The following is a 57,671-nucleotide window of genomic DNA, read 5'->3' on the forward strand; positions in this document are numbered from 1 at the left end:
GGTGGACGGGGTCGGGGAGGCGGGGCCGCAGCATGAGGGGTTCTCCTTCCGGGGGTGGCTACTTGGCGTGGGTGGTGCCGTTGACCACGTCAACCCCGGATCGGGTGGTGTGGTCGATGAGCGGGGCAAGGAAGGTGTTCGCGAGGTAGAAGCCGAAGAGGACCAGCGCCACGACGGCCCACCAGCACAGGCGGAAGAACTTGACGACGAGCCAGGCGAGTCCGCCCAGGACCAGGACGAGGGGAAGCGAGACGGTCACGATGGGACTCCTCAGGTGAGCTGTGCGGCGATGGCGTCGGCGAGCAGGGCGTTCACACCGAGACGGGCGCGCAGGGTTGCGGCATCGATCTCGGTTCCGGTGCGGGCGCGGTGGGCGTCGGCGATCTTCCGGGCGTGGTCGACCAGTGCCGTGGGCACCGTCGGGGCCGCCGGAGCGGGACCGTCGACAGGAGCGGGTTCGGGCACCGCCGGAGGGAGCTCGGGAAGGCGCTCCGGCGGGGCGACCTGCTCTGGGCGAGGCGCTTCCTCGTGGATCCCGGCCGGGGCCGGGGCGGCGCTGTAGACCGAAGGGGTTTCGTCGGTCGGCTCAGTGGCGGCGGCCGGGGCATCGGTCGGGGTGTGGGCGAGAAGGGTTCCGCCGAAGAAGGCGACGGCGGGCCAGCCGGCGACGACGATGCGGAGCAGGGCGGGAACGTTGCCGAGGTCGAGTAGCCCGGCGGTGGCGATGTTGGCGCCGAGCGAGGCCGACAGGGCGATGGCGAACCATGTCCAGGCGGCGCGTGCCGAGGCACCGTTGGCGCGCAGGGTGCGCATGCGGCGCCAGGCGGCGACCAGCAGCAGATCTACGGAGATCGGGTAGGCCCAGGCTTTCCAGCCGTGTTGGCCGGCCGCTTCGGCGATGTCGTGGAGGTGAGCGAAGGACAGGGCACCGGCGATCACGGCCTGCACCAGAACGGCATCCAGGCGGGGCAGGTGACGGGACATCGACGGTTCCTCCTTCCAGAGGTCGAGCCGGGGCCGGACGGGGCGTGCAGTCTGGCCGCCCGATCCCGGCGGCATCGGATGGGCGGGTCAGCGCCGGTAGCGGCGCTCGTACCAGCGATCACGCTCGCTGAGAGCGGCGGTGTATCGCTGCTGGGCGTCCTGGTGCTGGCGGTGCGTCTCGGCGATCTGAGCAGGGCCGCCGTGGTCGGCAGCACGGGCTGCTTCCACGTACGCCCGGTACTCGGACTGACGCGCCACCTCGCACCGCTTCTGCGCCTGACCGTCGCGCAGTTCCAGTGCCTGACGGACGTAGCGCTGCTCGGTGGTCTCGGACGGCTTGCGGCTGAACAGGCCCATCAGGGACTCCTTTCGATCGGTAGGGGGTGCTGGGGTGGAGGTCTGCCGCCCAGCGGGCGGCTGGGTGCTACTTGGTGGGGGCGGTCCCGGTGCCGAGGCAAGTCGGGCACAGGACTTCGACCTCTCCGACCGGCCGGGCCGTCTTGCCGCGCCCGGCGCGGTGGGTCTCGCTCACCCAGCCGTCGCCCTTGCAGCCGGCGCATTTCGCCGGGGCCGGAGCGGGGCGCTTGCGGGCGGCCACTGTCGTCACCGGTCCTTGTCGTGGTGGCGGTCGGCGGCGTCGCGGGCCACCTGGCGGGCGTTGCTGTCGTCGGGGCGGGTGTTGGCGATGCGCTCCAGGAGGCTGGCCTTCTCATCGGCCAGGTCGGCGGGGTCGCCGCCGGTCTCGCGGCTGTGTTCCAGGGCGGCGAGGAAGGCGGCGATCTCGCGCGCGGAGGGTCCTCGGGACATGGGTGCTGCTCCTCTCGGTTTCGGGCATGGGGCGGGTAGGGACCTGGCGCGAGGCGGTCACGCCGACCGGGGTGTGGTGGAGGTCAGGGGATAGCCGGCGCCACGGTGGGCATAGGCGGAATCACCGGAGCCAGGACCGGCGCGACCGGGCGGAACGGGTCCAGCCGGGCCAGGTCGGGGACCAGGTGTGCAGTGGTGCGGCACACGCCGGCGGCGTCGGGGAGCGACAGGCGCGGAGTGCGGATGCGGGTCCAGCCCCCGGTCACATCACCGGCCACGGCCAGGCCCGGCATGCCGGGTGCGATCCGCGTGGCCGCGTCCATGGCGGTCTCCGAGATGTCGCCCAATCCCATGCGAGCGGTCTCGGTGTCGTTGACGCGGTGGACGATGCGGGCGGTGAGCTGGGCCCGGAGCATGGTGGCGCCCTTCCCCAACTCGGAGCCGAACCGCTGCCCTGCGATCTCCAAGAAGATCCCGGCAGCGCGGGCGAGTTGAGCGAGGCGGACCAGGGCGGTGACGATCTCGTTGCGGCGCTTCTCGTCCGTCTTGGTGGCGACCAGGAACAGTTCTGCGATCTCGTCCACCACCAGGACGATGGATACCGGACGGAGCTTGGCCGGCAGTCCCCAGATGTCAGCGGTGACCTGGTCGTCCGGGACCCAGCCGGGGATCCCCTGCTGGGCGCGGATCAGGTCGTACCGCTCGTCCATCTCCGCGAGCAGGGCCCGCAGCAGGTCCAGCGCCGCATCCTGGTCGGTGGCCAGCGCGGACAGCCGTGGGGCGAACGGTGCCTGTTCCACGCCGCGCTTGCAGTCGATGCCCGCCAGGGCGACCGGGCGGGAGGCCAGGCCGCAGACCAGGTTGCGGGCGTACATGGATTTGCCTGATTGCCCGGCCCCGAGGATCAGGGAGTGGGGTTCGGCGAGGTAGTCCCGGAAGAAGGCGGTGCCGTTCTCCCGCAGGGCCACCGGGACCCGCAGCAGGCCGCCGGCCCGGACTGTGCGGCGTGGCATCCGTACGTTCCGCAGGACATCGAAGCCGACCAGTCGCAGCTCCACCACGCCGGGGCGTATCTCGGTGACGTGGACCGCGTGGACGCCCCAGGCGTGCCGCAGCCGGTCTGCGGCGTCGGCGACGTCGTCGGTCTGCTGGCCCCGGGCGAGCCGCAGCCGAAGGCGTAACCCGGTCGAGGTGGGGCTGACCCGGCGGATCCGAGGCGGTACCGGCTTGAGCTGTTGCCGGGCGGCCCCGGTCGCCGTCATGGTCCGCCACAGTGACGGCTCCACCGCCAGTCCGCATGCCTCCATCACCGAGTCGTACGAGTGGGCGATGCGGGCGGCAGTGACCGGCAGACCGATGGCCGACCAGTACGCACGAGGCGCCTTGACCCTGGCGTACGCCGCGCCCGCACCGCCGACGACCAGTGGTCCACCCAGTTCGAGAAGGGGCGTCCAGTCGGCCATGGCGGATCAGCCCTTGACCGGGGTCGGCAGCTGAGCCGGGACCAGGGCGACCGCGCGGAACGAGATGCCGTGCCGCTTCTGCCCGTTGAACTCGTTCTCCCAGTCCCGCGCCTTCAGCCCGACCACCGAAACCGGCATGCCGACCTGCAGACCGTCCGGGACGCCAGTCGCGGGGATGGACACGGTGTAGAGGTTGGCCTCGCCCTCGTCGGCCACGGTCAGGCCGACCGTCATCATCTGCGCGCCGGTCTCGCGGTCGAGGGCGATCTCGCCCGTCTGCTTGTTGACCACCTTGGGCGCGGCCGGTACGGCCACGAACACGATTGCGGTGGAAGTGTCGATCTTGAAGGACGGCATGACTGCTCTCCTGTCGACTTACTTGGAGTGCTTAGTACTCCAAGTGGCGATGATTTGAGGATGCACTTGGTATGCCAAGAGTGTCAAGTGCTGCTGCTCGACTGTGTCCCCGGCTTGTGCTGCACTTGGTACGTCAAGTGGGAGAGGGGTCATGGCGGAGCACAGCGGCAAGGCGATGTACTTGCAGATCGCCGACGAGATCAAGCGGCAGATCCGGGCCGGCGAGCGGAACCCGGGGGACCTGCTGCCGTCCGAAGCGGAGATCATCCGGGACCACAACGTCTCCAGGACCGTTGCACGCCAGGCGATGAACCGGCTCGTGGAAGACGGCTATGCCACCTCGCACCAGGGCAAAGGCCGGTTCGCGGCCCAGCCGACGGGCGAGCCGGCGAAGCACACCCCCGAGTACGAGCTGATCACCGCGAGTCTGGCCGCGATGCATCAGGATGTTCGGCAGCTGGGGGAGCGTCTGGACCAGCTCGAAGAGCTCGTACGTCACCAGTTGCGAGCGCAGTGACGATCCGCTCCGTCCGCTGCGACAGTTGAACCAGCTCGTCCCCTAAGTCCCTGATCAGCTCTGCGATCTGGTCCTGTTCAGCCGGAGTCAGCACCGCGACTCCCCTCCCGTACCGCTCGTGGGTCTGACGTACATCCGAGGTTGACCTCAACGCTAGAAGCCACCGCCGCCAGGACCCCGGAATCTTTTTCCGGGGTCCCCGTGTACAGGGGAGCGACGCTGAAGCCATGCGAGGAATGACGACGAACCTCACCATCGGCGAACGAGTGGCCTGGTACCGGCGGCGGCGCGGCATGTCTCAGGACGTGCTCGCCGGACTGGTCGGCCGAACAACGGACTGGCTCAGCCGGGCCGAGAACAACCGCATCGAGCTGGACCGCCTGTCGGTCATCAAGAGCCTGGCCGACGCCTTGGACGTGACCATGGGAGACCTGCTCGCCGAGCCCTCCCTCATGGAGTGGACCCCCGACAGCGGCCGGCGCACCGTCCCCGCCCTGCGCGAAGCCCTGATGAACTACCGCCAACTGACGCCGCTGCTCGGAGTCCCCACCGAAGGCGAGCCCACCAGCCTTGCCGAACTCCGCAGCGATGTCGCCGACGTCTGGGACGCCTACCAGTCATCGCGGTACGGCTACGCCACCCGACGGCTCCCGCTGATCCTCGCGGATGCCATCCTGGCCGCCCAGTCCTACACCGGCAGTGACGGTGCCAGGCCCATGAGCTGCTGGCCATGAGCTACCAGGGCGCCGCCATGGTGCTGACCAAGCTCGGCGAGACCGACTTGGCCTGGATCGCCGCCGACCGCGGACTGTCCGCAGCCCAGCAGGGCCGAAGCCCGATCGTCGTCGGCTCCCTGTTCCGGTCCGTCGCGCACTGCCTGCTCTCCAACGGCCGCTATGACTCAGCCGTGCAGCTCGTCCAGGACGCCGCCGGCTACCTGCGGCCCGGACTGCGCGGCGCATCCCCCGAGTACCTGTCGATCTTCGGGACACTTCTGCTCGCCGGATCCATGGCCACCGCCCGAGCCGAGGACCGTGCCACCACCCGAGACTTCCTCACCGAAGCCGACCAAGCCGCCGAGCAGATGGGTCACGACGCCAACCACATGTGGACCGCGTTCGGCCCCACCAACGTCGCCATTCACCAGGTGGCCACCGCCGCCGAACTCGGCGACATGCAGGTCGCCATCGAACTCGGCCCTCAGATCGACACCACCGGCCTGCCCACCGAACGGCGCGCCCGTCACAACCTCGAAGTAGCCCGCGCCATGAGCGCCCGCAACCAGGCCGACAACGCCCTGTCGCTGATCCTCGACGCAGAGACCTGGGCACCCGAGCAGGTCCGGAACCACTACCTCGCCCGCGAACTCGTCCTTTCATGGGTGCGCAACCAGCGCACTCGCCCCGGCCGCCCTCTCGCTGACCTCGCCCAGCGGCTGCACGTCGTCTGACCTGGGTACTGTGGGCACATGGCCACCAACGAGCACGAAGCCAAGATGGCGCACCCGCGGATGGCTGCGGGTGCGCTCTTCTTTGACGCCGCCGGGCACGTCCTCATGGTGGAGCCGACCTACAAGGACTACTGGGACATCCCCGGCGGGTACGTGGAGACCGGCGAATCCCCCCTGCAAGCCTGCATCCGCGAGGTACGCGAAGAACTCGACATCACCCCACCCATCGGCCGGCTGCTGGCCGTCGACTGGGCACCAAGCGACCGCGAAGGCGACAAGGTGCTCTACCTCTTCGACGGCGGCCAGCTCACACCCGCTGCTCTTGAAGCCATCACCCTCCAGGCCGACGAGCTCCGCAGCTTCCGGTTCGTGCCCGTCGAGGCCATCCCCAAGCGCACCATTCCCCGCCTGGCCCGCCGCATCACCGCCGCAGCCCACGCCCGAGCCGGACAGGCCCCGGTCTACCTCGAACACGGCTACCCAGCCGGTCACGCTGCCGCCTGAACTCAGGCCCTCAGCCAGGGCCGCCGATCCCGCGCGTGACCGTAGACGACCGTTACCCTCCCCGGTGCCAGCACCGCGGGAAGCGCTCCGAACCAGGCGTCAGCCCGGCTCCCGTCGATGACCGCCACGACCGGCGAAGTCGAGCCCCCACGGATCGAGCGTGCCCCCACCACAGCCAACACGGGCCGCACCTCCACCGCGAACGGGCATAGCCGCGACAGCAGCCGGGTCGCCCTCTCAGCCTCAAACAAGCTGTTCCGCACATAGTGATCGTTTCGGCCGTTCACCGTCACCGCCCGGTCGCCGACCCACACCGAGGCCCCGCGATGGTGCTTGGTGTTCACCACGAACACCCCGCCGGGACCGATCAACAGGTGGTCGAGGTCCGAGCCATTGGACAGCTCGATCGAGTGCAACGCCTGCCACCCGGCCGCCTCCAATCTCTTGAGCCGAGAGCCGACGATCCGCTCGCCCTTGAGGCCGACTTCCCACCGGGCCAACTCGTGTTGCCGCTTGCTGTGTCGAGCCATCCATCGCTTGACCCTGCTTGGCTCCAGGGTCTGGATCTGCCGTCGTAGAGCATCACCGGCCCGGACCGTGGCCAGGTCGTCAGCGGCAGCCGGAACGATTGGCGCCTCCCACGGCCCCAACTCACCTGCTCGAGAGGTCGATCCGCAGACCAGGTATGGCGCCAACGCCTCCAGCGCTGCATCCCGGTACCCGTCGAGCACCGGCACCAGGCGTCCCGCCTTGCCGTCGTACCAAGCGACCGTCACGTCATCGGCCACCCGGTTGACGTACAAGCGATCCTGCCCCCGTCGGCGCCACGACTTCACTCGCAGCTCGTCCACGCGACCACCCCCAGCAGCGCTCGACAACGACCCAGGGGAGCACAGCCCCGAGCAGCCGACAAGAGCGCCCATTCACACCGAACCACCCGAGCGATGCACCAGAAGGGAGGAGAGCGAGAGGGGGAGGAGAGGAGATGCGTAAAAACCTTCTCTACGGGTTCAAGGCGCGGCGCCTGGCGCCGCGCGGCCCCGCCCGTCCGCTCGCCGTCGCTCCTGTCTTCGCCCCGCTCCGGCGGCGGCCAGCGGGCCCGCAGGCAGGATGACTCATAAGGTTAGGACAACCCGCCCGGGCAGGGGCGGCCGGCTCCACGGCTTTACCCACCTGCCCGATCAGGGACCCGAGTCGACCAAGGCCAGGGGGCCACTCGGCCAGATTGCGGGCAGGCGAGGAGCCTGCCCGATTCGCGGGTCAGCTTACGGCCCCCTGGCCATGCCCGACCCCAGACCGGGCAGGACACCGGCCAAACCCGTTCCACCGTCCAGGCGTGGGGACGCCAACGACCGTGGAAGTCACTAGCCCGGGCGTGGGCCAACATGCGCTCCGCCGACCCAACGGACAGCCTCACCACGCAGGTGCTCACGAGCACCATTGGCGATCGCACACTCGGTTGGCCCACGTAGGCACAATCTAGAGCTGACTGACATCTCGATCCGAGGACGCCACGCTGACCTCGGGCCAAGGCATGGAGGACACCTTCCGCGCGAAGCGCAACATCGCCAAGAGTACGCAACTACTGTGACGCTTCGGAGTGGTGAGCTACCATCTTGTGCATGCATGTGTCCCGGACCAGGCTCTCCTCGACGTTCGTGGGGCCGAACTACCGAGCAGCCGCTCTGCCGCAGGACCGGTGAGCGCGCGCGATAGGCGCTGGACAGTCGTAGATCTGTTCAGCGGAGCCGGAGGGATGAGTTGGGGGTTTCACGCCCACTCGTCGTTTCGTGTCGCAGCGGCGGTCGATGCACAAAGGAGCAAGCCGAGCCGTAGCACGCTCGCCTGCAACGAAACTTATCAGCGAAATATAGGGGTTGAACCCCTCACTTACGATCTTGCAGATGTGAGTCCGGAGGAGCTGCAGCAGGCCATCCGGCGAGCAGGACACCTGCGCCGACCGAAGATACTGCTTGCCTGCCCTCCGTGCACTGGATTCACTCGCACCCTGCCGAAGAATCATAGTGAGGACGATCCCCGAAACGGGCTTGTAGGGAGGGTTGCGGATTTCGCCGCAATGCTCAATCCCGAGATTATCATCGTTGAGAACGCCCGGGAGCTTATTCGTGGAGCGTTCCGCACCCACTCGGAAGAGCTCATAGGAAAGCTCGAATCAATGGGCTACACTGCTCATTCTGCGGTCTATCGCCTTGACAAGTTCGGACTTCCACAGCGACGCGAGCGCGCGATCATTATTGCTGTGGCCGCCGGCCTACCCCTTAAGACGCTGGAAGACCTTTGGTCCGGCTGGAAGGTCGATCCAAAGGCAATCACGGTGCGCCGGGCGATCTGGGATCTCCCCGAGCTCGAGGCAGGACAGGCTCATCCCTCGGATTCCTCTCACGTCAGCAGCAGACTCACCCCGGAAGTGCTTGAGCGCATCCGAGCCATCCCCACGGATGGCGGCTCTTGGATCAGCCTGTTCAGTAGCGCGGAGACGGAGAAACTGGCTACCCCTGCCATGAGGAGCTCGTTTGATGCTGGGCGGACCAACCACTTCAGCGATGTCTATGGCCGTATGGCGTGGGACTCTCCAGCACCGGTCATTAAACGCGAGTGCAGCCACGTCGGTAACGGCCGATACAGTCACCCTCAACAGGATCGCTTGTGCACCGTGAGAGAGCTAGCACTCCTCCAAGGATTCCCGGCTAATTACGACTTCGATGGGGCAAGCCGGCAGAACGCCTACCGTCATGTGGGCGACGCCGTCCCCCCAATGATTAGCCATCAGCTGGCGTGGGTTTGCCACTGGATACTTGGGGGAGCACGCCCGAAACCGGAGCAGTTTGTACTTCGGGGCACGACGCTGAGGCCTCAGGACATACTCAGTCATCACGCCACTAAGGTGGAGCAAGGCAAGGGCTCTTGATGTCAAAGTAAAGTGGGGAAGCCGGAACTATACGGAGGTCCGACTGCTGTGGCTACATTCAAAGCTCGCGCTCGCGCAGTCGATATGCTCGGCCGCCAGCAGATCGCGGGTATCCCTACGGCCATCAACGAGCTCTTCAAGAATGCGCACGACGCATACGCGGAGAACGTGATCGGTGATTACTTTCGCGAGGACAGACTCCTCGTGATCCGCGATGACGGCTTCGGCATGACCTATGGCGACTTCATCGACAAATGGCTGGTTGTTGGAACTGAGAGCAAGGTGAACGCCGGGGCTGCTCCGCCCGTGGATTCGAAGAGCGCACGTCCTGTCCTTGGCGAAAAAGGGATTGGGCGCCTGGCAGTCGCTGCGGTAGGACCTCAAGTTCTTGTCCTATCCCGCAATGCCCAAGATGTCGCTCTCACGTTCGCGCTTGTCAATTGGACATTGTTCACTGCTCCGGGCATCGATCTCGAGGACGTTGAGATCCCGACTCTACGAATCCCAATCGGTGAACTTCCTGGCCAAGAAGAAGTGCGTCATCTTGCGGAGGGTATACTTCGCAACCTGGAGGCACTAGAGGGACGGATAACGCCCCAGGTCGCCCAGACCGTTCGGGAAGAAATCTCCGCACTCTACAACCTGGATCCTGCTCATCTCACGCAGCGAATGGCGGGTCCGACTCTTAGGGAAGTACCGGGAACCCAATTTTGGATTACCCCAACCGATGAGATGTTGGCCTACGACATCTCTGGCAGTCCAAATGATGAAAACGAGGCATCCCCGCTCTTTAGAACGCTCATCGGATTTAGCGATACGCTAGTGCCGGGGAATCCCGCGCCTCCGATGGCGGCACACTTCTATGATCACCGATCTAAGGACCTGGTCTATGATGTGATTGGCGATGGAGAGTTTTTCACTCCGCAAGACTTCCAACTCGCAGATCACCAGATCCTCGGTTATTTTGATGAGTACGGGCAATTCTCCGGCAAGGTTTCGGTCTACGGCAGGGACCCAGTAAAGCATGTCGTTGCCTGGCCGGGGTCTCGAGGTAAGCCTACGCTTTGCGGCCCCTTCAAACTTAACCTTGCATACGTGCAAGGAAATAGGAGTCAGTCTCGTTTGGGTGACGAGGACTTCAATCGGCTGGCGCGGAAGCTTGCCCGAGTAGGAGGCCTGTACGTCTACAGGGACAGAGTTCGCATGCTTCCCTACGGGCGAAGCGACTTTGACTGGCTCGATATCGAGCGAGAACGTAGTAAGAGCGCATCCGACTACTTCTGGTCGTACCGCCGCATGTTTGGCGTTGTGGGGATTGATAGTACCGCCAACTTCCGTTTGCAAGAGAAAGCGGGACGGGAGGGATTCCGGGCTAATGCTGCTTATCGCGAGTTCCGGGACATGCTTCAGAACTTCCTTGTTCAGACGGCAAGAGATTTCTTCCGCGAAGATAGTGCTGACGAATCCTGGCGAATCACTAGGAGGGAACTAGAGCGCGAAGCCGATGCCCGGCGTCGGCACGACAAGCAGACCCGTAAACGCAGGGCAGACTTTCGCCAAGAATTGTTGGGGGCAGAGAAAAGGCTCAGCCAGGGAGTCCCTGAGGAACACGTCGGCAGCATCCTGCGCGACCTCGAGTCTGATCTCGCAGACGCAGTTTCCGACCTGGATTCAGCGCGAGCGGCACAAAAGGTGATCGCAGCCGAGGCTCGCGCACAACGAGCAGTCAATGAAGTTCGCGTGAGGTTTCGGGTCAGCCGACCTCGTGGCGTGGCTCTTCCGAGGGGCCTCGCACAGGACTGGGACAATTATCAGCGTGAGTTCGAAGCAATGGAGCGTTCGCTCCTAGAGCACACGCGTACGGAGATTGAGAGGCGCAGTTCTACGGCAGCCAAACGTCTGGGCTCTGCTCTAGATAGGCGGAGGCGTTTCGAAGCTGGAATTCAGGGCCGTATCTCGGACGCGCAAACTGCCTTGGGGCGGCGATCCCGCGAGGTTGTCGAGCGTTCAGAAGAGCTGCAGAAGGTGATTGTTCAGCAGGCCAACGAGTGTCGCAGAAAGCTCGAAGAGCAAACTCGACTCGTTCAGCTCGACATGGCTAGTACGAGCACTGATGAGCTGACTGATCAAGACGCAGCTGATCTCCGCAGGGCGCTGGAAGATCGCATCGATGGCGCCATGACGCAACAAGTGCAGCAGCTGGATGCTCTGCTAGAACGCATGGATTTGACTTTCGGCGCCCAGCCGGAGAGCTCAGCCGGCGATGTCCTTGACGTCATCGGTAGCTTGGAACAGGAAGTCGTGACGCTCAAGGACCGCGCAGATGACGATCTCGAGCTGGCGCAGCTCGGGCTGGCGTTGCAGGTCATCAACCATGAATTCTCTTCGAGCATTCGCTCGGTACGCACTAACCTAAGAAGACTGCGCTCTTGGGCAGATGCGAACAGGGCATTGCGTCCGGTTTACTCGGATCTGCGTGCCAGCTTCGAGCATCTTGACGCATACCTAAGGCTTTTTACCCCACTGAATAGGCGCCTCTACAGGCGCGACACAATCATGAAGGGGGCTGATGTCGAACGCTTCCTTGTCGACCTATTTCGAGAGCGAATCTTGCAAGAGAGTATCAGTTTGGAGGCCACCCCCGAGTTCCGAAACGCTAGGGTTAGGGCTTACCCTTCGACGCTTTACCCGGTTTTCGTCAATTTGGTCGACAATGCCATCTACTGGCTCACGACTCGAAGTGCACCACGCGTAGTTCGATTGCATCACAGCGAGCGGGAGTGGATCGTCGAGGACAACGGTCCGGGTGTTCCTACGGTTGATCAACCAAGAATATTTGAACTTGGGTTCTCGCGAAAGCCAAACGGCCGAGGGATGGGGCTGCATATCAGCAGAGACGTGCTCCGGAAGGAAGGATGGTCGTTGTCCCTTTCCACTTCACCGTTGGGGGGCGCGAGGTTCACGCTACAAGAGCCGGACGAAGGCGTGAACGTAGCGGCAGACGATCAGCGCATCGCGGACATGTTGGCACTTGAATTGGATACCTAGCCTCTCTCTATCCTCCGTCAGCTCAACCACTGCTCTACAATCCGACTAGCAGACCATGCATTGACAGGAGAGCGTGCAGATGGCAGCAGGTGGGATGTCGTCTTCAGCACACCCCGTGGATTCAGCACGTGATTACGCGGATCTGTGTATGCGCGCGGCCCAGGAATTCATTCACACGATCGTTGTTGTGGATGACCGCGCGACCTACGGAGAGCTCGAAGCTATTACATCGCTCGTTGAGCCCGGAGCAGTGATTGCGGCCGAAGATTCCTTTGATGAGCCAGCTGGTATTGCTCCCGGCGGCGCATCTCTAAACGTTGCAGTACTGACCGACGCAAGCGCGGACATCGGTCTTACCTGTGCAGTTCTTCGGCCGCGCGAGGAGGAGCAGCGTGATGGCACGCTGCACAGACGACTGGTTCGGGCGGCTCGAAGGGCCGATGTCCTTGTGCTGGACTGGCAGCTGAACGACGAATCAGATGGACAGGCGGCGCTTCGGCTGCTGAGCGACGTAGCTCAAGAGGATAAGCGAGGTCAAGGGCGTCTTCGACTTGTCTGCTTCTACACGAGCCATCCCGATTTGGACGGCGTGTTCGGTGCGGTTGAACGTCACCTCGGCGAAGCGGTTCTAAGTTCTTCTGGGCCCGGCCAAGCCTATCGCTGGATTGACTGTGGCTGCATGCGAATTGTCGTGTTTGCGAAGGCCGGCGGTATCACCGCAGACATTGCTGTGCCGGCGATCGCATTGGAGGAGGACGAGCTACCGCAGAAGTTGGTCGAAGAGTTCGCCTCACTGACCTCGGGCTTGGTGAGTAATGTGGCAGTTGCCTCACTCGCGGCTGTCAGGGCAGATGCGCACCGATTGTTGACAAGATTTGGTTCGAGTTTGGATGAGCCTTTCCTGTCTCATCGTTTCTATGAAGGTGGCCCGGAAAGCGAGGAGCTGGTTGTTCGTCTAGTAGCCGACGAGATCAAGTCTCTCCTTGATAGCGCGGACGTGAGGCGGTGGATAGAGCCTACCGCAATAAGGCATTGGGCCCAGCGGTATCTTCCTGATCAGATCAAGTTGAAGCCCAAGAAGGGTGAGAGAATTCTCTCAAAGGTGGAGCTGGTAAAGGTCCTTGAGGGCGGCGCGTACTATGGCTCCGCAGAAGTAACCAACCAAGTCAATACCGGAAATAAGTTCGATCTCGGTAAAGAATACAAGGATTCCGTTACTGAGATTCTGATTAATGAGGGTGGTGACGCTGAGCGGCTGGACTATGAGTTCGCACGCCTGACATGCCTGGCTCGCAATGACTCCTCCCCATTCCCGGGCGATAGGTCTCCAATCCTCACTGAAGGATCGATCGTCAGGGGAAGGAATGGGCAGCAGGTGATCTACCTCCTGTGCTCAATGCCGCTATGTGACACCGTGCGAGTGGGGGCGCCGAGAGCCTTTCCATTTGTGCCGCTTAAGGTTGTCACGTCCGCTGACCGATACAACCTTGTAGCTTTGAGTCCCGAAGGTGGTCAACTGCATCTAGCCTTCGCGCCGAGTAATCACTACGATATTGTTCGTCACACTTTCGCAGGGGATCCTGGCGGAGTTGTTCGGTCCCGTAGGAGAAAGGTCCGGGATCGGGAGCAGTTTGTTTTCTTTGATGTTGATGAAAAGCCTTGGATATGGGTGGCTGAGCTTCGTTTCCAGCATGCGCATCGGAAGTTGAATGAACTTGGGGCAGCTTCCAGCCGAGTCGGACTTGATGAAGCGCACATCCTTCGAAACGCTGGTCGGCGCTGATCGTCAATCGCTCTGGGTTGCGCTCTGAATCGCCGCTCGAAGCTCCAGTGGCGTAGGCCAGGGAGCGCGCCGATGAATCATGCGGTGACAGTTAGAACAGATGAGAGCGAGGTCTGCCAGCTTAGTGGCGCCCTCGCCAGCCACGTGGAGGGGGACGATGTGGTGGCACTCGATGTAGCCAACGCCGCGTTCCCCGTACGCCTGCTCGAAGTTGAAGTTGCAGACCTCACAGGCCAGGCTGAGCCCCTTTCGAAGCACAGCCTCGATCTTCTTGTGTCGCAGCCCCCGATTGCGCTCGCGAGCGACGTGCCGGCTTAGGAGCAAGCGACCTTCTGGAGCTTCGTAGTCGTCCAGTTCTTCGTCCGAGAGTAGAGTCTGCCAGGGAGTCGTCAGCTATTCCAGCCCGTATGAGCTGGGCTGCCGCTGCCATATCCAAGGGCCTTTCGATGAATGCCTGGATCACCTTGAGGTCGGTGGCTCCGCAGTTAGTGGATTTTCCCTGATAGTCGGGATGGTTCGACATGAGATCGTAGGTCTTGCGCTCAACACCATTCGGGTTGCGGAACTTCTCGTTGCGTGATTCGGGTTCGTGGAAGGGGAGCAGCTGCAGCAGAGCCGAGAGTTCAACTGCTCGCGGGTCTTCGGCAGCGATGCCCTTCCAATCGTTCTCGACAGTGACGGCGCAAGCAAGCACCACTTCGTCCCATGTCCAAGCCGGGTTCCGCACGGATATGACCCGGAAGCCCATACGTTCCAGCCATGCGACAGCTGCCGCCTTGCCACCGTACAGCTGGTCGTGTGTCAGAGCCTCCCCGTACTCGTACTTGTGCGCAACTCCGGCGATCGCCTTGGAGTCGTATCGCAGCCCATCGTGCACCAGCACGTAGCCCAGAGATCGGCCATAGTGGTAGGTCTTCCGGAACTCCTCTGGACCCAGTCGGTCGTACTCCTCGATCGCCGCCAATACCGCCTCACGGCTAAAGATCCCCTTCTTCATGGCGAACAGCGTAGGAGATCACAGCTACTCACCGAGGTCCCTTGCGAACACTCGCGGCTGACATCAACGTCGTCGGGTAACGACGGATCGGGGGTACGTCAAGGACTCTGGATCCGATGTTGTTGAGGACTCTCTCGGATCCTGGTTCGAACCTACAAGGCGCTGGTCCACCGCGGCCCCGTCCCTCATGATGGCGCCGTTATGACCCCCGGTGAATGTGTGCTTGCTTCTAAGGGCTGTCCCGTTATCGGCGTCCTGTTCGACGTAGGCTCTGCCGGACGGCGTCGTCAGTCCGAAGTCTCGGCCACTTGAGAGGGCATCGTTGAACCCGAACCCCACCTGTTGCTTCTGCTACGAGGTCATCGATCTTGACCAGGACGGGGCAGCGACCGAGCTCAGGCTCGGTGCTGTTAACCCGGCGCGAGGCGATAGCGTGCGGCAGAAGGCCTACTCACACTCAAGCTGTCTGCGCGAGCGAGTCCACTCGAACATCGAGCTCTGGTGGGAGTTCTGAGACGGAGCTGACCTTCACGGCTGCCGATCACGGGTGCGGTGATCTCGGAGTGCCTGGTGTGATCACGGCGTCGGAGCCGTCCTGGATAGCCCCGTTCACCGGGCTGAGCCCGCGCGACTTCCGCAAGCTGATGACGGCCCTCCGCCACGAAGGCGCCGACACCGTGCGGCCCGGCCGGCCGTGGAGCCTTCCCTTCGAAGACCGGGTTCTGCTGGTAGCGGCTTACTGGCGCACCAACCTGACACTGCGGCAGCTCGCTCCGCTGTTCGGCGTGTCCAAGTCAGCGGCCGACCGAATCATCGACCACATCGGCCCGCTGCTCGCACTCAAGCCCCGCAGGCGGTTCCGCAAGGACACCGTGCTGATCGTCGACGGCACCCTGGTGCCCACACGCGACCACAGCATCGCCGAGCAGTCCAAGAACTACCGGTACTCGACCAACCACCAGGTCGTCATCGATGCCGACACCCGGCTGGTCGTGGCTATCGGACGCCCGGTGCCCGGCCACCGGCACGACAGCAAAGCGTGGGAGGAGTCCGGGGCCAAGGCCGCGGTCGGCAGGATCACCACGATCGCTGACGGCGGCTACCTGGGCACGGGCCTGATCATCCCGCACCGCCGCCCGCCCGGTGGCGAACTCGTTCAGTGGAAGCAGGAACACAACCACTCCCACAAGCAGGTCCGCGCCCGTGTCGAGCATGTCTTCGCCCGCATGAAGACTTGGAAGATTCTGCGTGACTGTCGGCTCCAGGGCGATGGCGTCCACCACGCCATGCTCGGCATCGCCCGCCTGCACAACCTCCTGCAGGCCGCGTAACCGAGCGGGCGGCCACCGAGATCAGCACATCCGCAGTCGGACGTGATCAATTACGGGACAGCCCTTAGGCTACTGCTCGGGCCCAAGTCGGATTCGAGCCGGGTGCGTGGTGTCTCGAGCTTGAGCGGTCCCTGTTCCTCAAGCTGGGCGACCAGTTCGCCAACGTGGGCGACCATATGGTCGGACGTCGCACTTCCGGGCAATGGAGCGGCCGGCCGGAAGCTTCTCCCCTTTGTGCTCGGGCTGGCGGTTGTTCTGACAAGTCGCGCCCGTCGCGTGCCTGGGCGGGCGGCACTGAGCAGCGGAGCCTCCCCCTGAGTGGTGGACACGCTGATACTGGATCTGCTTGATCCGGAGGAAGCGAGAACACCGCCGATGGCGATGAAGGACTACTCGGACGAGTTCAAGGCCGATGCGGTGGCCCTGTTCGAGTCCACACCCGGGGCGACCTACAAGAGCATCGCCGCTGACCTGGGTATCAACAGGAACACCTTGCGGACCTGGGTGCTGCGGGACCGCGAACGCCGGGGGACCGGCCCGGACGCTGCCCGGGCCGGCAAGACGGCAACCCTCGGACCACGCCGACTGCACCGTCTGAGGATCCGGATGAGCGGATCCGGCAGCTGGAGGCGCGGGTCGCCGAGCTCGAGGCGAGTGAGCGGAAGCTGGCCACCGAGCGGGACATACTCCGCAAGGCGGCCAAGTATTTCGCCGGGGAGACGAACTGGTGAGGAGCCGCTTCCAGTTCGTCGACGACCACCGGGACGCCTTCGAGGTGAAGCGGCTCTGCGAGGTCTTGGACCTGAACAGGTCCAGCTACTACAAGTGGCTGGCCGGCCGCGAGGCCAGAGCAGCCCGGCAGCGGGCCGACCGGCGTCTGGCAGCCGTGATCCGACAGGTCCACGCGGAATCCGGCGGCGCCTACGGCTCCCCGCGGGTGACCGCCGAGCTCAAGGAGGCGGGCCTGCTCGTCAATGAGAAGCGGGTCGCCCGGGTCATGCAGGCGTTCTCCATCACTGGCGTCCGCCTGCGCAGACGCGTGCGCACCACCGTCCCGGACCAGGCGGTCGCCCGGGTTCCGGACCTGTTCGAGCGGGACTTCACTGCCGCCGAGCCAGGGCGGAAATACATGGGTGACATCACCTACCTGCCCCTCGCCGGCGGCGAGTTCCTCTATCTCGCGACGGTGCTGGACTGCTTCAGCCGCAAGGTCGTTGGCTGGTCCATCGCCGACCACATGCGCACCGACCTGGTCGCCGACGCCCTGCGGATGGCCGCCCGCACCCGCGGCGGCCTGGACGACTCCGTCTTCCACTCCGACCACGGGGCCCAATACGGGTCCAGGGCCTTCGCCGAGCTCTGCGACCAGCTGAAGGTCACCCGGTCGATGGGCGCCGTCGGCAGCAGCGCGGACAACGCGGCCTGCGAAAGCTTCCACGCTTCCCTCAAGCGCGAGACCCTCCAAGCAGCCCGCGACTACGGTGACCCCGCCACCTGCAGGAACCGGGTCTTCGCCTGGCTGACCCGCTACAATACCCGCCGCCGGCACTCCGCCAACGGCCACCTCAGCCCCAACGAATACGAACGGCGACACCACGTCGCTAAACTCACGCTCGCCGCGTGATCAATGAAGCGTGTCCACCATCACGGGGGAAGGCCCAGCGGCGTTATCACGCGCAATCTCTCTGAGCTCGGCCGGGGGCGGCGAGAGACTAGCGTGCCACAGTCGTGCCACAACAGGCGGTATCAGGCGGAGGTTCGGGGTCGCTCATGGACGGTGGATAGCCGGAGGCTCGAGACAGATGGATCGCAGGTCAGCAGGGAGGCGCCGCCGAAGGCTTACAAAGCAGGGGTCGGCGGTTCGAAACCGTCTGCGCCCACCCCTCTGACCAGGCAAAACATCAAAAATGAGGGCTTTCGGCAGCACGTCGGGGCCCTTTTTGGGGTCTCATGGGAACGAATGGGAACGCGATGTCGGCCGTATGGTGCGTTCCGGCGTGAACGGCGTGCTTCTGCGCGACGGCGCCCTGACCCGGTGAGGAACAAGGGCCAGGGATAGCGGTCCGAGTCGGTGAGGCTCGCTGGGGACGGCATCCTGACTGGCCCGGAGCCGGCGGATCGCGGCCGTCGCGCACGGCATGGCGTGCGACGAAGCAACCGGGAGTGACGGCGCACCGGAGCGCCAACGCCCGCTCGGACTTCGAGGCCCTGCCTGGCGGTACTGTGCGCCCGTGAACCCTCCCTCCCATGACTGGATCGATCAGGTCGCCGCCCGAGTGACTTCCTCATATGAGGCGTTCGCCCAAGAGTTGCAGGCCGCCGACGGCCGGCTGTTGTGGGTGGTGTCGAGCTACCGCACGCAGGTCTTCCCCCTCCGCATCTTCCTGTCGCTGCGCGCCAACGACGATCAGGACGTCGAAGACGTCGTGGTGTGCCTGGACTGCCAGATGAAATCCGACGGCCTCGTCGCGCAGATCGACATCTGCCTCGACGACGGGTCAGAGATCCTCGCGCTGGGCCCGGACATGGACCTCAGCGACATGTCCGAGCCGGCCATCGCAGAGCACATCGGAGCCGGTGTGGACGCGCTCCTGCGAGAGGCGCATGCATTGGTGCTAGCTCACCTGTAGACGAGGACGCTTGGGAAGAGACGAGCTGCCCCCGCTCGGGCCGCCTCCCCCGACTGAGTGTCTAACTGCGCTACAACGGGTCCGAACTCAGGCGGACAACCGCGGACTTCCGTGGACGGTGGGCGTGGGGCGGAGACGTGCCGTTGCAGGTCACACGACCGTCCGCATTGCTTCGGGACGAAGAAGTTGAGCTAAAGGCCGTCGCGCTCGATCAGTGAACCGTCAGGGCTCAGTGAGTACGAGCGCGGCGGATCCATGGTTTCCACGGCCCTGCGCAGCTCCGCTTCGTGCTCTGCAGGATCAGGTCCTAGTGGGTCCTGCACGTGGAATCCGTGCAGCTCGATGGCGTCTGCGTCGACATCATCGGGCTCGGGACGGCCTTCCTGGATGAACCCGCAGAGCGCCCGAAGTGCGTCTTCACCCAGGTCCAAGGGGTGAAAAGGCAGAGCGCACGGTTCTGCCTCCTCGCCGGGCCAGGGGACGACGTCCGCCGGGCGGTCCCCTGCCCAGTAGGGCAGTTCAAAGGGGAGTGGTTCGCCGATGTTCTCGATCACGCCGCTGTCCGGCGACAGACTTAGGGAGCGGACGAGACGTCCGTCTTCCCACACAGCGAACGCGAGCCAATCGACGACGCTGTGCATGGCGTGCAGGACAAGCCGTCGGTCGGCGCTTGCCGCCACGAGGTGCTGCGGGAGCTGGGAAGGGGTGTTGATCATCACCCTCTGATCAGCTATGACCTCCACGCCCGGCCAGCTGGCCGCGTACACCGTCCCTATTGGGGGGTACACGCCGTCCCAGAGGGTCGAGCCTCCGCACTCCTCGATCTCCCAGCCCGGGTAGAGCCGCCGCATCATGGTCGTCGTCCGATTAAGATCCGCCGCCCCTACTCGTCGCAGCAACGTCGGCACATCGCCGTCGGCGTACACCAGCAGTCCTGTCTTCGCTCCCAAAACCTCTCCCTGGAGTGTTGCTGTCGATGCCGGACGCACCATAGCCGCGCACACCGACATGCGCCACACCCGCGAGCGTGCAGGAGCACTGCCCGTCAGCGTGTAGGCCGTACGACTGACATCAGCAGCTGACATCAGACGAGGGCGGACAGCAGCAGCTCCAGGCGGAGGGCCGGGTAGCCAGGAGGGTCCGTTCCGAGAGGTCGTCTCAGAGCGCACTCGAACTTACAAGGCGGGGGTCTCGCGACTCCGTTACAGTCCTGGCATGGATCCGCGGACGCTCCTCGGGTGCCGGCTGCGAGACGTCGTCGCTGCGTGGCACATCTCCGAGGGCGCGAAGCAACACCAGCCGATCGACGTTTGGTTGGTGCTTGACGTGGGCGGCCCCGTCGAGATCGGTGTCGCCTCGGACTGGCAGCTGACTCTCCAAGTCGGGCAGCCGTACGAGCCGTACGACATGCAGGAGTGCGGCGCAGTTGAGGTGGGTCCACTCTCTAGGCACTTCCCGCTTACGAAGTATCTGGGAGAAGAGATCCGGGGCGTGGGTGAGGACGTCCATCCCGTGGCTGGCCGCATGGGGATGGATCTCCGGTTTGCGTCTGGTGGGGTTCGGGGGCTTCGCAGGCCCCCCATACACCCGGAGGCCTGAGGCGCCGTAAAGAACGCGGCTCGCAGTCTCCGGCTGAGTCGGTGAAGAGCAGCACCTCCGCTCCTTCCGTCCGTCCTGACCCAATCGACGCGATGACGGTGATCAAGGGAGTGGTAGAGCGGGTACCGAAGGAGCTGGAGGCTGCCGGGGCCGGCGAGGTTTCGCCGTCCGGGGCGCTTGTCACAGCAGTGCGCAGGGCGGTACTGGACGAGTTCCGTACGCGCGCCCAGTTCGCCGGACGCCTCGCCGAGATCGACGCACTGCTCTGGTCCAAGGCCGGCGGCAGTCGTGAGGTGGTCGCAGGTGCGATGACTGCGCACCTGCGAGAACTACGGCTGCTACGAGTGACGGAGCCAGAAGCGAGCGACCGGTTCGTGGTGACCGAGGGCGAGGGAGAAGCCCTTGAGCTGCTGAGTCCGGCGTACGTCGATGAGTTGACAGGGAAGGTCATCCTTGCGGGACAACTCCGGCGCGTCGCCGGCCCTGCGGGTATGAAGTGGGGTGAAGAAGCATGACGGCGGCTGGCATCGACTTCGGGACCACCAACTCTGTCGCCGCCCAGTGGAACGGCGAGTACGTCGAAGTGCTGGAGATCTTGTGGGCAGGGCTTGGACGCCAATTGGGGGCGCAGGGGGTTCGAACTGCTCTACCCGTCGGTCGTCGGCACGAGTTCCCTGAGGCCGGGCACGCTGTTCGGCTGGGAGGCGAAACTCCGTTCCGAAGAGGCCGTCGAGGCATGCAAGCGCATGCTGCGTGAGGAGCCGTTCGTCAAACTGGGTGGTGAGCGGTTCGCGGCGACCACCGCCGCGGCCGGCGTCTTCCACGCCATCGCCAGGGCCGCGGAGGAGGAAGCCGCCACCGAGATCCGCGAGGCCGTCGTCACGGTGCCCGCCAACGCGACCGGCGCGGCCCGATTCCGTACGCGTGAAGCAGCCCGTGCCGCGGGGATCACGGTCCGAACCCTGCTGAACGAACCGACGGCAGCGGCGATCGCCTACGCCCACGAAATGGAGGTCGACGGCGAGTTCCTGGTCTTCGACTGGGGCGGCGGCACGATGGACGCCACCCTGCTCCTGCACGACGACGGCTTCTTCGACGAGAAGGCGAGCCGAGGCGTCAACCGCCTCGGCGGCCTGGAGATCGACGCCCGGCTGCGCCGCATGGTCCTCGACCGGGCGCCCGCCCGCAGGGGCTGGAGCGCCTCGGAGAAGCGGATGTTCGCCCTCGACATCGAGCGGGCCAAGATCCTGCTCTCTCAGCAGGAGTCCGTCGGCGTCCAGACGCCTGACGGGGCCCTCGTCGAGATCGGACAGGAGGAGTTTTCCGAGGCCATCCAGGACCTGATCAGCCGTGCGCTCGATCCCGTGGAGGAATGCCTGGAGTACGCCCGGATCGACCCTCGGCATCTCACTGCCGTACTGATGATCGGTGGCAGCAGCCAGATCCCAGCCGTACGCGCTGCGGTCGCCGAGGCACTTGACTGCGAACTCGTCGACACCGCAATGTGTGACCCCATGACCGCGGTGGCCGAAGGAGCAGCGATCAGCGCGGCGGCCATGGACGGCAAGCTGAAGAGCATCATCCGCGTGGTCAACACACACGCCCTCGGCACGATTACCAAAGACCGCGAAGGCAGGCGGGGATTCAGCGCCATCATCGACCGGAACATGCGTCTGCCCCAGCAGCGCATGAAGTCATACGAACCGCACAAGGACAACATCTCCCGCCTGACCGTGGAAGTCTGGGAAGGAGACCCGGACCGCGACGTAGACCACCCGGACAACGTCAAACTGGCCGACCTCGTCCTGGCCTACCCACGGCCCTGCACGGCTGAGGAGGGCATTTTCGATCTGGAGTACACCTACAGCAAGGAAGGGCTCCTGACCGTCAAGGCGACCCTTCAGAAGACCGGGGAGGTTGTCCTCGACGGAGAAGTAAGGGTGTTTGGGGACGGGAACGTCCTGCCAGAGGTGAAGAAGGAACTCGACCGCCTGCTCACCCTTGCCCCGACCGCCCGGCCCGCTGCCACGCCGACCCATCCGCAGCAGGCCCGGACCAGCGACCAGAGGGACGGAGTACCCAAGCCCGCTCCGCCGCGTCCCTCACCCCGACCGGCACCCACCAGTGCGGAAGCACCGCCGCTCATCGTGGACGGCTCCAACCTTGCCTGGAACGGCCGGCCTCCGCGTGCAGCGGGTGGCAGACCGAGCTTCGCGGCGCTGGAGGCGGCTGTCCGGTCACTGCGGTTCAAGCATCCGGATTGCGACATCCACGTGGTGGTCGACGCCACCCTGCGCCACGACGTGTCTGCCGAAGAGCGCCCTCGTGTGGAAGACGCCATCGCGAACGCGAAGGTCGTGCAACCCCCAGCCGGGACGGAGGGCCGGGGCGACGCGCTGGTGATCAGCATCGCTGAGGAGGTCGGCGGGGTCATCATCTCCAACGACAACTTCGCGCCATTCCAGAAGGCGCACCCTTGGCTCCGGGCCCCGGGACGGATCCGCGGAGCCACTCACTCCCAGGGCATATGGGTCTTCACTCCGCGCGTACCGAATGCGGGAGCGCCCGCCCGGCTGAGGTGATCGCGGTTGACGAGGCGCGGACTGCGGCAATCACTACCGGGTTCCACAGTCCGCGCCAGGACGCGAACAACTCAACGGCCACCCTGAGGTGGGCCGCCGGCCGGCAGCCGCGTGTGGCAGCATCTCCGCACATGGGCGGGAGAGAGAACAGCGACGAGGCGTACGTCCTTGATCTGTGTGACGAGGTTCTCGGCGAGCAGGGCCTTCGGCAGCACCGGTTCGAGTGGCTGCTCGGCGATGCCGGATCCGCGGGGCGGCAGACCAGGCTCCCGGTGGACAGTTACTGGCCGAGTCGGAAGCTCGTCGTGGAATACCGGGAGCTGCAGCACGACCAGGCCACGCCGTTCTTCGACAAGCCCGGACGCTTGACGGTGAGCGGCGTGGACAGAGGCGAGCAGCGGGCGCTGTACGACGCTCGACGCGAGGCGGAGATCCCCGCTCGGGGCCTGCGCCTGCTCGTGATCCGACCTGCCGACCTGGACGCCAACAACCGGGGCCGACTGCACCGCCGGGACCGCGCCCGCGACCTGGAAGCGGTCCGCGGCCTTCTCGCCGCAGCACAGGGAACGGACCCGGCATCGCAGACCAGTTGGGCGCGCGACGAAGACCGGGTGGTCGACGCCTTTCGGCGCTGGCTGATGACCGAGGGCTGGACACCGGTCGCGCCCACGGACCCGCACACCGACATCGAGGCAGTGCGAGGCGATCAGCGACTGGTCGGAGAGGCAAAGGGCCGCACCAAGGAACGCGGCACCGATGCCGACATAGCCTACGGACAACTCCTGCGCCGTATGACCGACCCTTCCCCGGATACCTGCTACGCGCTGGTCGTGCCTTCCTCGTCCGTGATCCACGCCTTGCGGGTGCCAGCCCAGGTGCGCAGTCTGCTCGGAATCAGCATCTACGAGGTCGCCGACGACGGCTCGGTGCGGATACGAGAGGCATAGCCGCACACGGGCAGACTCCGGCTGGGCTCGGGGTCAGCTTGTAGGGCATTTCGGCCACGAGTCGGAGCCGAAGCGCCCAGGCGGGGACCCAACACCGCCGGCGCCGGCAAGGCGGTGTGCGGAGGCTAACGGGCCTTGGGGTAGGCCTGGACTGGCACTGCCTGCCAGGACATCGGAGACGACACCGTGGCCCGCTCTCCGCCGAGCGGAGACCCGTGGCGGACGTCGCCGCCGACCCCAAATGCGCTTCCTCTCCAGCCGCCCCGCCCCAGGCCCCACCACCGCCTGGGAAAGGCATCGCCGATGCCCAGACCTCGCGCCACGCCGATCACCGAGACCGATGAGTGGGGAACCGGCGAGGTGATCGACGCCGCGACCGGGGCAGTCGGGTCACCAGCCGGGGTAGCGGTCCCACCAGTGCGAGTCCCAGCCTGGGGTGTATTCGGTGCCGCTCGGCCGTTCGGCCAACTGTGCGACGAGGTCGCGGGCCAGGGTGTCGATGACCCAGGCCAGTTCGTGGCGGCTCACCAGATCGATGGGCAGCGCATCGGCGCCGTGGGCTGCTCCGAGCAGCGCGCCGGTCACGCAGGCGACCGAGTCGCCGTCCGGCGCCCCGGCGGCGAAGCGCAGTGCGGCACCGAAGTCGGCGCGGCCGGGGAAGGATGCGGCGGCGTAGAGGCCGCCGAGCAGTGCCGAGGGCGCGGTGGCGTCCGGTGCGAGTCGGGCGAGGCACCCGTGATCGGCGGGTTGGTTGTCGGCCTGCCGAAGTGCAGTGGCGAGCCGGTCGTGGTCGTCTGCGGTCAGGCCGCGGTCGGAGTCACGAAGGGCCTGGATGCCGCCCGTCAAGGCGTGCCGCACCTGTGATTGCTTGCCGGACTGAGGATCCTGCATGCCGGGAGTGCTGGTCAGGCAGTGGGCGACCAGCACGGCGGCGTGGGCTGCCGCGGACTGCGCGGCCGTGTCGCCGTGGGTGAGGGCGGCGATCTCGCGGGCCCACCGGACTGTTTGGTCCGAGCCGTGTGCAGCTGCGACCACGGCGACAGGAAGGGTGCGGGTGAGGGCGTGGCAGCCGCGGCTGGTCGTCGTCGGCCTGTCCACGGTGCCCTGCTCGTCCTTGGAGAGGGCGGCCACGGTTGCCGGTGCGGAACCGCGCCGTTCGGCCAGCACGGGGACCTGGGCGAGCCATCCGTCCGGCCACACGTTGTCGGTGCTGCCCCCGGCCCAGCGGCGCCGCATCCGTTCGGCCTCGATCCCCTGCAGGGCGGCCCACCGGCAGTAGGTGTGCCACACCACCGACGGCGGATGGCAGATGCCCTTGTGGTCGCCGCGCACCAATGCGCGGATCGTCCCCTCGGCGGTGAAGCAGGCCAGCTGGGTACTGACCCCGGCCTGCAGCGGGCCGCTGGCAGGCAGCTTGCCCCGGGCGGTGCCCAGCGTGTCCCCTAGCGCCAGGCCGAGCAGCATCCCGCGCACCCGCGACGCCGCCCACTTGCCCTTGAGGAACTCCCTCTTCTGCTCCGCATCACCGCCCAGCTCCTCCAGCGGCTGCTCGGCACTGCCATCGTCCAGTCGGCCGACCCTGCCGAGCTGCCCCAGCTTGCCGACCCTCAGCGGGGACGCCTGTCCCGCCTCCCGGCCGGCTTTGGCCGCCCCACGGCTGCCCGACGAGGTACCGCCGAGGGTGTCGTGGGCGGTCAGCTCGTGCACTGCGTTGTGCATCTCGGGATGCGCGTGGAGCTGCCAGCCACCGGTCAGCACACGCCGGAGGTCGTGCAGCGCGGTCGCGGAGTCGGTGCCGGTGGCCAGGTGGCTGTAGAGGGCGGCAACGGCCGGGGTACGGCTCTGCCCGGCCGCGCAGTGCAGCAGGACCCGCTTGCCGGCGCGGCGCAGCCGCAGCACCTCGCGGGCGGCTTGGTCCAGGACGAAGTGAAGGTTGGCGTTGTCCCCCTGGCTGTCCACCAGCCAGACACGGACGTGCTCGACGTCGGCGCCGAGCAGGATCGGGCCGCTACCGACCCGGCACAGCGACACCACGGCGTCGACGGCGACCGGCTCGGTGCCCCGCGTCAGGGCCATGTTGCCGAGTATCAGCCCGGGGTCGTGCGGGTGAGGTATGGCGAAGCTGCTGCCGTGGGACGCGGCAGCCAGGCGCGGTGCCGAGGGCCAGCCGACCGCATCGTCGCTCCCGCCGCGGGCGGTGAGTACCGCCAGCCGGACCAGGTCGACCGCGGAATGGCCGGGCCAGCCGTGGACGGCCTGCTCCCAGGCCAGCGGGATGCCGGAGCATCCCCAGCGCGCACCGAGCAGGGCGCCGGCAATCGCCGCGACCGTATCCGTGTCCTTCCCGGCCCGCACCGCCGCCTCCAAAGCACGGCGCAGGTGCAGAGCAGGAAAACTGCCCTGGGCGGGGACCAACTCGGGAACGGCGGTGCGAATGATCGCCGACCATGCGGCCTGGAGCGCGTGGACAACCCAGCCGTTGTTGGCAAAGTGATGCGGCAGGTTGGCCTCCGCCTCGTCCAGTCGCTCCGCCCACACACCTCGGCGCTCCGCCGGGAGGAGGTCCAGTCCGGCGCGGACGCCATCGAACGTGCCGTGAAGCACTGCGGTGCGGATGCCTGAGCACCACAGCACGCAGGCATCGGCGCAGTCGGCATCCGGGTGGGTCAGCGCGCTGACGGCAATAGCGGCCTCGGCCATCGCCGCGGGGTCGCCCAGATGCGTCAGGGCGACGATCCCGGTGCGCATCAGCGAGCCGTTGCCGGCGGCTTGATCGTTGCCAGCAGTGAAGCGGCGCGCGGCGTCGATCAGTGCCGCACCCGGCGCTCCAGGGGTGCGGTGGGCGGCATCCAGGACGGAGCGGGTCTGCGAGCCGACGTCCGTAGCGCCGTCGCTCAGCCATCGATGGAAGTTGGCGGCGATTGCATCGAGGGACTCGGGAGTGCGCAGGTCCGCTCCGGTGGCCGCGACCTGGGCGATGCACACCTGCATCTGTGTGTCGTCGGAGTACTCGCCGGGCTCGTAGGGTCCCAGGCCGCCACCGATCATCCGCGGCTGCTGGTCCTCACCCAGCCTGGGCTGGAACTCGTACGGGACGCCCAACGCGTCGCCCACGGCCGCGCCGAGCAGTACGCCGGCGGCCCGGTCGATGGCCCGTACGTCCAAGTGAGGCTGCGGGGTGAGGGCGTGGGCCATGGTGTCTCCCGTGGTGCGGCCGGCGCTGTGAACGCGAGCCGAGCAGGTGGTGCGCGGGCAGCGATCCCAATCGTCAGCAGCCGGGAACGTGCAACCGGGACGGAAGGCCGACCAGGTCGATTCCGTGGCAGCCTGACGCCGCGCCAGCTTGGCACGGCACTCTACTTATCGTCAATGAGACAATAGGAGGAGTCGGACTGTATGGCCACGGAACAGTACCGCTGCGCCGGCGCCGACCCTGACCGGGCCTGCGAGTCCATCCGCCCCCATGGCCAGCCCGAGAAGGGGGTGCCCTGCCCGCGCAGCTGCGGCTGCATAGGGCAGCTGGAGATCCGGCCCAGCGTCCTGTACGGACTAATACTCCAGCTCAGTCCGAGCCGTTAAGCCTGTACGCAGGCGGCCATGGACGGGCGGTGGGGCTTTCGTGGACTCCAAGCGATCAACGGTGCTCACCGGTTCGTGGGCGTGCCGTCGCCTCGGCCGGGCCGTAGACCTTCACCTGGAGAGGTCGTCAGGGGTACCCACGGGAACGTCATGGGAACGGAAGGATGGAGAAGGGTCGTGAAAGTCGGAGCAAGGAGGGTGTACGCGCCTCCCGATCCAACCCCTCTGAGCTGCGAGGACGGTCATCATCGAGCAAGACCGAGAGTGATCACCAAAGTGTTGGTCACTCTTACAAAGCAGGGGTCGGCGGTTCGAAACCGTCTGCGCCCACCCCATCTGACCAGGCAAAACATCAAAAATGAGGGCTTTCGGCAGCACGTCGGGGGCCCTTTTTGGGGTCCCATGGGAACGAATGGGAACGCGATGTCGGCCGCATGGTGTGTTCCGGCGTGAACGGCGTGCTTCTGCGCGACGGCGCCGTGACCTGGTGAGGAACAAGGGTCAGGGGAGCGGTCCGAGTCGGTGAGGCTCGCTGGGGACGGCATCCTGACTGACCCGGAGCCGGCGGATCGCGGCCGTCGTGCAGGGCATGACGCGCGACGAAGCAACGGGCAGTGACGGCGCACCGGAGCTGGTGACCGCTCCGCCGGGCCTCAGCGGTTGATGCGTGGGCGCAGCTCCACAGCCGTGGCTGATGGCAACGGCGAATGACATCACCGGATCACGGTGCATCCCGGCGGAGAGCAGTTCCAAGGTTCGAGCTCCAGACGAGCCAGCGTCGACGGCGAGGACGGACGGATCCTGGCGTCAGGCGCGCTGACAACGGCACCTGGGAGCCTCCGGGGGGGCGCGCTTGAACTCGGTGGGATCGTCGAGGACGTGGGGCGGCGCGAGGTGCAGGAGGAGACCGGTATCCGGGTCTCGGTCGAGCGGCTCACTGGTGTCTACAAGAACGTGACCCGGGGCGTTGTCGCCCTGGTCTTTAGCTGCCCACCCGGAGGCCGGACAGGAGCGCACCTCCGAAGAGTCCACCGCCGTCGCATGGCTCACCCCGGACGAAGTCTCCACCACCATGGGCGAGGTCTACGCCGTCCGCATGCTCGACGCCCTGGAGCCGGACACAGCGCCGCACGTGCGAACCCACGACGGCCGACGGTTCATCACAGGCGGTTGTCGACTCTCAGATGACGGCTGACGACCTGGCATCGGGCGATGCTTGACGCGCCCTGGACGATCGTCCGTCGGTAGGCTGCCACTCATGGGCACTGGTCTCTTAGCAAGGCCGACCAGTATGGACGCCCACATCGCTGCGGAGGGGCGCATGCCGAAGAAGAAGCGGACGCGGGAGGCAGGCACCGGCCCTTCACATGGGTGGGCCATCGTCGTGCGTCTGGCCAACGGTTCACGTGCCTACTACTACATTGACGAACGGCATCGTGACGCCGCGGGGAATCCACTCGAATGCTGGGGGCGGAAGTCCCAGGCGCTCGGGTTTGCGTCCGAAGGCGAAGCCCGAAGCCTCGCGACACAGATGCTGACGAACTCGTCAGCGAAGGAGTACGAGGTCGTGCGACTGCCCTGACACGGCGATGAGTGCGAGGGTGCAGATCCCGTCCGCAGACCCGAGGGCTCGCACTCACCCACCTGTGCCCCAAGCTGGGAAAGTCCACACCGTTCCGTGATCTCAACAACCGGGATACACCAGCCGTCTCCATGCCAGCGCGATGACCTGAACAGCCAAGCCGAGACAAGCGGCGCCATACATCACGTCAGGCAGGACACATCCCGGGCGGTAGTGAGTAGAACTTTTCTCTACGGGTTCAAGGCTCGCTTCGCTCGCAGCGGCGCCGCGCGGCGCCGCTCGCCGTCGCTCCTGCCTGCGTCCCGCTCCGGCGGCGGCCCGCTCCGCGCCGCAAGGCGGGAGGGTGAGGCAGGCCGGCCGGGGCTGGGGCGGGCGCCGACACGATCTTTAGCCACCTACCCGGTCCGGGACCCGACGTCGAGCAAGACCAGGGGGCCACTCGGACACATTGCGGGCAGGCCCAAGACCTGCCCGAGCTGCCAACAAGCGTACGGCCCCCTGGCCATGCTCGACCCCAGCCCAGGCAGGCCAACGGCCAAAGATCGCGCCAACGCCCGCGCGCACACCCTGTCCGGCCTGCCCACGGCGATCTACCCTGAGCCGAGCTGTGGGGATGCGATGAGCGGAGACGGCACGTGGTCGGGGTCATGTTTGCTCTGTTCCTGGTTGTCGTCTTGCCTGTCCGGTACGTGTGGATAGCTATCCGTGTGTGGCGCGACCCCACGCGCGCTGTCGATGCCGCTTCCTCTTTCAGTGTCCGAGGTGCACCGGGGTGGGTCCTCACGCGGGGTGTCGCGGTGGTTGCCACCCAATTCGTCTTCATGGGCGTGTTCGTTGCCACGGCGCCGCTGGCTGCCCGGGTAGGGCGGGCGCAGAAGCACGCCGAGCCCTGGTGGGCGATCTCCCTGGTCGCAGGCGCTGGAGTGCTTCTCTGCTGGTTGTTGATCACCCTGATAGGGATCTTTAACAGACCGCGGTTCCTAGTGGTGCCCTACTTGAGGGACCGACGACGGCTCTAACCCGCGACTCGGAAGCATTGACAGCAACGGTTGACACAACATCGAAAGACGCTGGCGGACCGGAGTGAACCCCGCTGGGCAGTTCCCCCAGATGAACCTTCTCGAACCATCTAGCGATCCCACACGCAGGATCACTGATAAGGAAGAGGTCGAAGTGCAACGCGCACCTCTCGGTCGCTGGCACGATGAACATGTGCCCGAGTACTCATGGCCCGCCGACCCATACCCCGATGGGGAGAAGCACATCCGCAGCTGGCCCGAGACGATTGCCATGCTGCCCCTCGGGGCTCAGGTGACGGGTGATGTGATTGCGCGTCTGCCGTTTGGGGTGTTCATCCGAATCGACAGCATGCCCGATGCATTGGGGCTCGCGGAGATCACGACAGCTCCATGCCGGACGGTTCTTCCGACGGTGGGGACCCGGGTCGCAGCCATGGTGATCTGGCATGCCGAACAGAACCATCAGGTGAAGCTGAAGCTTACCGAGTGGGCCCAGGAAGGCAGCTGACGGCAGCCTGACGGCAACGTCAGTGAACGTAGCGGTACACCGCGGGGAGTCACGGATAACCACGACGCGCGGCAGCGGGCAGCTCCCATACGCGACCTGGCGCGACGTACTCGCCTGCAAAGCGGATGTTCGCGAGGGTGCCCAGACCGGGCGAGACGCCAGCGCCCAGGGGAACCACTTGACGGGCCATAGGAACGTCCCTCTCCGGACCGGGGCCCGAGTCGAGCAAGACCAGGGGGCCGCTCGGCCAAATTGCGGTCAGGCTCAGAAGCCCTGACCGAGTCGCAACAGCGTACGGCCCCCTGATCACGCTCGACCCCAGACCGGACAGGACACCGCCCAAAGCCGCTCCACCGGCCGGGTGTCGAGCCCTCCAACGTCCTCACGTGAGTCCTACAGGTGCCCGGGAATAGTCGCCGACTACTGAGGGTCACGGATCGGAACTGGGCCGGTAAGCCTGGCCAGACGCCTGCTATCGTCACCAGCCATCCAGGCTGGCTCTCCAAGCCTCCGTCGAAGCCGCTGAACCTTCTCGGCGGTCGGTACGGCGCTTGTCATGCCCGAACGCGCACGCGATTCCAAGCTCCCGAGCACGATCCGAACAAGTGGAGCATCCGGGAACTTCTGCCACGACTTCGGACGCTTCGCCGTCAGCCGTTCCTCGACCGTTTCTGTGTCCGTAGACGAGCAACCCTTTAGATCGGACAGAACCAAGCTCTCGCGGCGGCGATTTGCACTGTTACATGCCCTCTTGTTCCGGCGAATGCTCTTGCGGGAGCTCTTATCGTTCTCGCCGTAGTTGTTCCGCCGGTCCCTCAGGTAGCTCAGCTGCTTCTTCTCCTGAGGAGTCTTACGCTTCATCGCCCCACCCCATCTCCTTGCTGCCATTCAATCTGACATCACTCGCCGACATCAACGCTGCCGGACCGTGGCATACCGGCATGGCCCGGGCTGGACTGGATGTGCCAGTGAGACATGGGTTTCGGCAGCTCGCGTCGCCCATGGTTCGAACTTACAAAGCAGGGGTCGGCGGTTCGAAACCGTCTGCGCCCACCCTGTTTGACCAGGCAGAATGTCAAAAACATGGGCCTTCTGCGACCTGCCGAGGCCCTATTTCGCGTCCCCTGGGAACGAATGGGAACGCGTGGGTCTCCTCGGCGGTACGGCGAGCCTGCGCTGGAATTGGCGGGCTGCACCCTTCACAGCGCAGCCGCTCGCTGATCTTGGCGGCAGCGCGCGAAGCACGCCCGGGAGGTCCGCGCCGGAACGACCCAGTGCCGGCCGGTCTCCTCCCGGAGGTAAGCGGGGACACATCAGCGTGGCCGGCTGAACCAGACCTTCGAGAGCTGGAGAACAACGTCGGCCAGGAGGACGACGAGCAGTCCAGCCCCGACGGCTGCCGCTGAGGGGCCCTCGGGCGGGCGCCGGCCGACCCACGATGAACATGGTCATCGTCGCGATGAGAGCCACCGGGGCATCAAGCCCCTTGGCGCGCGTGCCGGGGGACAGGGCGCATGTCGGGCGGCCACTCCACGGCCCCCTTCAGGAGGGGAGAGAAGGGGCGGGGCCGCCCCGGGAAGCGAACCCGAAGGTGCCGTCCGGATTGGCAAACGTCTCGCAAGCCTCGGTGCGGTCCCCTGTCAACACCAGAGGGACGCCTCGGCCGCGGCGATACTGCCAGCTCACGGCGGCGGCGCTGGTCGGCCCGAGCCTGAGCACACTGCTCCCCAAGCTCCAGCAGACAGGGCTGCCCCGGCGGCGGTGGCCGGGGCAGCGGCGGAGAAGTGTCAGGTGTTTACAGTCGCGCCCGTGTCGTTCGTGAGGGTGTAGATGTCGGTGAAGTACTCCACTGTCCTCCCTGAGCTGTCCTTACCCAAGCCTTCGTGGATGCCTCTGGCCCAGACGGTGCTTGATCCGTCCAGCGAGAAGTACGGTCCGCCGCTGTCACCGCCGACGGTGTAGGTGCCGCCCGTCGTGGCCATGACGAGGTCCGACCACGGGTCGTTGGCAGGCGACACGTTGGTCGCCTCAACTTGGATGCCGCAGATCACACCGCCGAATGCCCCGGATTCGCAAAGCCAATCCCCAACCGACACGTGCTGCTGGCCCACGACCCGCTTGGCGTTGTGGGTGTCACCATGCAGGATGCCGGGCCCGTCGTAGTACTCGTTGCCGGCAGGAGCGGCGATCAGGGCCGCGTCGTGGCTGCCTGGGACGTCCAGACTCTGGCCCAGGGAGTGGGTGAGATCACCGTTGGTGAAAGTTATGCCGTTGACGGGGGTTCCGCTGAGATTCTCCGAGCAGTGTGCCGCGGTGGCCATGTAGGTACGCCCGCTGGAGTCGTGCATGCCGAACGCGGTCGAGCAGCCGTCGCCGGTTGTCGCGTTCCGAATGACGTTGCCGCCCCAGTAGTTGGGTTGGTCGTCACACCGGCTCGGCGCACCGAGCACGGGCGCGCCTGTGAAGACACAGGTCGCCTGCAGTGTTACCGGCCCGCCGCCGTGGCCGGTGTGGACGGCCACGGCGAGCTCAGCGTTCAGGCTGACGGCCCGCGGGGCGGCCGCATGTCCCGCGAAGTCAAGTTGGATGCCGCTGCCGTCGACGAGGGGGTAACCCGAGACGGCGCCGGACATCCGAAGGCCGCGGCGTACAGCCGCTTTGAGATGTTCCTTGTCGTACCGGGCAGGTACCACGGTGACAGAGACTGTTCTGCGGAGACGCCGGACCAACCGCGCGACGTCCGGCGGCACGGCGCCATGCCAGTACACGGTGACTGTGTGATGGTCGGCATCGACCCGGGTGTTCACGAGCCCGTTGTGGCCCGTTCCCGGCTTGGCCGCAGCGTTGTGGATCTTCTCCGCGGCGGCGTCCAGGGGAATCTGCGCCATCATACGAGCGTAGGCGAGTTGGTCCATCCCGTACGGTATGGACGGAGGCGTGGTGGTGGCCGAAGCAGTGGCGGTCGTGGTGAGTCCGAGCGTCATGGTCGCGGCCGCAGCGACCGCCAGGGCGCGTCGGGGCCAAGACCGGGTCGGCCGACAGTGCCGGTTCTTCACGGTGTGTCCTCCAGAGGGTTGGCAGGTGCAGACAGGAATTGCCCTCACCGGCGTATCTGCACGCTGAGAGCTGCCACAACGGCCAGAGCCCCAGCGTGGTGACAAGCGAGACCCCAGCCGGACCGCACCTCAGGCTGGGGCTCGCGACGATCAGTCAGGTCGGCACATCGACGAAGCTGCAGATCATATGCGCAGTGCAAGACCGGCTAGCAGCGATAGGAGCCGACGCGGTAGGGCTCTTGCGTCATGCTGACGACGTGACAGGCTCAGGCGCAGACGGCATCGACACCGTTATTCGGAGCCTTTGGATAGGCCCAGATGGTATTACCGAGGTCGCCGCTGGACGTGTAGTGGACAGCCCAGATGCAGGCCTGATCGATGCCTTCGATCATGTTCGTCCACATCGGGCCGACGGAGCCGGTGTAGAAGCCGGAGCAGGTGGAGTTGTCGGGCATGCACTGGCGATGTGAACCCTCGTTGTCATCCTGGTGACCAGGCGTGTGAATGTCGACGATCGACCGACTGTTGTTCGTGAACCTCATTACCACCCAGTTGGTGAAGCAGCTGGTGGAGTACCAGTTCTCGACAGTGGCGACCACGTTGCCCGCAGTGTCCTTCACGTCTCCCGAGTTGGCCGGGTACGAGTTGTCGGCACAGTGGGAGCTGTAAGGATCCTGCCCCACATGAGTGGGGGTCGCTGCGTTCGCGGTCTGCGCACCCGACAGGGCCAGGCCGATCGCAACGATGGGAACAGCAAGACGGGAAACGCGCACAGTATGCCTCCCATAGGCTTCTGACGGTTCGACTGCGGATGAAGGCGTGACGGCTAACCTGAGCGATCTGATCCGGGTCGTTGCAATCACGGACAAGCTCTGGAGCCCGTCCCCCCGGTGGTCGGTTGTGGACGGGCCGTGGTCCCAAGTCGCGCCCGACGGACCGTGGCCCAAGGCAGCGACGTGTCCGGCACCGACTCCGGATTGGCATGTTCGAGACTTCCCGACGACCCGGTGTTCGGACAGTCTTGGTGGCCGCCGAACGACAAAATCCGAACACGTGGGGGACGCTGTGGGTCGCCATCCGAATCCTGTGGACGCTCCTGAACAGGCGCTTGCCGACCTGGCCGCCGGATTGCGGCAGCTGCGCATCCGCGCTGCGAACCCGCCCTACCGAAAGCTGGCCGCGCGTGCCCGCTACTCGGCCAGTACCTTGTCCGAGGCTGCTTCGGGACGCCGGCTGCCCAGCAAAGCGGTCGTCGTGGCCTACGCAGCGGCGTGTGGAGCGGACCCCGACGAATGGGGGAACCGCTGGGAGGGCGTGGCGGCCGCCTTCCACGAACAGCGCGAGCGGCAGTCCACGGCCTCTCCTGCGAAGGCTTCGGAACCAGGCTCCGGTGCGGAGCCGCAGCCGACTGCCGGCTTCCTGGAAGCGGCGGCCGCAGCCACCGACCGGCGGCTGGGGCCCAGGTCACCTACCCGGACAGCCGCCGTTGTCGCTGCTGTTGTCCTGGCCGCCGGAGGTGTACTCACAGCCGCGCACAGCGGTTGGGGCCCCCCGGTCTCCGCAAGATCGGGCAGCCCTGCGCCGAGCCGACCCATCACCCTGAACGATGGGCAGGACCCGTACATCCACGGCTGCGGACCGGATCAACAGGTGCTCGAAAGACGTCCTGTCTTCTGGCCCGACGGTGCACAGTACGGCGAGTTGGTGCTGTACTACTCACCGCACTGCGATGCAGGCTGGGGCTACGTCTACGGCCCCAACTCTCCACGCTGGGAGGTGTTCATCCGGGCCCACCGCATCGAGGACGACAAGGTCGCCGAGTCCAGTTTCTCCGGCACGGCACGTCCGAACTCGTGGGGAAACGCGCTATCCGCGCGGCACGGCTGTGTGCGTGCGGAGGCCTGGGTGGTCACCAAGAACACCGGCGCCACGTCGAAGCTGGCCATGACCAGCTGCTTCAGTCCAGGCGACCAGGCTGGCTCTCCCACCGCCCGCTGACCGCGAGCACGGGATGCCGCATTCCGATCCTGCTGAGCATCACTTTCGTCGCTCGACCCGTTCACGATGTTCATCGGCTCGGCTCATCTGACTGATCATTTCAGAATGAGATCGGCGTGACACTGGCGTTCGGCAGCGCACTCGAGCGAGACCTTTCGAGTGCCTGTCGATGCCGTTCCTGATGACCTGTGGGAACGCATAGCCCCGCTGCTGCCGCCCCGTCCCGCTCCGCGGCACCGCCACCCCGGTCGGCTCCCTGTGCCGGACCGGACCGCGCTGGCGGGGAAGACTCGGCAGCGGCGCGACGGGCAGCGACAACTGGCGGAACACCCCGCGCTGGCGGGGAAGAGGCGCTGGCACACCGAAGTCACCAGTCGACCCAGCCGGCCCACGACAAGTCCTGGCTGTGGACTGCGAGGCCGCGACCAGCACCGCTGCGCCGCCGACGACCCCGACCGGTCCCGCGAGTCCATCCGCGCCCCCATGGCCAGCCCGAAAAGGGGATGCTCTGCCCGCCAGCTGCGGCTGCATTCGCCAGACGGAGATCCGGCCCGGCGTCCTGTATGCACTGATACTCCAGCTCAGCCCGAGCCGCTAAGCCTGTGCCCAGCGGCCATGGACGGCCCGAGGGCCCCTGACCGCCGGACGGGCGGTGGGGTCATCGTGGACACCAAAAGATCAACGGTGCTCACCGGTTCGCGGGAGTGTCGTGGCCTCGACCGAGCCGCTGACTTCCCAGGAGAGACTGCTCTGCAGTTGTGCCCATGGGAACGTCATGGGAACGGAAGGATGGAGAAGGGCCGTGAAAGTCGGAGCAAGACGGGCGCGCGCTCCTCTGAGTTCAGGCCTCTGATCTGCGAGAACGGTCACCATCGAGCAAGAGCGGGAGTGATCACCAAAGTGTTGGTCACTCTTACAAAGCAGGGGTCGGCGGTTCGAAACCGTCTGCGCCCACCCTTGCAGGCCTCTGACCTGCGGTTTTACCGGAAATTGGGCCCGGAATCGCAACCTGCGGCCTCTGCCTTCACTGCAGGTGAGCGAGGTTTTGGGGCAGGCTCCGCCGTCTCGGGCGGATGTCGCTGACCTGGGGTTTTGCCGATCGGTTCGGTGTCGTGCGAGCCGTCTGCCCTTGTGCGTGAGCATTCGGTGAGCGGCCCCGCTGACAAGGCGTCAGGCGGCCGGTCCGGGACAGTGGGATTAGCGGCTTTTCAGGAGGTTTCCGCGTGAGTGCTGGCGCCGTCAGTGCGGGGCGGGATCGGTGTGGATCTGAGGCTTGTCGCCCTCTGGGAGGCTGTCTACGGCTACTTCGCCGTCCGGCCGGAGTTCGGTGTGTTCGACGAGCTCGACGGCCTGCTCCGCTGACGGGTGCGCGAACGGGCAGGCCGCAGCCGCCCGCCGAGCGCCTGCGTGCTCGACGCGCAGAGCATCACGCGCACCGCACCAGCCAGGGCATCGACGCGGGCGAGAAGATCGCCGGACGCGAGCGCCGCCTGACGTCGACGCCCTGGGCCTGCTCCTGGCTGTCAATCTCCTCGATCGCGTGGGTGATATTGCGGCTTACCCCAGCGGCCAGATCCGCGATCGACACGTCGTACTCACACACGATGTCCACGGCGACTGCGGCCTGGGTCTCGCCGACGTCCACCGAGACACCCTGTGTGACGCTCGGTCCACGTGAACCAGGGATGCGCTCACGGACCGCGCCGAGCGCCCGTGGGCCGCCGGTGCCGAGGTCGTACACCCCTGACGCCTCACGAGCGGCAATGCCGGCGATCTTCTGGACCGCGGCGTCTGCAATCGCGGTCCGGCCACGCTCCGTGACCAAACCGCCGCGTCCAGCCCCTGTGGAGGCCCGGTTCCCCGACGCCCCACCGCCTGATGCCTCTGCGGACACTGTGCTCATCAGTTCACACTTCGGGATGTACTGGCCGTGGGCGGGCCGGGCGACGAAGATGCAGTAGTTCTCGTAGGCCGTTACGTCACCGCTGACGCGGTCCGCTACCTGCCGGCGCGGCCAGCACGATCGACTTGGTGGTCCTGTCGGCCAAGACTTCCTCCGGTCATCAAGGTGCCGGCCGATCACTTGGGTGTCCACGCTTGCGGGGGCCGGGGTGGCCGGGCCTGCGACCTTGGTTCCAGATGGTGGATCGGTCAGTCGCGTGACCACTCGGTTTCGGCCTGGGGCTCGCCGACGGGGTGGGGCCCCTCCCAGAGCCGGATCCTGATCGCCAAGGGGCCGGGAGCGGGTTGCGAGAGCGTGCGCACGAACACGTCTCGCAGGTGGTTGGCCGCCTGCTGGGGTGGCCCGTCGGTTTCCAGAGGGTTCTGCATGGGAGCGCCGTCCTGTTGGGACCAGCGGCCGTCGTCGTCCTTGGTCTCGAGAATCCACCGGTAGCGCCGCACGCCGGCCTCCTGCGATGACAAGCTCATGCCGGAACGCCTTTCCACGGTCGAATCCTGTCGGCTTCCCCATCCGGCGGTTGTCGCCGCGTGGCCTGCAGAAGGCTGTCCTGGGTGCTGCGCTCGGGACAAAGGGCGCCTCCGTCGGATTCCCATTCCTCTTCCCGGCTGCCGGGGGTATGGGCTGAAGGGCGGGTCCTGCCGTCCTTCGCCAGTAGGCAGCTCGCGGTGAGGAGGTTGTCCGGGTCGGCTGCGGCGGACATCAGTCGGGCGGCCGCGCGGGGGTCGGTCTCGGGCGGGATCACCAGGAGGTCCCAGCGGCCGACGGTGTAGGAGAGCAGGAGGAGGTCGTCGGTGTCCTGCTCGGTCGCGAACCACCCGACGTGCACCACGTGCCCGTTCACGGGCACTTTCCGCGGGATGGCTGGCCAGAACCGCGGGTTCACGGTGATCCGGGTGATCCGTCCCCAGGTTCGGTCCAGTGCGTCGGTCAGGGCGGGGAGTTCGACCGGGAGGTCGCGGGAGCGGGGCCACCAGGCACCGTCCAGCGGTCCGTGGGCCGCCGCACCCGGCGGGGTCAGAAGGAGGCGGGCCGGCGGAGGTAGGTCTCTTTTGCTGGTCGCCGGGATGCGGTCGACGGTCACGCTCATATCGGGCACCTGCCTCCGGGGCCGTCACCGACGGGCCCGGTGTTGTTGCGCGCCGGGAACGCCGCGGCATGGAAGCCGGCGTGCGAAGTGTTCCCGGTGTTCCGAGTCTACTCCGGTCGGGCCCCTGCGGTGCAGCCTCGGGAATCCTGACTGCCGGGACCGGAGCGGAAACCGAGTACAGGACTGCTCGGGCATATTGTGGAGGTATGTCCGTTTACGTCAAGCTGGTGCGCGAAGCTTTGGCTCCTGCTGAGCCGTCCGGTGGCCCCCTTGACATGCAGTACGAGGACCGGCCGGGAACCGTCACATACGAATACGATCTGCATCCCAGCGGGGCGCTCAGAATCCTGCGGGTGTCCGAGAACGCTCCCCACGTCGTCGAAGGATTTTTCGGGCCCGGAGCGTGGCTCCAGGTCGCGGGTACCTATCTGCGCAGCGGTTCCGCGTACTGACGGTGCCCCACGACCTGTGAGCAGGGCCGGACTGCTGCCGGCCCGGGGCGGCCGGGTCAGAGCCAGTCCTTGCGTCTGAAGACGAGGTAGAGCAGCACGGAGAGGCTCGCGATGGCGGTGGTGGAGAGGATGAACCCCGACTGGTGGCCGAAGCCGGGGTAGGGGAGGTTCTGCCCGTAGAATCCGGTGATCGCGGTGGGCACAGCGATGATCGCGGCCCAGCTGGTCACCTTCTTCATGATCAGGTTCATTCGGTTGGCCTGGACGGAGAGGTTGGTCTCCATGACCGAGGCCACCATGTCCCGCAGGGACTCGGTCCACTCGGTGGCGCGCAGCACATGGTCATAGACGTCCTGGTAGTAGGGCACGAGGGGTTCGGTGACCACATGCAGGCCGGGCCGCATGAGCGCGTTGACCACTTCGCGCATCGGCAGGACCACGCGGCGAAGCTGCACCAGGGATTTTCGCAGTGCATAGGCGCGGCGCTGCACAATCTCGATCTGCCGGCGCCCCTCCTCGAAGAGCAGGTCCTCCAGCGCCTCGATCTGGTCCTCGAGTTGCTGTACCGCGCTGAAGTGCCCGTCGACGAGGTGGTCCAGCAGACCGTGCAGGAGAAAGCCGACTCCGTGCCCGGCCAGGTCGGGGCCCTGATCCCAGCGGGCGACCACATCCCGGACGGCGAGGCCGTCGTCCTGGCGGACGGTGATCAGCGCCTGGCTCGTGACGAACACCGCGATCTCGCTGGTGGACAGCGCGCCGCTGTCGGGGGCGACGGAAACGGCGTACGCGCTGAGGAACTCGTGCGTGCGGTAGCGGTCGAGCTTCGGCCGCTGGCCCTGGTGGAGGGCGTCTTCGAGGGACAGTTCGTGGAGCCCGAACTCCTGGCCGACCTCGGTGAACTCGGCGTTCCCCGGCCGGTAGAGGTCGAGCCATACCACCGAGGACGCGTCGGCGAGGTACCCGGAGACATCGCCGACCGGGAAGTCCTCCAGGACCAGGGTGCCCCCGCGGTAGAGCCGAGTCCGCGCCATGGCCCGAGCCTAGCCAGATCCCGCCGATTCTTGCGTCAGCAGGGGCCTGGGCGTGGGAATGTCCCGTGACCGGCGCGTCGTCCCCGCGGACGGGAGGCTGGGGGCCGGCCGGCCCGCAGGGTCAGCTGCCCAGCGGGCCCCTGCTGCGGAGTACCGCGAAACCACCGGGAACACTTCGAGGGCGGCACCCATGGGGGCATCGTTTCCGCCGAGTGACCACGCCGGGTGAGTTCAAGCCCCGGGGTCAGGTCTACGCAGCATGGCGACGATGACCGTCCATCCGCTTCACCCGGCGGACGCCTACTCCGCCCGCCGCCCCATTGTCGCTCTGCGTTCTTCGAGGGAGGCCCGCCGCCCCGGCCACCTCACCGGCGACCGGTGGCCGTACTCGCGGCATCTCACGCGCACTGGCAGACGGTGCCGTTGGCGCGGACGCGGCGTGAGGCGGCCGAGCTGTCGCCGGGTTTGCGTGAGCGGATGGCCCACCGGCATCGGGTTCGGAACCGGGTTGCGCCCCTGCGCCCACCTCAGCCGGACCTGCGGCCTCGCTCTTCCCAGGGGGAGGTCCGCACGGCGTGACGTCACCCCGGCCAGTCAAGGCACAGGACGGTGGCATCGTCGCGGGGATCGTGGCCCGTCGCCTGCAGGATGGCTTCGGTGTAGGCGCACACGGCTTCGCGCGGGTGCCAGCCGGCGGTCTTCTCGATCAGTCTGCGCAGGCCGAAGTCAGTGCCGTTGGGCTCCAGCATGCCGTCGGTGAGAAGGACCAGGCGGTCACCCGGACGCAGATCGAGGCTCTGGACGCGGTACCCCGGGTTCGGAGTGACGCCGAAGGGAAAGTCGATCAATGGGACGAGCTCCTCGACCTTCCCGTCGCGCAGGCGCAGCGGCCAGACGTGACCGGCGTTGACGAAGGCGGCGTGACCGGTGTCGAGAGCAACACGTAGCAGCTGTCCGGTGACCATGGCCTGGCTGCCGTGGTCGGCGGGGGCCTGATGGCCCTGGTCGGCGTAGTGAGCGACCGCTCGATGGGCGTCCTCGGCCTGGGCGCCGAGGCCGGCGCCGGCGCGGCGGGCGTTGCGCGGGGAGCCGACGACCAGCGTGGCGAGCAGTGCGGCCTGCACGTCGTGACCCATGGCGTCGGTGAGGGACAGGTACAGGGCGTCACGGTCGAGGGTGTAGTCGAAGGTGTCCCCGCCGATGTCGTGGGCCGGTTCCAGTGCTCCGGCGACGACGAACCGACCGGCGTCGCAGGTGAAGGAATCGGGCAGCAGGCGGTGCTGGATCTCGGCTGCCAGGGACAGCCGTGTGGTCCGCCGGCTCCATTCGTACAGATCGGTGAATCGCCGGTTGACGATCACCACATAGGCCAGGGCGTGGGCAGCCTCAGCGATGCGTTCCACTGTCTGCCGGTCGGGAGCAGCGGGCAGGGTCAGCTCCAGCACACCGATCGCGTCGCCACGGTCGGCGACCGGTGCAATGACCCGTGCGGGGCCTGCCCTGCCTTCCCGCGTCCGGTCGCCGACCTCCACCCGCACGTGCTGCGAGCGGATCACCTGGTCGTAGACGGTGCCCAGCAGCTCGATCCGCTCCGGCCGCCCCCTGCCCCCCTCAGCAGGCGCCCGGGTCAGCCGTACGAGAGCCTTGCCACCGAGGTCGGTGATCAGGAAGGACACCTCGACCGCGGCCATCTGCTCGTCGAGCACCCGCGCCAACACGGCGACCGATTGCGTTGGCGGTGCCGCCTCCACCAATGTCAGCAAACCGCCCAGCCAGGCCTGTGCATCTGCCGCGTTCGGCGCCTCTCTCGTCGGCGTCAGGGCCTGCCGGATCTGCCGGCTCGGTCCGGGCACCGCCCGCTCGCCGGGGCTTGAGTCAGGTCAGAGGAGGTCGTGCAGGTCCTGGTCGGGGGAAACGACCCCACATGCACCACGTGCCCGGTGACGGGCGCCTTACGCGGCACGGTCGGCCGGACATGCAGCACGAGGACAGTCCGGGAGGCGTCACACCCGAGTACGACATCCACTTCCTTGGAGCGGCTCGGGTGACGGGACCGGCCGCGCCGGGTCATGCCCAGCCGTGGTGCCGGGCGTACCAGCCCAGCTGGATGCGGGTGGTGGCGCCGGCCCGCACCATCAGCGCCTGGACCCGGCGCTGCACGGTACGCGTCGACAGGTCCAGCTGCCCGGCCACCGCGACATCGGTGAGGCCGGCGAGCAGCAGACGCAGAATATGGGTGTCCAGCAGGTCGATGCCGTGGTGCGCCTGGCCGTACGGGCGGGCGCGCGCCCACACCGCGTCGAAGAGTGCCTGCGCGACGTTGGCCAGCCCGCCCCGCAGGACGAGGCTGGGGTCGACCTCGCTGCCGCGGCCGTGCAGCGGAAGCATCGCCACCTCGCCGTCGCTGATGATGAGTTTGAGCGGTATCTCCTCGACCGTGCGGATCCGCACCCCGTCGGCGAGCGACTGGTCGACGTTGTCGATGGCCCGCGGTTCACCGAGAAACCCCTGGTCGATGACGACACGCGCCCGCACGCTGCGCTCCAGTACGGTCGCTTCCCGGGTGTTCTTCGGTCCGACGGCCCGGGCCTCACCCGTGGCGAAGGCGTCGACCGTGCTTCTGGCTGCGAGCTGGAGCTGGATGTAGCGCTGCTGTACGGCCTCCGGGCCCTCCACGATCTCCACCAGATCGCGCTGGGCCCGGCCCATGCTGCCGGTGCGGTAGGTCTCGACCAGCTCGGCGACGGCCAGTTCGGCGCGCTGGAGGCGCTCGCGGTGGGCGGCCAACTCCGCCCCGAGCGCGACCGCCGGGGGAGCCGCGGCCCAGTGGCCGGTCGCAGCCTGCCTGCTGGCCAGGCCGCGTGCGGCCAACGCCTCCAGCGCGGCGGTGACATCCGTGACGGGCACCCCCGTCGCCTCCGCTACCTGTGGGGTGGTGGCAGCGGGTCGCGCGACAAGCGCTCGGTAGACGCTCTCCTCACCAGCGGTGAGACCGAGATCCTCGAGTGCCAATGTCGCCTCCGTGCCCTGCCGTGCTCGTGAACGGCGGATTCTTGCAGGCCGCATGGGTGCGGTCGGCGGCCGGGTGGTGCCCTCCCCGGCCGCCGAGTGGCGGTTGCTCGTCCTTCCGGATCCTGGATCCGCGGTTGCCAGACGGTCAGCGGACCAGGGTGACCTCCGGTGAAGTCCAGGTCTCGGTGCCGGGTGCCTTCTCGGGATCGGCGAGCGCCTTGTCGAGGACGAAGCGCAGCCGGTACGTGCCGGCGGGTGCGGCGGAGCCGTCATCGAGGGTGGCGTCCCAGTCGTAGAAGCCCACCCCGGTGCCGACGCCGGAGTTGCGGGCCACCCAGGAGGCGTCGTACGGGGTGGCGACCACCTTGCCGTCGGTGTCGAGGACCTGCAGCCGCATTCGCTCCAGCATCGGGAAGCCTTGCGAGAACATCACCCAGGCCTCGTCGTCGGCGGTCGATGTGTCGGTGAGGTCGACGGTGATCGGCAGGCTCCTGCCGAAGCTGTAGGAGCCGGGGCGCAGCGCCGGGTTGTCCAGGCTGGGGTTGACGGCGGTGAAGGTGGGGTTGATCGCGGAGACCGCGTCGAAGTCGCCCGCCATCCCCAGATAGGGCACCCGGATCGCCGGGACGCTCGCGCCGGCCTCGGTGAACTCCACCCACCCGCCGAACAGGGTGCCCTGGGCGACGCCGTCGGGCTGCTCGATGTGTACGGTGACCTCGCCGCTGCCGTGTGCGGCGACGGTGAGGTGGTCGCTGCCGTGGACCCGGGCGCCGCCGACGGCGTCGTCGGGCTGCCATTCGGCGGTGTACGGCGGGGCGGCCGAGACTGCTGCGCTCTGGCCGATCCGGTAGGTCACCGGCTGGTCGGTGGGGTTGTGCACGGTGAGGGTGCGGATCAGTTGCCGTCCCTCGAGGTCGCCCAGGGCCAGTTTGGCCGGGGTCGCGGTGGGGCGCGCGCCGTTGACCGACTCCAGCGCCGCGACCGCGTCGACCCGCCCGGCGCCCTGCTGGGCCACCGGCTGCAGTCCGCGCAGGTGGTCACCGGTCATGGCGAGCGGTGTGGCGGTGTTCTGCAGGGCGGTGCGCACCTCGTCCGGGGTGAGGCCGGGGTGGGCCTGGAGCAGCAGGGCGACCACACCGGCGACGTGCGGAGCGGCCATCGAGGTGCCGGAGTTCACGCCGTACCAGCCGAGGGCCGGTGGAAGCGTGGAGAGGATGTAGCCACCGGGGGCGGCGATGTCGGGCTTGAACTCCAGTTCGTTGCCCGGGCCCCAGGACGAGCTGGGGTCCATCAGGCCGGCGGAGTCGGCGTTGAGCTCGGTGCCGGCGTAGGAGCCCCAGGTGAGCCTGGTTCCCGTCGGGTCGCCCAGGATGCGCTGGGCGTCGCTCTCCCGGATCCCGGCCAGCGGGATGCCGGCGCTGTTGCAGCACATCGAGGTCGGAATGGTGTCCGGGCCGGACGCCGGGCTGTGGTAGAGGGCTGCGACAGCGCCGGCGGCCGCGGCGGTGCGGGTGAGGTCCAGCGGGCGGCAGGCGTAGCTGCCGGGGCCGGTGGCCGGGGCGAAGAGGGCGATCTGTCCGGCCAGGCTGCCGGCGGGCAGCGCGGTGCAGCTGGACGCGATCGGGGTGACCGGGGCGCTGCCGCTCGCGGGCGAGGCCGGGGTCCGGCCGGAGTCCAGGTACGGAACGGGGGCGGCGGAGCCGTCGTCGAGACTGAAGGCGAGATAGGGGTAGCGGCTGCTGTAGGTGCTGCCGACGGCTATCGCGCCGTCCGCGATCGCGGGCGTGGCGGCGTTGAACGGCCCGGCGTAGCCGTTGCCGACGGCGACCACGGTGGCGATGCCGGAGTCGACCAGGTTGTCCACGGCGAGTGCGAGTACGTTGCTGCTGCGGGCGCCGGTGTAGCCGAGGCTCATGTTGACCACGTCCACACCGTCGGCGGCGGCGCGGTCGAGCGCGGCGAGCACCAACTCGTCGCTTGAGGGGTTCTTGCTGCCGAAGACCCGGTAGGAGCGCAGAGTGGCGTCCGGAGCGACGCCCAGGACGTGCTCGTCGTCGCCGGCGATGATGCCGGCGACATGGGTGCCGTGGCCGGCGGCGGGACCGTACTTGTCGTCGTACGGGTCGGCGTCCTCGTCCGCGAAGTCATAGCCGCCCAGCACCTTGGCGTTGGGGAAGCCCCCGCCGCCGAGCCCCGGGTGGTCGTAGGCGATGCCGCTGTCGATGAGGCCGACGGTGATGCCCTTGCCGGTGTAACCGGCACGGTGGGCGCCGGGGACACCGGTCAGCTCGGTGGTGGTGACGATCTCCCGGCCCGACGGTGCGTCGGTGGCGGAGCGAGCGGTGCCGCCCGCCTGGGCAAGGGCCTTCTTGATGACCGCCTCGGTGACCGGGACGGGCTTCTCGGGCGGTTGGTAGACCACCGGCTCGCTGACGGACACCACACCGGGCAGCGTGCTGAGCCGCCATGCCTGGGCCGCCGGGACCTTCACCGACAGACCGTTGACGACGTTGTGGAACCTCCTGCCGACGGTCAGCGTGATCCCTGCATCCCGAGCCGTGTCGACGAGCGCCTGCTGCGAGTCGTCCACGGCGCTGCGCGCCGCGGCCCGCACCCCGGGCGCGGCCAGTTGAGCGGCCGGCGCACCGTCGAGGGTGACGATGCGGGTGACCGTTGGCCCGGACGCACCGTCCGAGGCCGCGAGCGCCACGCCGCCGGGGGCGGTGAGCGGCAAAAGCAGCGCCCCCGCGAGCAGGGATCTGGGAAGTCTGTACACGGTTTGCGATCAAAGCCGACCTGGGTGCGGCTGATCAACGGGTGGCGGTGTCGTGATTGCGCCAAGGCGGGTTCTCGACGCACGTGCGACCGAGTCCGGGAGAGGCGGGCGTCGGGACCCGGTGCTGCTGTCCGGGCTGCAGCCGGGCTGATGCCGAGCGGTGCGTGGTGTACGGGGGCGTCGTCGATGCCGATCCCACCACAGCCGGACCGGCTTGGGGACGGCTCCGCTGGGAGGCAGCGGACCTTTCTTCTGGCGCGCCTTCGCACCGGGTGACCATGTCGCGCCATTGCCTGCGGCCATTGACGCACGGTTCACCGGTGTCGTGCTGTTTGCGGCCTCCCGGTCGAAGCGAGGAGGCCTGGCTTGCGGCTGCGGCGCTTTGTATAGGTCGAGATTCCGCCAAGGCGGAAAGGCGACAGCTCTCAGGCTTGATGGGGACCAGGAACGGGATGGCAGTGTGTGCACGCCAGTTCGATCCCCCGCCAAAGGAATGCCGAGTGACTCCCCCTGCCCCACCTGCTCCCCGAGGCCGTCGCGCCGTCTCCGCGCTTGCCGCCACGCTTGTCGTGTGCGGACTCAGCCTGTCCTCAGTACCGGCCCACGCCGCGGATGACGCTTCGGTTCCTGCCGCCGCCATCGCCGACAAGCTCGGCGCCCACGATCGCGGGCTGATTGCGAAGTACGCCGCCCAGTTCCGGGCCCGTAGCCTGCCGGCCGGAGCCGACCAGGAGGTTCCCGACTTCGTCACCCTGATGTTCGCGGTGAAGTCGGGCACCACCGAGGAGGCTGCCCGGCAACTGGCCGACCTGGGCGCCGAGGTGACCCGGACCGATCCGGAGATCGGTTACATCAAGGCCAACGTGCCCTTCGACGCCGTGGACCAGGTTGTCGCCCTCGACGACGTGCTCCGGGTGGACGCCGACGAACTGCTCAAGCTCGAGGACACCACGGCCGACTCCGGGACTGCCGGCGCCGGCAGCAGTGGCACTGCGGATCTGCCTGCCGCGCCGTCCGCCGCGACCCCGGACGACAACCCGTACATGCCGACCCGCGAGACCGGCTCGGTGGCGTTCAAGACCGACCACCCCGCCTATGACGGCCGCGGCGTGACCATCGGCATCATGGACACCGGTGTCGACCCGACCCATCCGGCGCTGGCCACCACCACGACCGGCGAGCGCAAGCTGGTGGACACGGTCACCGGCACCAACCCGCTGAACTTCATCGACCTGCTCTTCGACCGCACCTGGATGACGTTCACGTCCAGCAACAAGGTCACCGGGCCGACGGCCGACAAGTACGGCATCACCTGGACGATGCCTGAGGGCGGCGGCGACGGCTACTACCTGTCGGGCAAGAACCTGGCCATCGCCGGCTACACCGACCCCACTCTGAGCGGCTACCTGGGCGTGGCCTACCGTGACTCCGACGGTGCGGTCTGGTTGGACCTGAACCAGGACCACGTCTTCACCGACGACGAGCTGTACCGGCCGTACCGGGTCAACCACCAGATCGGCTACCTCGGCCACGACGACCCGTCGACCCCGGTCAACGAGCGTGAGCCGTTCACCGTCGAGGTCAAGCACCTCAGCGCCAAGACCGTCGGCGTCGACATCAACACCATCGACGAGGCCCACGGCACCCACGTGGCCGGTATCACCGCGGCCAACGGGATCCTCGGCGGTGCGATGAACGGCCAGGCGCCCGGCGCCAAGCTGGTCTCCATGCGGGCCTGCACCGAGAGCGGCTGCTCCAGCGCCGCACTCACCGACGGCATGGTCGACCTGGCCACCAACTATCACGTGGACGTCATCAACCTGTCCATCGGCTCCGGCCCGGCCCTCAACGACGGCCAGAGCGCCATGGCGCTGCTGTACGACCGGCTGATCGACACCACCGGCGTCCAGATCGTCTCCTCCGCCGGCAACTCCGGTACCGCCACCAACAGCGTCGGTGACCCGTCCTCCGCCGACAAGGTCATCAGCGTCGGTGCCTCGGTCTCCAAGGAGACCTGGTGGGCCGACTACGGCTCCGCCGTGGCGAAGGAGCAGGCCGTCTTCCCGTTCTCCTCACGCGGCCCGCGTGAGGACGGCGGCTTCAAGCCGGACGTCACCGCCCCCGGCGCCGCCATCTCCACCACCCCCGACTGGATCGCCGACAGCGTCCCGCCGGAGACCGGCTACACCCTGCCGCCCGGTTACTCGATGTTCCAGGGCACCTCGATGGCCTCCCCGCAGGCCACCGGTGCCCTGGCCCTGCTGATATCCGCCGCCCGGCAGAACGGCATCAGCCCCACTCCGGCCGAGCTGCGCCAGGCCATCGCCTCCACAGCCGACTTCAACAAGGACGAGCCGGCCATCGCCCAGGGTCACGGCCAGATCGACGTCCCGCAGGCATGGAAGGCCCTGTCCAAGGGCTACACGGACGCTGGCGAGGTGACCGTGTCCGCGCCGGTCTGCACCATGTACTCCGGCCAGCTGGTCACCCCCGGCACCGGCAGCGGCCTGTACAACGGCTGCGCCCCCGGAAGCGGCGGCCAGTCCGTGGGTGAGTCCCGGACCTACGACGTCACTCTCACCCGCACCACCGGCCCCGACCACGCCGTGCCGTACGTCCTGCGCCTCCAGGGCAACGACGGCACCTTCAGCACGCCCGACCAGGTCATGCTGGAGAAGAACGTCCCCACCGTCGTCCAGGTGACGGCCACCCCGGGCAGCCAGGGCATCCACAGTGCGGTGCTGGCCATCGACGACCCGACCACCAAGGCCACCGACCAGTACGCCATGCTGGCCGTCCAGGCCGCCACTCCGCTGGTCCCCGGCAGCACCTGGACCGCCGACGGCACCGTCAACCGCGACGACACCGTCGTCTACAGCGTCGCCGTCCCGGTCGGCGCCACCAGCCTCACCGTCGACCTGTCAGGCATCGCCGAAGGCAGTCAGACCCGCTGGTGGGCCTACGGCCCCGACGGGCTCACCGCCGAGAAGTCCACTGCCGGCACCGGCTACTGCTACACCGGCTACCTGGACGGCAACGGCTGCGACCCGCTGAACCGCACCTACGCCAAGCCCAAGCCCGGCGTCTGGGAGTTCGTGGTGGAGGCCCGCCGCACCAGCCCGCTCCTTGCTAACCCGTACCACCTGGAGGCGACCGTCACCCAGTGACGACCCGCTGACGTGGCGGGCCGGCCGGGCCATGAGCCCGGTCGGCCCGCCCTGGTCAGATGCGGTAGGGAGGGTGCTGTCCCGCACCGGCCTTGGGTCGTCCGGCGGCCGCGAGCCGGCTGGTCGGGTAAATCTCGCTCGTGACCCCGGCGTGCGTTTCCAGGCCCCGCGCGTTGTCGTGCTCGGTGACCGCTAAGCCGATGGGGAGCGGTTCTGGCTCGCGGTGAGCGCAGCATCGAGCTGTGAAAGGGGTGACTGGGCGGGGCGTGTGGGGAGATCACGATGTCGAGTTCCTCCGGTGCGGTCCTGGAGCGGTACCCGTCCAGCGATCAGCGGCGGAGCCGCCACCTGGGCCAGTCCGGCCGGCGAGGCATGCTGGCCCACTCTCGGTGGCCGGCCGCAACCGATCGGCTCGGTAAGGTGCGGCACGGTCGCTGGAGGGCGGGGGTGGAGAGTGCCCTCGCGGGGACCGGCGGACGCTCCATGTCCTGACGGCCTCGATATCGCCTCTGCGCGAGCATTCGGTGAGCGGACGACGGACGACTTCCCGTCACACCTCGTCATGAGACGGCAGGGAAATCGATGCTTTGTCGGACAAACAGCTCCCGTGGCGGACCGGATGGCACGGCCCGTCACGGGAGCTGTAGCGCTTACAAAGCAGGGGGCGGCGGTTCGAAACCGTCTGCGCCCACCCTATTTGACCAGGGCGAACATCAAAAATATGGGCCTTCGACGACCTGTCGGAGGCCCTTCTTTGCGTCCCATGGGAACGAATGGGAACGCGATGGCATCCCTCGGTGGCCCCTCCTGCGGGGAAGGGCGTGTCCCTGTATCCGAGGGCGGCTCACAGCTCCGACCCGGCGAGGAACGAGGGGCAGCGGAGCCTCTAACTGGACACCCTGCAAGGGCGGCATGACTGTCCGCGATGACGATGCAGACGTCAGGGCTCCGTCGACCGCGCAAGCGCCCCGCTGGTCTCGCGCTCTTGTTCACCATCTATATCCACCGGCTCCGCGCGTACATCCTCGGCCAGGACGGCAACAAGGCCAGCGGCTTCGTCCCGTTCAGTGATGCGGTCGCCCAGACTGGCGGCTCGAAATGGCCCACCAGCGACGTGGCCGCTCTCACCGAGGACGTGGTGTACAACTGCGGCGTCATGACCACGGTTCTCGGGTCGTGATCAAGCGCATCCATCTGAGAGAAGTCGCGATCCACAACCAGGGGGGACACCGCCGTGAGCGAGAGTGAGGGCACCGTCGAAGAGACGGACTGGGATGAGTACGAGAACGATGACGAGCGTTGGGCTGACGACGAGAAGGCTCGCGCGGCACTGGCAGAGGCTAGGTGCTCACCGCAGCAAGGGGTGCCGCGACTGCTCGGCATGCTCACAAATACGGACCTGGACGGTCCGACGGAGTACGGCACGGATCTCAGCCGCCGACAGCAGATCCTCGAATGGCTGCTCCGTCAGCGGGGCGACGTGGCGGGCGCGGCGACGTGGGTCTGTCTCACCGCACAGAGCATGTACGAGTTGCAGGTCATCTACTCGTCTGTCGATCACCCACGCGAGCTGAAGCTCGGCGAGCAGGACACTCGCGGGCGGACGAAACCTGACGATTGGGAGCCAGCACTGCGCTTGCTCGTGAGCGCGCAGGGCCTCGACGAGTACCTGCGCATGGAAGCCGTAGGCTCGCTCCTCCAGGGCGGAGCCACACTCCAGGACATCGAGCAGATCGCGCCAGACTTGGGCCTCGAGGCCATGTTCGGCGGCTGGCCGGGGGTCTCCGACTCGACCATCGAGCTCATCGAGGAGGACATCGCCCGGGACGGGTCGCGTCCCTGGTCGGCACGGCTGAGCGCGCTGGAGCACTTGCAAGACGAGAACTCCCCGCTGGCCGACTCAGCGGCAGTCACAATCATCAAGGATCTACCGCCCGACGGCATCCGCCCCTCCGAACTTGCCCTTCTTGCTACCCACGTCCGAACGGATCTGCTGCGCTCCATTGCGGAGGCTGCTGATGCGGATGCCTTTTGGCGCCTGGTCCGCGACCGGCGCCGACGACGCCTGAAGATCCCCCGGACCTGGCCCTGGGCCCGACAGATCACCGACGCGTTCCGCCGCCTGCAGGCCCTGCCCGCACCAACCTGACCCCAGCACCCCGCCACGACGCACCCCGAGAGGAGGAACCCGCAGCCCCCGGCCCCGTGGAAGCCGGCGCCACCGGCGCGACAGCCGAAGCGCAGCCCTACCCGGCCGAGCCCGCCGAGCAGGACAACAGCGACATCACGGGCACCAGATCACGAGGCCACCGCAGTGAAAGATTCCGGATTGGTTCGAATCCCGCAGGCGGCTCCGAGAAGGCCCAGGTCAGATAGCCGCTGACCTGGGCCTCTGTCATTTCGCGGCCTCAGGTGCCCCGCCTCGTTCGACGTGACCTGGCGTCATCGCGGTCAGCGCGCCGGCCTCGATCGCGATGGCGAGGCCGCCGAGCAGGGTGGCGTCCTTGTTGGCCAGGTGGGCCGCGCCGAACAGGATGCCGGACAGGGCCAGCGCGAGGTACGTTCCGAGGCCGCGCTCCGCGAGCCGGAAGAGCAGGCCGCGGAACATCAGCTCCTCGGTGACGGCGGCGCCCGCCATGAAGCCGACCAGCCCGATCGCCCCGGTCAGTGACCCGAGGCCGTTGACCTCGTAGTCGCCCAGGAGGTAGATGTTCGCCATGACGGCCGCGAACATCGCGACCCCGATCACCAGGCCCCGCAGGAGCGACCTGGATGCCTTCTCGGGGGCCAGCTCGGTGACCGGGCGCCGCTCGGTACGCGCCACGACCCACCGGTAGACGAGCACCGAGAGCACCGCCGTCAGGCCGCCTATGAGGAGCGAGAGCCACGGGCAGTCCTGGACCGCGGCGGCGCCCTGGCCGCCGACCGCGCCGACCACGACCACGGCCAGGACCTGCGACACCAGCTTCAGTTTCATGACTCTTCCTTCGGTTCCGTGTCCGGTTCCTCGCCGGTCCGCGGCGGCGCCGCGGCTGAACTGAACGCTACGGAGACGGAGATCGGGAGTCGTCACCTCGCAGAGCGCACCTGCACGTAGCTCTCCCGGGGGACGGACGGCAGCCGGCCGGCCTCGTCCGCGGGCCCGAAGACCGTGGGGGAGGAGCCAGGCGGCTCCTCCCCCACGGGTGGTAAGTCGGCGACGGTCAGGCCGAGTTCAGCTTCACGGGGTGAGGCCGAAGGCGCGGACGATGGTCTGGGTGACGCCGTTGCCGTCGTGCTGTTCGGTGTTGACGCGGAGGGACACGTTCTGCGCGCCGGAAGGGGCGGTCAGGGTCGCCCGCCAGGCGCCCTTCTTCTCCTTCACCTCCTGCTTCTGCCAGGTGGCCCCGTCGTCGTAGGAGACCTCTAGGGTCACCGCGGAGACGTCGTCCGCCGAGGAGGAACCGCCGAGCACGCTGGGCTTGATCACGAGGTCGGTCTTGCGCCCGGCCCGGCCCTCGCTGTCCACGTCCACGTCGTAGTCCAGCTGGACCAGCGGGATCTGCTGCTCAGTGGTCACCGCGCCGGAGGTGAAGCGCCACTCCGTGTGGGTGGCGGTCGAGTAGGGGCCGACGGGGTTGGTGTCCGAGGTGTCGACGACCAGCCGGTACGGGAGTTTCTCCGGTGCCAGGTTGCCGGCCCCGACCCAGGTGAACGGGAACCCCGAGAGCAGCTCGTTGTCACCCTGGTAGAGCGCGGTCGACTGGGTGCCGGAGGAACCGGCGTGCGCCGACCCCGAGTCGCTGTACCCCTCGACGTCACCGCTGAACACGTCGTACGGGTAGCGGACGAGGGCGTTCAGCATGCGCGGCCGGACGATCGGACTGAACCAGTGGCCCGGCTGCGTGCTGGCGGCCTCGAAGGACTCCGTCTCGGTGCGCTGCGCCACGTGGTCCAGGACGGTGAACTCCTGCCACCTGACCCCCTTGGTGGAGACCCAGTCGGTGCGGGTCCCCGCGGTGATCGCCTTCCGCTCGAACGGGAGGTGGAGGGACTTGCCCGGGATGAAGGCCGACTGGCCCTCCCAGAAGTACGGCGGGTAGTCGTCCCGCATCTCGGTGGCGCTCTTGCCGGCGGGCACCGCGAAGTTCTCGTCGATCCGGGCGAGGTGGCGGGGGTCGGTGTCGGCGGAGGGGTCCGCGGGCACCGCGCCGACGTGGTAGTCCGCCAGGTCGTAGAGGTAGTCGGGGGTGGGGTTGGACTCGGTCGAGAGGTGCGCCCCGCCCTTGCCCGCGGCGGTGGTGTCCGCGATCAGCTGCTCGCCCTCGTCCGGAGGGATCGAGGCGACCGGGACCGTCCCGGTGGTGGCGAGGTCGGGCTTGCCGTACCAGTCGTACGTCTGGCCCGGGCCCTGGCCGACGACCAGCAGCAGCGCGGCACCGGCCGAGGCCGCGGCCGCCGCCTGGTCCGTGGCCGCCACGGTGCCACCGCGGACGACGACGGCCTTGCCGCGGGCGGAGAGAGCGGCGTAGTCGGCGCTCGCACCGTTACCGGCGAAGACGGCGTCCAGGCGCGAGGTGCCCTCCGGCAGGGAGGGGGATCCCGGCTGCGGCAGCAGGTCCTTGAGGTCGTGCCCGCCGGCGGTGATCGCCAGCGGGGTCTGCGGGGCGCGGAACCTGGTGCCGAAGGCGAAGCTGCCCTCGGTCACGTTGTCCCCGGTCGGCAGCGCCCACAGGCTGTCGTAGGCGGGGGACGGGAACAGCACGTCGAGGACTCCGACGCCCGGTTCGGGTTTGCTGGAGGTGAAGGAGCGCCAGACGTCGAGCCGGCTGTCGGTGACGGCGGTCGGCTTGGGCGTGTCCACCTTGACCTGGCGGGCCTGCGAGGCGTCCAGCACGACGCTGCGGTCGGCGCTCAGCTTCACCTCGGGCGCGACCAGCACGGCCCCGGCGACGGAGCTGGGCCCGTGCGTCCCCTCCACGTCCACGTAGGCGCGGAGCGCGTAAGTGCCGGGCGCCCAGCGGCTGGTGAGCGTTCCGCTCTCGGGCACCCACAGGCTGGTGTCGACCCCGTTGTCACCCGTGATCGAGACCGAGCCGCTGATGGGACGGCCGGAGCGGTCCTTCAGCTGGATCGTGAGGTTGTGCTTCTCGGACTCGACGGAGACACCGACGGCCGTGTGCAGGGTCGCGGAGCCGCCCGGGGTGGCGCCCGTGGCGACGATCTGCGCGGAGTGCGTCCCCGGAGCGAGCCCCTGGGGATCGACCACCACGTCGGTCTGTGCGGTGCCGTGCGCGGGGACGGTCACCTGACCGGCGCCCAGCGAGAACGCACCGGACGAGGCGCCGTCCGCGTCGACGGAGAGGTCCAGCGTGACGGGGCTGTCCGTGGTGTTGGTGTACGTGACCTGACGCCGGATCGGCTGCGGCGTGCTGCCGGGCGCCCAGGGCACGATCCCCGCGTCCACCGAACCGGAGGCGAAGACCTCGGCGTAGTACGCGGCCGGGATCATCACCCGGCCGGTCCCGGCCTGGTAGGGGCTGTAGTCCGGGGTGCGCATGCTGGTGGACATCAGGGCGTTCTTGAGGTCCTGCGCCGTCCAGTCGGGGTGCTTCTGCGCCAGCAGGACCGCCGAGCCCGCGACGTGCGGGGTCGCCATGGACGTGCCGTCCATGCCCACGTAGTAGCCCTCGCCGCCGTCCTGGGAGTACTGCGAACGAGCAGCCCACACGGCCACGCCGGGGGCGGTGATGTCGGGCTTGAGGCCGTCGTCGAGCTGACGCGGCCCGGCGCCGGAGAATCCGGCCAGGGCGTTGGAGCTGTCCACCGCGCCGACGGTGAGCGCGGCGTCCGCGGTGCCCGGCGAGGTCACGGTGTACGGGTTGGGTCCCTCGTTGCCCGCGGCCACCACGAAGAGTGCGCCGGTCTCGGCGGACAGCTGGTTCACGGCGATGCTCAGGGGGTCGTTCTGCGCGTGCCTGGTCGCGTCACCGAGGCTCATGCTGATGACCTTGGCGTGTTCGGTCCGGGCCGCCCACTCCATGCCGGCGATGATCCAGGAGTCCAGGCCGGGGCCCTTGTCGCTGAGGACCTTGCCCACCACCAGGTCGGCGTCGGGGGCGACGCCCCGCTCCTGACCGCCGGAGGCGGCTCCGGTGCCCGCGATGGTCGAGGCGGTGTGGGTTCCGTGGCCGGCGCGGTCCGTGACGGTCTCGCCCGGGACGAAGCTCTTGGAATCCACGATGCGCGGCGCGAGGTCCGGGTGGGCGGCGTCCACCCCGGTGTCCAGGACGGCGACCCTGACCCCGGCGCCGGTGCCTCCGGAGGCCCACGCGGCGGGCGCGCCGATCTGCGCGGTGCTGTCGGCGAGGGTGGGCTTCACCTTGCCGTCGAGCCACACCTTGTCGATGCCCGCGGCGAACGGCGCGGTCCTCGGGGCGTCGGCGGCGGAGTCGGCTTTGTCCTTCCCGTGGCCCTTGCGGGCCGGGCCGGTGAGGGTGGACCAGAACGCGGCGGCCTTGGACCGGTGGGTGCGGACCGCCTCACCGTGGACCGCGGGCAGGCTCAGCGTGGTCTCGGTACCCGGCAGTGCCGTCTGCGCGCCTGCGGCGTCCTTCGCGCCGTCGGACGCGAGGGTCGCCGATCCCGCGGTGTGGGTGAGGATCAGTGGCAGCTCGGCGGCGTTCTTGTCGTCGTAGCCCTGGGCCACCAGCTCGGTGACGTCGAAGAGGGCGGTGTCGAGCCGGCCGGCCGCGACGAACGGCGCGGCCTCGTCGGGGTACACGAAGGTGTGCCCGTTCGTCACGGATATTCGCACCGAGCCGGTCGCGCCCGGCGCCCGCTCGACGCTCACCTCCGGGGCCGTTCCAGGAGGTCCGGGAGTGACCGTCACCTTGTCACCGGTGATCAGGGTGACGGTGGCCGGAGGCTGGACGGGACCGCTGCCCGCGACCGGCGATGCGGCGCCGGTCTGTGGGGCACCGTACGCGAAGGGTGTCGGGAGGAGGGCGGCGACAAGGGCCATGCCGACATAGGTCGCTGGTCTTCGAAAAGAGGGGGGAAGCATCTATCAACTCCTGCGTGGAAACGGCTGCTCAGCCAGGTCGGCGGCAATCTATCCGGCTTAAATGACAGGAAAATGACCCATGCTGAGAGGCCGTCAGAAAATTTACCTGAAGGCCACACAGGGAATAGCTGCGGATACCTTAAAAGGTCGCAAAAGCCTTGCGACATCCGGCAGTTCTCGCTCTGCGGCCGAGTTGCCGGCCTCCCCGGCGCTGAGGGTGCGGCGCCGAGGAGGCCGCGGCGGCCGGAAGAATTCACACCCGTGCAACATGCGTACGGCCTGTCGGTTCGGCTTGGGCCGGTACCGGAGGGCTGCTCTCCTGTGTCCGGCGCCCATGAGTCGTCGCTGTCGAGCTGTGTGTCAGCCGTTGGACGCGGTTACGTTGACCGCGGCCCAGGCCTTGTCCACGGTGGTGTACTCGGTGCTTCCCTGGCCGTAGAGGTCCGCGGCCGCCTGCAGGGTCGCCGTGCGGGCGTCGTGGAAGTCGGTGCTGGAGACCATGTACCGGGTCAGTGCCTGGTAGAAGATCGCGACGGCCTTGTCGCGGCCGATGCCCGTCAACGTCGAACCGTCGTACGTCGGCGAGTTGTACGCGACGCCGTTGATGGTCCTGGCGCCGCTGCCCTCCGCCAGCAGGAAGAAGGCGTGCGAGGAGACGCCCGAGCCCCCGTGCACCTCGGTCTGGGGGGCGTTGGGGGACCAGTAGTCGACGGCCCCCTCCAGGACGTCCAGCGACGGGCGGTCCATGCGGCGCAGGAACCCCTGGCTCAGGCCGAGCTGCTCGCCCATCAGGTAGTTGGGGGCGTGCGTGGCGTTGTTCGTGCTGAACTCCACGGCGGTGCCGAAGATGTCGGCGAGCGACTCGTTCAGCGAACCGGGCTCGCCGATCTGCTCGTCGCCGGACGGGCTGTAGTCGGTCTGCAGGGCCGCCGTGGCCGAGACCACGCCGTGCGTCAACTCATGTCCGGTGACGTCCAGTTGGGTCAGCGGCTTGGTGAAGGTGTAGCCGTCGCCGTCGCCGTAGACCATGCACCAGCAGCCGTTGCTCCACCCGGCGTTGCCGTAGTTCTGCGCGAAGTGGACGACACCCACCGGCCCGACGCCGTCGTTGCGGATGCCGTTGCGTCCCAGCGTGTTCTTGTAGAAGTCGAAGGTCGACGTCAGCCCGTACTGGGCGTCGACGCCGGCGGTGTTGACGTCGGAGGTGGTGCCGTTCCCCCAGGCGTTGTCCGCGTCGGTCATCGCGGCCGAGCCGGAGACGACGCGGCTGTCCGACAGGATCGTGTTCCGCGCGTTCCTGACCTCGGCCTTGCCGCGGGTGGTGTCCACCAGGGTGTAGGCCGACGCGGAGGTCTGCGAGGTGTTCAGCGTCACCGTGCCGCTGTACATCGACGCGCCGGTGCCCACCGCCGGAAGGGGGTACTTGGAGCCGGGCTTGGCTCCCTGCGAGGCCTTCTGCCCGCTGCCC

At 67.4% G+C, this 57,671-nt stretch carries 43 protein-coding genes and 3 pseudogenes (1 of these 46 running past the window's edge); 23 read left to right on the forward strand and 23 right to left on the reverse strand.

Features of this window, described 5'->3' with window-relative positions; all coding sequences use genetic code 11:
- Nucleotides 1-58: 58 nt before the first annotated feature.
- The 6 genes from AOK09_RS04300 to AOK09_RS04325 form a co-directional block, all read right to left on the reverse strand.
- Nucleotides 59-259, reverse strand: coding sequence for a hypothetical protein (locus AOK09_RS04300; RefSeq protein WP_055585762.1), 201 nt, complete (start codon nt 257-259; stop codon nt 59-61).
- Between the two features lie 11 nt (nt 260-270).
- Nucleotides 271-984, reverse strand: coding sequence for a DUF2637 domain-containing protein (locus AOK09_RS04305; RefSeq protein WP_055585763.1), 714 nt, complete (start codon nt 982-984; stop codon nt 271-273).
- Nucleotides 985-1,071: 87 nt separating this feature from the next.
- On the reverse strand, nt 1,072-1,341 hold the full coding sequence (locus AOK09_RS04310; RefSeq protein ID WP_055585764.1) for a hypothetical protein: 270 nt from the start codon (nt 1,339-1,341) through the stop codon (nt 1,072-1,074).
- Nucleotides 1,342-1,587: 246 nt separating this feature from the next.
- On the reverse strand, nt 1,588-1,791 hold the full coding sequence (locus AOK09_RS04315; RefSeq protein WP_055585765.1) for a hypothetical protein: 204 nt from the start codon (nt 1,789-1,791) through the stop codon (nt 1,588-1,590).
- Nucleotides 1,792-1,874: 83 nt separating this feature from the next.
- On the reverse strand, nt 1,875-3,254 hold the full coding sequence (locus tag AOK09_RS04320; protein WP_055585766.1) for an FtsK/SpoIIIE domain-containing protein: 1,380 nt from the start codon (nt 3,252-3,254) through the stop codon (nt 1,875-1,877).
- 6 nt (nt 3,255-3,260) lie between these two features.
- Complete coding sequence (locus AOK09_RS04325; protein WP_055585767.1) at nt 3,261-3,611, reverse strand: SCO3933 family regulatory protein; 351 nt, start codon at nt 3,609-3,611, stop codon at nt 3,261-3,263.
- 151 nt (nt 3,612-3,762) lie between these two features.
- Between AOK09_RS04325 and AOK09_RS04330 the strand changes: the two genes are divergently transcribed.
- The 4 genes from AOK09_RS04330 (at nt 3,763) to AOK09_RS04340 (ending at nt 6,082) form a co-directional block, all read left to right on the forward strand.
- Nucleotides 3,763-4,128, forward strand: a complete 366-nt coding sequence (locus AOK09_RS04330) for a GntR family transcriptional regulator (protein WP_055585768.1) — start codon at nt 3,763-3,765, stop codon at nt 4,126-4,128.
- A 236-nt stretch (nt 4,129-4,364) separates the two neighbouring features.
- Nucleotides 4,365-4,862: a helix-turn-helix domain-containing protein gene (locus AOK09_RS41665; RefSeq protein ID WP_245687106.1), complete on the forward strand. Its 498-nt coding sequence runs from the start codon at nt 4,365-4,367 to the stop codon at nt 4,860-4,862.
- The gene (locus AOK09_RS41670; RefSeq protein ID WP_245687107.1) at nt 4,859-5,578 is read left to right on the forward strand and encodes an OTU domain-containing protein; all 720 of its coding nucleotides are present in this window, start codon (nt 4,859-4,861) and stop codon (nt 5,576-5,578) included. The genes AOK09_RS41665 and AOK09_RS41670 overlap by 4 nt, the downstream gene beginning before the upstream one ends.
- A gap of 18 nt (nt 5,579-5,596) precedes the next feature.
- On the forward strand, nt 5,597-6,082 hold the full coding sequence (locus tag AOK09_RS04340; protein WP_055585769.1) for an NUDIX domain-containing protein: 486 nt from the start codon (nt 5,597-5,599) through the stop codon (nt 6,080-6,082).
- 2 nt (nt 6,083-6,084) lie between these two features.
- Here AOK09_RS04340 and AOK09_RS04345 read toward each other — a convergent pair whose 3' ends face one another.
- Nucleotides 6,085-6,933 (reverse strand): nuclease-related domain-containing protein, encoded by an 849-nt coding sequence (locus AOK09_RS04345; RefSeq protein WP_055585770.1) that lies wholly within the window; start codon nt 6,931-6,933, stop codon nt 6,085-6,087.
- An 848-nt stretch (nt 6,934-7,781) separates the two neighbouring features.
- Here AOK09_RS04345 and AOK09_RS37270 point away from each other — a divergent pair.
- The 3 genes from AOK09_RS37270 to AOK09_RS39925 all read left to right on the forward strand — a co-directional run bounded on the left by AOK09_RS37270 (nt 7,782) and on the right by AOK09_RS39925 (nt 13,842).
- Complete coding sequence (locus AOK09_RS37270) at nt 7,782-9,011, forward strand: DNA cytosine methyltransferase (protein ID WP_265736704.1); 1,230 nt, start codon at nt 7,782-7,784, stop codon at nt 9,009-9,011.
- Between the two features lie 48 nt (nt 9,012-9,059).
- A complete protein-coding gene (locus AOK09_RS37275) occupies nt 9,060-12,059 on the forward strand; it encodes an ATP-binding protein (protein ID WP_157875797.1) in 3,000 nt (999 codons plus the stop codon).
- Nucleotides 12,060-12,138: 79 nt separating this feature from the next.
- A complete protein-coding gene (locus AOK09_RS39925) occupies nt 12,139-13,842 on the forward strand; it encodes a response regulator receiver domain (protein ID WP_245687118.1) in 1,704 nt (567 codons plus the stop codon).
- 3 nt (nt 13,843-13,845) lie between these two features.
- Here AOK09_RS39925 and AOK09_RS41675 read toward each other — a convergent pair whose 3' ends face one another.
- Both AOK09_RS41675 and AOK09_RS37280 read right to left on the reverse strand, forming a co-directional pair.
- Nucleotides 13,846-14,100 carry an HNH endonuclease gene (locus tag AOK09_RS41675; RefSeq protein ID WP_245687108.1) on the reverse strand — a complete coding sequence of 85 codons (255 nt, stop codon included), beginning with the start codon at nt 14,098-14,100 and terminating at the stop codon, nt 13,846-13,848.
- Nucleotides 14,069-14,839: a hypothetical protein gene (locus AOK09_RS37280; RefSeq protein WP_245687109.1), complete on the reverse strand. Its 771-nt coding sequence runs from the start codon at nt 14,837-14,839 to the stop codon at nt 14,069-14,071. The genes AOK09_RS41675 and AOK09_RS37280 overlap by 32 nt, the downstream gene beginning before the upstream one ends.
- Nucleotides 14,840-15,402: 563 nt before the next feature.
- Between AOK09_RS37280 and AOK09_RS04360 the strand changes: the two genes are divergently transcribed.
- From AOK09_RS04360 to AOK09_RS04370, 3 genes and pseudogenes are all read left to right on the forward strand, one after another.
- Complete coding sequence (locus AOK09_RS04360; protein ID WP_055585773.1) at nt 15,403-16,170, forward strand: IS5/IS1182 family transposase; 768 nt, start codon at nt 15,403-15,405, stop codon at nt 16,168-16,170.
- 375 nt (nt 16,171-16,545) lie between these two features.
- A pseudogene (locus AOK09_RS04365) lies at nt 16,546-17,794 on the forward strand (IS3 family transposase).
- Between the two features lie 607 nt (nt 17,795-18,401).
- Nucleotides 18,402-18,800, forward strand: a complete 399-nt coding sequence (locus AOK09_RS04370) for a hypothetical protein (protein ID WP_157875799.1) — start codon at nt 18,402-18,404, stop codon at nt 18,798-18,800.
- A 191-nt stretch (nt 18,801-18,991) separates the two neighbouring features.
- Here AOK09_RS04370 and AOK09_RS04375 read toward each other — a convergent pair whose 3' ends face one another.
- Nucleotides 18,992-19,750 (reverse strand): DUF6928 family protein, encoded by a 759-nt coding sequence (locus AOK09_RS04375; protein WP_055585776.1) that lies wholly within the window; start codon nt 19,748-19,750, stop codon nt 18,992-18,994.
- 265 nt (nt 19,751-20,015) lie between these two features.
- Here AOK09_RS04375 and AOK09_RS04380 point away from each other — a divergent pair, with 265 nt between their 5' ends.
- The 4 genes from AOK09_RS04380 (at nt 20,016) to AOK09_RS04395 (ending at nt 23,928) form a co-directional block, all read left to right on the forward strand.
- Entirely contained in the window at nt 20,016-20,399 is a 384-nt protein-coding gene (locus AOK09_RS04380) for a hypothetical protein (RefSeq protein WP_055585777.1), read from the forward strand.
- A gap of 92 nt (nt 20,400-20,491) precedes the next feature.
- Nucleotides 20,492-20,914, forward strand: coding sequence for a hypothetical protein (locus tag AOK09_RS04385; RefSeq protein WP_055585778.1), 423 nt, complete (start codon nt 20,492-20,494; stop codon nt 20,912-20,914).
- A 93-nt stretch (nt 20,915-21,007) separates the two neighbouring features.
- The gene (locus AOK09_RS04390; protein WP_245687110.1) at nt 21,008-22,981 is read left to right on the forward strand and encodes an Hsp70 family protein; all 1,974 of its coding nucleotides are present in this window, start codon (nt 21,008-21,010) and stop codon (nt 22,979-22,981) included.
- 131 nt (nt 22,982-23,112) lie between these two features.
- Nucleotides 23,113-23,928, forward strand: a complete 816-nt coding sequence (locus tag AOK09_RS04395) for a hypothetical protein (protein WP_055585818.1) — start codon at nt 23,113-23,115, stop codon at nt 23,926-23,928.
- Nucleotides 23,929-24,318: 390 nt separating this feature from the next.
- Here AOK09_RS04395 and AOK09_RS04400 read toward each other — a convergent pair whose 3' ends face one another.
- Nucleotides 24,319-27,123 carry an ADP-ribosylglycohydrolase family protein gene (locus AOK09_RS04400; RefSeq protein WP_079062736.1) on the reverse strand — a complete coding sequence of 935 codons (2,805 nt, stop codon included), beginning with the start codon at nt 27,121-27,123 and terminating at the stop codon, nt 24,319-24,321.
- Nucleotides 27,124-28,233: 1,110 nt separating this feature from the next.
- Between AOK09_RS04400 and AOK09_RS41680 the strand changes: the two are divergent.
- The 3 genes and pseudogenes from AOK09_RS41680 (at nt 28,234) to AOK09_RS41235 (ending at nt 30,616) form a co-directional block, all read left to right on the forward strand.
- Nucleotides 28,234-28,702 (forward strand): annotated as a pseudogene (locus AOK09_RS41680) (NUDIX hydrolase).
- A 126-nt stretch (nt 28,703-28,828) separates the two neighbouring features.
- Nucleotides 28,829-29,089 carry a hypothetical protein gene (locus AOK09_RS39930; protein ID WP_157875800.1) on the forward strand — a complete coding sequence of 87 codons (261 nt, stop codon included), beginning with the start codon at nt 28,829-28,831 and terminating at the stop codon, nt 29,087-29,089.
- Between the two features lie 1,110 nt (nt 29,090-30,199).
- Nucleotides 30,200-30,616 (forward strand): hypothetical protein, encoded by a 417-nt coding sequence (locus AOK09_RS41235; RefSeq protein WP_217698376.1) that lies wholly within the window; start codon nt 30,200-30,202, stop codon nt 30,614-30,616.
- Nucleotides 30,617-32,403: 1,787 nt separating this feature from the next.
- Here AOK09_RS41235 and AOK09_RS04420 read toward each other — a convergent pair.
- A complete protein-coding gene (locus AOK09_RS04420; protein ID WP_157875801.1) occupies nt 32,404-33,504 on the reverse strand; it encodes a chymotrypsin family serine protease in 1,101 nt (366 codons plus the stop codon).
- Between the two features lie 434 nt (nt 33,505-33,938).
- Nucleotides 33,939-34,445 carry a DUF2690 domain-containing protein gene (locus AOK09_RS39935; RefSeq protein WP_157875802.1) on the reverse strand — a complete coding sequence of 169 codons (507 nt, stop codon included), beginning with the start codon at nt 34,443-34,445 and terminating at the stop codon, nt 33,939-33,941.
- A 313-nt stretch (nt 34,446-34,758) separates the two neighbouring features.
- On the opposite strand from AOK09_RS39935, the gene AOK09_RS41685 reads away from it, so the two are divergent.
- Nucleotides 34,759-35,670 (forward strand): helix-turn-helix domain-containing protein, encoded by a 912-nt coding sequence (locus AOK09_RS41685; RefSeq protein ID WP_245687111.1) that lies wholly within the window; start codon nt 34,759-34,761, stop codon nt 35,668-35,670.
- Between the two features lie 159 nt (nt 35,671-35,829).
- Nucleotides 35,830-35,955, forward strand: a pseudogene (locus tag AOK09_RS41045) (IS5/IS1182 family transposase); the annotation flags it as partial.
- 1,141 nt (nt 35,956-37,096) lie between these two features.
- Here AOK09_RS41045 and AOK09_RS04435 read toward each other — a convergent pair.
- From AOK09_RS04435 to AOK09_RS04445, 3 genes are all read right to left on the reverse strand, one after another.
- Complete coding sequence (locus AOK09_RS04435) at nt 37,097-37,573, reverse strand: Asp23/Gls24 family envelope stress response protein (protein WP_079062739.1); 477 nt, start codon at nt 37,571-37,573, stop codon at nt 37,097-37,099.
- Between the two features lie 248 nt (nt 37,574-37,821).
- Nucleotides 37,822-38,100 carry a hypothetical protein gene (locus AOK09_RS04440; protein WP_055585784.1) on the reverse strand — a complete coding sequence of 93 codons (279 nt, stop codon included), beginning with the start codon at nt 38,098-38,100 and terminating at the stop codon, nt 37,822-37,824.
- Entirely contained in the window at nt 38,097-38,720 is a 624-nt protein-coding gene (locus tag AOK09_RS04445) for a DUF5994 family protein (protein WP_063795835.1), read from the reverse strand. The genes AOK09_RS04440 and AOK09_RS04445 overlap by 4 nt, the downstream gene beginning before the upstream one ends.
- Before the next feature lie 206 nt (nt 38,721-38,926).
- Here AOK09_RS04445 and AOK09_RS04450 point away from each other — a divergent pair, with 206 nt between their 5' ends.
- Nucleotides 38,927-39,172 (forward strand): hypothetical protein, encoded by a 246-nt coding sequence (locus AOK09_RS04450; RefSeq protein ID WP_055585785.1) that lies wholly within the window; start codon nt 38,927-38,929, stop codon nt 39,170-39,172.
- A gap of 56 nt (nt 39,173-39,228) precedes the next feature.
- Here the strand turns inward: AOK09_RS04450 and AOK09_RS04455 are convergent, their stop codons facing one another.
- The 4 genes from AOK09_RS04455 to AOK09_RS43400 all read right to left on the reverse strand — a co-directional run bounded on the left by AOK09_RS04455 (nt 39,229) and on the right by AOK09_RS43400 (nt 45,991).
- On the reverse strand, nt 39,229-40,203 hold the full coding sequence (locus AOK09_RS04455) for a magnesium transporter CorA family protein (RefSeq protein ID WP_055585786.1): 975 nt from the start codon (nt 40,201-40,203) through the stop codon (nt 39,229-39,231).
- 581 nt (nt 40,204-40,784) lie between these two features.
- On the reverse strand, nt 40,785-41,921 hold the full coding sequence (locus AOK09_RS04460) for a PP2C family protein-serine/threonine phosphatase (protein WP_245687112.1): 1,137 nt from the start codon (nt 41,919-41,921) through the stop codon (nt 40,785-40,787).
- A gap of 349 nt (nt 41,922-42,270) precedes the next feature.
- The gene (locus tag AOK09_RS04465) at nt 42,271-43,269 is read right to left on the reverse strand and encodes a helix-turn-helix domain-containing protein (protein WP_245687113.1); all 999 of its coding nucleotides are present in this window, start codon (nt 43,267-43,269) and stop codon (nt 42,271-42,273) included.
- Nucleotides 43,270-43,360: 91 nt separating this feature from the next.
- The gene (locus tag AOK09_RS43400; RefSeq protein ID WP_079062741.1) at nt 43,361-45,991 is read right to left on the reverse strand and encodes a S8 family serine peptidase; all 2,631 of its coding nucleotides are present in this window, start codon (nt 45,989-45,991) and stop codon (nt 43,361-43,363) included.
- Nucleotides 45,992-46,560: 569 nt separating this feature from the next.
- Between AOK09_RS43400 and AOK09_RS04475 the strand changes: the two genes are divergently transcribed.
- The 3 genes from AOK09_RS04475 (at nt 46,561) to AOK09_RS04485 (ending at nt 51,307) form a co-directional block, all read left to right on the forward strand.
- A complete protein-coding gene (locus AOK09_RS04475) occupies nt 46,561-49,158 on the forward strand; it encodes a S8 family serine peptidase (protein WP_245687114.1) in 2,598 nt (865 codons plus the stop codon).
- 985 nt (nt 49,159-50,143) lie between these two features.
- Nucleotides 50,144-50,338 (forward strand): hypothetical protein, encoded by a 195-nt coding sequence (locus AOK09_RS04480; protein WP_157875803.1) that lies wholly within the window; start codon nt 50,144-50,146, stop codon nt 50,336-50,338.
- Nucleotides 50,339-50,392: 54 nt separating this feature from the next.
- On the forward strand, nt 50,393-51,307 hold the full coding sequence (locus tag AOK09_RS04485; RefSeq protein WP_055585791.1) for a hypothetical protein: 915 nt from the start codon (nt 50,393-50,395) through the stop codon (nt 51,305-51,307).
- 246 nt (nt 51,308-51,553) lie between these two features.
- Here the strand turns inward: AOK09_RS04485 and AOK09_RS04490 are convergent, their stop codons facing one another.
- From AOK09_RS04490 to AOK09_RS04500, 3 genes are all read right to left on the reverse strand, one after another.
- Nucleotides 51,554-52,135 carry a CPBP family intramembrane glutamic endopeptidase gene (locus tag AOK09_RS04490; protein ID WP_245687115.1) on the reverse strand — a complete coding sequence of 194 codons (582 nt, stop codon included), beginning with the start codon at nt 52,133-52,135 and terminating at the stop codon, nt 51,554-51,556.
- Between the two features lie 243 nt (nt 52,136-52,378).
- A complete protein-coding gene (locus AOK09_RS04495) occupies nt 52,379-56,203 on the reverse strand; it encodes a S8 family peptidase (protein WP_245687116.1) in 3,825 nt (1,274 codons plus the stop codon).
- A 360-nt stretch (nt 56,204-56,563) separates the two neighbouring features.
- On the reverse strand, nt 56,564-57,671 hold the 3' portion of the coding sequence (locus AOK09_RS04500) for a M4 family metallopeptidase (protein WP_055585792.1). The gene runs 668 nt beyond the window's last position; 1,108 of the gene's 1,776 nt are visible here — the last part of the coding sequence; its start codon lies beyond the right edge, outside the window; the stop codon is at nt 56,564-56,566.

The sequence above is a fragment of the Peterkaempfera griseoplana genome (assembly GCF_001418575.1).
GTDB lineage: Bacteria > Actinomycetota > Actinomycetes > Streptomycetales > Streptomycetaceae > Peterkaempfera > Peterkaempfera griseoplana.

Excerpts from the sequence above, each read along its gene's own strand:
- AOK09_RS04465 (WP_245687113.1), bottom strand. The coding sequence starts at position 43,269 with ATGCGGCCTGCAAGAATCCGCCGTTCACGAGCACGGCAGGGCACGGAG.
- AOK09_RS37280 (WP_245687109.1), bottom strand. The coding sequence starts at position 14,839 with ATGAAGAAGGGGATCTTTAGCCGTGAGGCGGTATTGGCGGCGATCGAG.
- AOK09_RS04455 (WP_055585786.1), bottom strand. The coding sequence starts at position 40,203 with ATGGCGCGGACTCGGCTCTACCGCGGGGGCACCCTGGTCCTGGAGGAC.
- AOK09_RS41665 (WP_245687106.1), top strand. The coding sequence starts at position 4,365 with ATGACGACGAACCTCACCATCGGCGAACGAGTGGCCTGGTACCGGCGG.
- AOK09_RS04325 (WP_055585767.1), bottom strand. The coding sequence starts at position 3,611 with ATGCCGTCCTTCAAGATCGACACTTCCACCGCAATCGTGTTCGTGGCC.
- AOK09_RS04315 (WP_055585765.1), bottom strand. The coding sequence starts at position 1,791 with ATGTCCCGAGGACCCTCCGCGCGCGAGATCGCCGCCTTCCTCGCCGCC.
- AOK09_RS04495 (WP_245687116.1), bottom strand. The coding sequence starts at position 56,203 with ATGCTTCCCCCCTCTTTTCGAAGACCAGCGACCTATGTCGGCATGGCC.
- AOK09_RS04490 (WP_245687115.1), bottom strand. The coding sequence starts at position 52,135 with ATGAAACTGAAGCTGGTGTCGCAGGTCCTGGCCGTGGTCGTGGTCGGC.
- AOK09_RS04310 (WP_055585764.1), bottom strand. The coding sequence starts at position 1,341 with ATGGGCCTGTTCAGCCGCAAGCCGTCCGAGACCACCGAGCAGCGCTAC.
- AOK09_RS04395 (WP_055585818.1), top strand. The coding sequence starts at position 23,113 with ATGGGCGGGAGAGAGAACAGCGACGAGGCGTACGTCCTTGATCTGTGT.
- AOK09_RS39925 (WP_245687118.1), top strand. The coding sequence starts at position 12,139 with ATGGCAGCAGGTGGGATGTCGTCTTCAGCACACCCCGTGGATTCAGCA.
- AOK09_RS41670 (WP_245687107.1), top strand. The coding sequence starts at position 4,859 with ATGAGCTACCAGGGCGCCGCCATGGTGCTGACCAAGCTCGGCGAGACC.
- AOK09_RS04445 (WP_063795835.1), bottom strand. The coding sequence starts at position 38,720 with ATGAGCGTGACCGTCGACCGCATCCCGGCGACCAGCAAAAGAGACCTA.
- AOK09_RS04450 (WP_055585785.1), top strand. The coding sequence starts at position 38,927 with ATGTCCGTTTACGTCAAGCTGGTGCGCGAAGCTTTGGCTCCTGCTGAG.
- AOK09_RS04420 (WP_157875801.1), bottom strand. The coding sequence starts at position 33,504 with ATGGCGCAGATTCCCCTGGACGCCGCCGCGGAGAAGATCCACAACGCT.
- AOK09_RS04380 (WP_055585777.1), top strand. The coding sequence starts at position 20,016 with ATGGATCCGCGGACGCTCCTCGGGTGCCGGCTGCGAGACGTCGTCGCT.
- AOK09_RS04320 (WP_055585766.1), bottom strand. The coding sequence starts at position 3,254 with ATGGCCGACTGGACGCCCCTTCTCGAACTGGGTGGACCACTGGTCGTC.
- AOK09_RS04340 (WP_055585769.1), top strand. The coding sequence starts at position 5,597 with ATGGCCACCAACGAGCACGAAGCCAAGATGGCGCACCCGCGGATGGCT.
- AOK09_RS04440 (WP_055585784.1), bottom strand. The coding sequence starts at position 38,100 with ATGAGCTTGTCATCGCAGGAGGCCGGCGTGCGGCGCTACCGGTGGATT.
- AOK09_RS39930 (WP_157875800.1), top strand. The coding sequence starts at position 28,829 with ATGCCGAAGAAGAAGCGGACGCGGGAGGCAGGCACCGGCCCTTCACAT.
- AOK09_RS41235 (WP_217698376.1), top strand. The coding sequence starts at position 30,200 with ATGAACCTTCTCGAACCATCTAGCGATCCCACACGCAGGATCACTGAT.
- AOK09_RS04305 (WP_055585763.1), bottom strand. The coding sequence starts at position 984 with ATGTCCCGTCACCTGCCCCGCCTGGATGCCGTTCTGGTGCAGGCCGTG.
- AOK09_RS04385 (WP_055585778.1), top strand. The coding sequence starts at position 20,492 with ATGACGGTGATCAAGGGAGTGGTAGAGCGGGTACCGAAGGAGCTGGAG.
- AOK09_RS04400 (WP_079062736.1), bottom strand. The coding sequence starts at position 27,123 with ATGGCCCACGCCCTCACCCCGCAGCCTCACTTGGACGTACGGGCCATC.
- AOK09_RS04330 (WP_055585768.1), top strand. The coding sequence starts at position 3,763 with ATGGCGGAGCACAGCGGCAAGGCGATGTACTTGCAGATCGCCGACGAG.
- AOK09_RS04435 (WP_079062739.1), bottom strand. The coding sequence starts at position 37,573 with ATGAGCACAGTGTCCGCAGAGGCATCAGGCGGTGGGGCGTCGGGGAAC.